Genomic DNA, 54,139 nt, shown 5'->3' with positions numbered 1-54,139 from the left:
ACTTACCCGCTTAAGACCGCCAAATTTTAAAAACTCTTTAACTACCTTTAGCTTGAACTGCTTGCTGTACTTGCTCATAAAAACCCCCTTGGTTGGACATAACGTCCAACTTTTGGGGGTCAGTTCAGCGGGGTGGCTGTTTATTAAGTAGGAATTAATTACAAAGTGATATCTGGCTCTTGTCTTACGCAATCAACGTAGTACTCACTGCGTCCATCGACATCTGCTTTCACTAGACCATGGATATCAGTTTCAAAGCCTGGGAATCGCTCATTGAAGTCTCGAGCAAAGTAGAGATAGTCAATGATGCGTTTATTAAAGCGCTCACCCGGGATCAGCAATGGAATACCTGGAGGATACGGGGTCACTAGCATTGCAGTTATACGATCTTCGAGTTGATCCAAAGGAACGCGATCTACTTTTTTGTGCGCCATCTTGGCCCAAGCTTCTGAAGGCATTATCGCTGGCACCATGTCTGATGTGTACATCTCTGTAGTCATGCGGGCCACGTTGCGACTCTTATAAAACTCATGGATCTGCTGGCAGATGTCTTTTAGACCAACGCGCTCATAACGAGGATGTTTAGCAACAAACTCTGGCAATACCTTCCACAATGGAGCGTTCTTATCAAAGTGATCTTTAAATTGCTGTAATTCAGTTACCAAGGTATTCCAACGACCCTTGGTGATGCCGATAGTGAACATGATGAAGAAGGAGTACAAACCGCACTTCTCCACGATCACGCCATGCTCAGCTAAATATTTTGTAACGATGCTGGCTGGGATACCCATAGAGCCGAAGTTTCCTTCGATATCTAAACCAGGGGTGACAACAGTCGCCTTGATTGGATCAAGCATATTGAAATCTTTGGCTACATTGCCAAAGTCATGCCAGCTGGCATTAGGTTCCAGAATCCAATCGGAGCGCCCCCCAACACCTTCTTCAGTTAAGTGATCTGGGCCCCAAACCTTAAACCACCAGTCTGCGCCAAACTTATCATCCACTTCACGCATCGCACGGCGGAAGTCCATCGCTTCAGCGATAGATTCCTCAACCAGCGTAGTGCCGCCAGGAGACTCCATCATGGCAGCAGACACATCACAAGAAGCGATGATGGCGTACTGTGGACTAGTGGAGGTATGCATCAGATAGGCTTCATTGAAGCAATCACGATCAAGCTTTGTATCCTCTGCATCCTGCACCAACACTTGAGAAGCTTGTGAGAGGCCGGCCAACAACTTGTGGGTTGATTGGGTAGCAAACATCAAGCTCTTTTTAGTGCGCTTACGATCAGATCCGATCGCATGCATATCTTTGTAGAAAGGATGGAATGCAGCATGCGGCAACCAAGCCTCATCAAAATGCAATGAATCGACTTTTCCGTCGAGCATTTCTTTAATCATCTCGACGTTGTAGACAATACCGTCATAGGTACTTTGCGTGAGCGTCATGACACGAGGCACTACATTCTTATCTTTAATAAAGGGGTTGGCATCAATTTTCTTCTTGATATTTTTCCACTCAAACTCTTCTTTTGGAATCGGGCCAATAATGCCAAGGTGATTACGGGTTGGCATTAAGAAGATCGGGATCGCGCCCATCATCGTGATCGAATGAATCACTGACTTATGGCAGTTGCGGTCAACCAATACCACGTCGCCAGGAGCAACAGTAGAGTGCCAAACAATCTTATTTGAAGTAGATGTGCCATTGGTCACAAAGAACAAATGATCGGCGTTAAAGATGCGCGCAGCATTACGCTCACTTTGTAATACAGGACCAGTGTGATCCAGCAACTGACCTAACTCTTCCACTGCGTTACAAACGTCAGCACGAAGCATGTTCTCGCCAAAGAATTGATGGAACATGCGGCCCACTGGACTCTTCAGGAAAGCTACACCACCGGAGTGGCCTGGGCAATGCCAAGAGTAAGAACCTTCAGAGGCGTAATTAGTCAGCGCACGGAAGAATGGTGGGGCTAATGAATCTAGGTAAACTTTTGCTTCACGAATAATGTGACGCGCCACAAACTCCGGCGTATCTTCATTCATATGAATGAAGCCGTGTAACTCGCGCAAGATGTCGTTCGGCATATGACGTGAGGTACGAGTCTCGCCGTACAAGAAGATTGGAATATCTTCATTACGCTTGCGCACTTCTGTAATAAATGCGCGTAAGTTATTTAATGCGGGTAAGTCATGGTCTTCAGAGTCAGAAACAAACTCTTCGTCATCGATCGACACAATAAAGCTAGAAGCGCGCGAGGCCTGCTGGGCAAAGGATGTTAGGTCACCATAGCTAGTTAAGCCAATCACCTCCATGCCCTCGTTTTCAATCGCCTCCGCTAGGTCGCGAATACCCGAACCTGAAATATTTTCAGAGCGAAAGTCCTCATCAATAATGATGATTGGGAAACGAAATTTCATGAGTAGCCTTTAAGTTCGCCAATATGGCGATGAAGCAGATTGAGCAGATTAAGTCTTCGGCAGAGTTACGCCGACTTGGCCTTGATACTTACCGCCACGATCTTTGTACGATGTACCGCATACTTCATCGCTTTCAAAGAACAGAACTTGCGCGCATCCTTCACCGGCATAAATCTTTGCAGGCAATGGAGTCGTATTAGAAAACTCGAGTGTGACGTAACCTTCCCACTCAGGCTCAAAGGGAGTCACGTTCACAATAATTCCGCAACGCGCGTAAGTACTCTTACCAACGCAAACAGTTAATACGCTACGTGGAATCTTGAAGTACTCAACGGTTCTTGCCAAGGCAAAAGAGTTTGGAGGAATGATGCAAACCGGACCCTTGAAATCCACAAACGACTGCTCGTCGAAATTCTTAGGGTCAACGATGGTGCTATTGATGTTCGTAAAAATCTTGAACTCGTCAGCGCAGCGAATGTCATAGCCATAGCTTGAAGTGCCATAGCTCACAATTTTTTGCCCGGCGGCATCTTGGCGGACCTGCCCAGGTTCAAACGGGCTGATCATGCCTTGCTCGCCCATGCGGCGGATCCAGTGGTCAGATTTAATAGTCATGGCCGAATTGTAAAACCATCGCAGGCCATATGCCCACGAATTTACGAGGTGGCAGGCGGGGAGGTAAAAATCACCCTCTCAGGGGCATTAAAGATCTCAAAATGCTTGCCGGAACAGCGAGATAACAAGGTGAGGTTGGTCTTCCGGGCAAGCTCCAGGCCCATTAAGGTCATGCCAGACCGAGTCATTAAGAATGGAATGCCCATCTGAGCACCTTTAATGACCATCTCCGAGGTAAGACGCCCCGTAGTAAAGAAGATCAGATCTTTGCCCGGCTTGTCGGCAAGCCACATCAGTCCAGAGATAGAGTCAACGGCGTTGTGACGTCCAACATCCTCAATAAAGTGGAGTAGACGGACACTGTCCTTACCTTCTCTCTCGAATACAGCGCAAGCGTGTACGGAGCCGGATTTCTTATAGATAGTGTCGTGAACTCGAATGCTGTCGATGAGGGCGACTATTGCCTCCTGGGTTAATTGAGGGCCATCTGGCAATCTAATCTGCGCCATCTCCTCAATCAAGCCACCAAACATCGTGCCCTGGCCACAACCCGTAGTTACTACGCGCTTACTTGTAAGAGCATCGATATCTACCGTGCTGCGATAGGTCTTCACAGCTGCTGAATCAGTCTCCCAATCCACTTGGATACTGGCAATATCGTCTGGCGACTCAACTAGGCGCTGATTACGCAAATAGCCCAGCACCAGGGCCTCAGGGGCACTTCCCAAGGTCATCAGGGTGACAACTTCCCGTTTATCCAAATAAATGGTTAAAGAGCGCTCCCCAGGAATATGGGTGGTTTTGATACGCCCTGCCTCATCCATGACCTGCACTTCGTGCACCAAAGGCACGGAAGCGTGAGACATCTGAATGTTGTGGGGCAAAGCCATAAAACACCTCTTAAATAGGTTCAAATCGGTATTCACTTTAACCGCAGACTAAAATTGGTGCTGAAGTGAGGCCCCAAGCCCCATAATCTGGTATTCGCATTTGTTGAAATTATTTCTATTTAAGTACGCATGAGTAGCCCTAAACGTCGCCTGCTAGTTACCTCCGCCCTGCCATACGCCAATGGCCAGATTCACATTGGGCATTTGGTGGAATATGTTCAGACGGATATCTGGGTACGCTTCCAGAGAATGCGTGGTCATGAAGTGCACTATGTTGGCGCTGATGACACTCACGGTACGCCGATTATGCTGCGCGCTGAAAAAGAAGGTCTCACGCCTAAGGAACTCATTGCGAATGTTTGGAAAGAGCACAAACGCGACTTTGATGACTTCTTAATTTCATTTGATAACTACTACACGACAGATAGCCCTGAGAATGAAAAGCTATCTCAAAGCATCTATCTGAAGTTGCGCGATGTTGGCTTAATTGAAATGCGCTCGATTGAACAAGCATATGACCCAGTTAAAGAGATGTTCTTGCCGGATCGCTTTATTAAAGGTGAGTGCCCTAAGTGTGGCGCCAAAGATCAATACGGCGACTCTTGCGAAAAGTGCGGAGCAACCTACTCCCCAACCGATTTAAAGAATCCATTCTCGGTAGTGAGTGGCGCAACGCCTATTAAAAAAGTTTCCGATCATTACTTCTTTAAGTTATCGGATCCACGCTGCGAAACATTTTTACGCGAGTGGACTCAAGTCAAAACTCCGCTGCAACCGGAAGCTCGCAACAAGATGAAAGAATGGGTTGGGCAGCCTGGAGATAGTAAGCTTGGGGACTGGGACATCTCCCGTGACGCGCCCTACTTTGGCTTTGAAATCCCTGATGCACCAGGTAAATACTTCTATGTGTGGCTTGATGCACCAATCGGCTACTACGCCAGCTTCCTCAACTACTGCCAGAGTAAAGGCTTGAACTTTGAGGAGTGGGTCAGACCTGATACGACTACTGAGCAATACCACTTTATCGGTAAAGACATTCTCTATTTCCACACACTCTTTTGGCCAGCGACCCTGCACTTTGCAGGCTATCGCACCCCAACCAATGTATTTGCTCATGGCTTCCTCACCGTTGATGGCGAAAAGATGAGTAAGTCCCGTGGCACTTTAATTTCTGCGCATAGCGTGATTGAGTCTGGCTTTAATCCTGAATGGTTCCGCTATTACTTTGCAACCAAACTGAATGACAGCATGGAAGATTTAGATTTAAATCTTCAAGACTTTGTTGCTCGAGTTAACAGCGACCTATTAGGAAAGTACATCAACATCGCGAGTCGCAGCGCCGGTTTCTTGGTTAAGCGTTTTGGTGGAGTCGTTTCTGATGCAGCAATGAACAATCCACTACTGGCTGAGATTGCATCTGCGAGTGAAAAAATTGCTGAGCTATATGAGGCTCGTGAATATGCCAAAGCACTGCGCACGACCATGGAACTGGCCGACAAGGTCAATGCCTTTGTTGATGAAAACAAACCTTGGGAAATCGCTAAGGATACCGAGCGTGAAGCTGACTTACAGCGAGTCTGTAGCGTGACCTTAGAGGCATTCCGTTTATTAAGCCTCTATCTCAAGCCAGTACTGCCTCAAGTCACAGCTGGAGTTGAGGACTTCCTCTCGGTTCCAGCCATGACCTGGAATGACGTTAAAACACCGCTCTCCAGCCAAAATCCGATCAAGGCCTATAAACACCTCATGACCCGGGTCGAAGCGCCTCAAATCGAGGCTTTATTGGCAGCAAACCTCTAAAAACGACCCCAATTAGGCTAATTTCCAGGAATTAGCCAAAAAGTCAGCAGGTTTGCAGGGAAAATCGTTAATAATGATGGGCTAGGCAGATAGTTGCTGCGCAGTAATTTTTGCAAGTTATTGAATTAATTGAGAATTTTAGGAAATATGATGGCTAGATATACATCCGAATTCACCCAGTTCTTAAATGAGCTTAAATCCGAGAAACCGGACCTCGAAGCAGGTCAGCAAGCAGGTCGCGCCCTACTTTGGGATAAAGAGCCTTTGACCACCGAAGACCAGCGTCGCGCCAAAGCAGCCAAATTAAAGCAACGCGCTTACGTGTATTCGAATGACTGAGCTGGGAGCCGAGCCGGGCGCTCAATCCGAATTGCTAGATAGCACTCCATCGGTTACCGATGGCATGTCTTCTGCATTCGCCAAACTCTATGGCGAGCCATTATTTAAGCTTCCTACAGATTTATATATTCCACCAGATGCACTAGAGGTTTTTCTAGAAGCATTTGAAGGCCCCCTCGATCTTCTGCTTTATCTGATTCGCAAACAGAATTTCAACGTCCTTGATATTCCAATGGCGCAGGTGACTCAACAGTACCTGAGCTATATCGACCAAATCCGTCATCACAATTTAGAGTTAGCAGCTGAATACTTGCTGATGGCCGCCATGTTGATCGAGATTAAATCTCGCATGCTATTGCCAATGAAGAAGGCTGATAGCGATGAAGAGGTTGAGGATCCACGCGCAGAACTGGTTCGCCGCCTCTTAGAGTACGAGCGCATGAAATTGGCCGCTCAAGAGCTCGATCAAATTCCACAGCAAGGGCGTGATTTCCAGATCGCCCATGGCCATGTGGATACAACCGTTGCAGTTACCTGGCCAGACGTTAATCAAGACGACTTACAAATAGCTTGGCGTGATGTCCTTCACCGCGCAAAACTAAACCAGCACCACACCATTACTCGCGAAGAGCTGTCCGTACGCGACTTCATGACACGCATTTTGCGCCGCTTGCAAAGTACTAAATTCGTAGAGTTCGGCGAGCTATTTGAAGAAGCTATTAAATCTGGCAAAGGCATTCCGGTTGTCATCGTCAACTTCATTGCCATGCTTGAGCTCTCACGCGAAGCTTTAGTGGAAATTACCCAAGCGGAGCCATACGCACCGATTTATGTGCGCCTCGCCTACACTCCTGTTGCATGAAAATAATTAGTGACATACAAGAGTTACGTGACCACTTGCGTGGACAAAATCGCGCCTCCTTTGTGCCAACTATGGGCAACCTCCATGAAGGTCATTTATCCCTCATGCGCCTTGCTAGACAACATGGTGACCCGGTAGTAGCCAGCATCTTTGTAAACAGATTGCAGTTCGGTCCAAATGAAGATTTTGATAGCTACCCGCGCACTATGCAGGCAGATATCGATAAGTTAGAAAAAGAAGGTGTGTACATCCTATTTGCGCCAACTGAGCGCGACTTATATCCACAGCCCCAAGAGTATCGAGTAGATCCGCCACAGCAATTAAGTGACATCCTTGAGGGTGAATTCCGCCCCGGATTCTTTAAAGGTGTTTGCACAGTTGTGCTCAAATTACTTTCTTGCGTTCAACCCAAAGTCGCCGTGTTTGGAAAAAAAGATTACCAACAGCTGATGATCATTCGTCAGATGGCTAAGCAGTTTGCACTACCTGTAGAAATTGTCCCCGGCGAAACAGTGCGTGCTGAAGATGGCCTTGCCCTCTCCTCTCGCAATGGCTACCTCTCTGCTGAAGAGCGTGCAGAGGCACCTGCACTACAGAGGGCCTTGCAAGAAGTTCGTGCACGCGTACTAGATTTGAGTCAGCGCAACATGTACTCACTGATCGAGATTGAAAAAATCGCGGTAGATCTTCTCACTGGTCGTGGTTGGCAACCGGACTACATTGCCATTCGCCAGCAAAGCGATTTGGCTCCAGCCTCTAACGAAAGCCTGCAGGCTGGCGAGCCGCTAGTGATTCTGACGGCTGCTAAGTTGGGTAAAACACGTTTGATTGATAACCTAGAAATCTAGTTTCTAGGTATTTGATTTATGCTGTGATTTACAGTGTAAAGAACTGCCCCACCTCCAACCCCAACTCTTTAGCTAATTCAGCGCCAGTTACTTTTCCTGCGGCACCTTTTGCTTTAAGGACTTCGATTTGTCCGCCATGGCAGGTGACAAAGAAAGAATCTAGGGTAATTTGAGAACTTCACCAGGCTTGCCCTTGACTGAACCAAAAGTAGCTGCTACATGCTTGTGACAGTCGTAGATCTGCACTTTTTGCTCGCCAAACTTAGTCCAAGCGCCAGGCGCAGGATTGCATGCACGAATTAAGTTGTAGATCTGGCTAATGTGAGTAGCCCAATGAATTTGAGCGGCATTCGCATCAAACCAGCCCTCGTAATTTGCCTGTGACTCATCCTGAACAATTTCTTGATGTTTATTGGCAACGACGAGATCGGCAGCCTCAAGTAACGCCTTCACGCCATCCGGGAAAAGATGATCAAAGTAAATCTTGCCCAAGGTGCCATCAGGACCAATAGCGACCTCTTTTTGCAAAATAACTTCACCTTCATCCAAATCATCGGATGGGCGGAAGATAGTTAAGCCCGCCTTCTCTTCACCCAATGCAATCGCCCAATTAATGGCGCTAGGGCCGCGGTACTTAGGTAGGAGTGATGGGTGATACTGAATAGTGCCGTGCTTTGGAATCTTACAAAGCTCTTGCGATACAAACTGAAGCACATAGGCCATCACACAGATATCAGCCTTGCAATCAATCATTGCTTGCGCTGCCTCAGGGCCTTTAAGAGAGGCAAATTGCAAGGGGGTCAAGCCTCTTGCAATCGCCACCTCTTTAAGCACTTCAGGCTTGGTTGATTTTGGATTGTCCGGCGGACAAAACACGGCAACAACTTCGTCGCCACGATCTAAAAAAGCCTCTAAGGCCGCTTTACCAAAATCCGCACTCCCAATCAGCGCAACACGCATCTTAGATCACCTTATCGTGACGAAGACTAATCAACTCATCGGTTGAGTAACCCAATTCACTAAGGATCTCATCAGTATGCTCACCTAATAACGGTGAACGTGTAACGTCTGTTGGGCTGTCAGACATCTTGATTGGATTACCCACAGTGAGGTACTTGCCACGAATTGGATGATCTACTTCAACAACAGTTCCAGTAGCACGCAATGCTGGCTCTTCTGAAATTTCTTTCATCGATAAAATTGGGCCGCAAGGAATATCGTATTTATTCAAAATATCCATGACTTCAAACTTCGTCTTAGTCATTGTCCATTTTTCAATTTCACCGAAAATTTCCATCAGGTGCGGCAAGCGGGCCATTGGTGAAGCAAAACGTACATCTGTAATCCAATCTTCACGACCGATTACCTTGCAAATCGCTTCCCAAACTGGGGCTTGCACGATGACATACATATAGGAATTAGGATCTGTTTCCCAGCCTTTGCATTTGACAATCCAACCAGGTTGACCACCGCCAGAGGCATTGCCAGCGCGGGGTACAGAGTCACCAAACTCGCCATTTGGAAACTGTGGGTACTCTTGCATTGTGCCGTTACGCTCTAAGCGCTGTTGATCACGCAACTTCACACGACATAAATTTAATACTGCATCTTGCATTGCTGCCAATACTTTTTGTCCGCGACCAGAGTGAGTGCGTTGATATAGCGCAGTCACAATACCGAGCGCCAAATGCAAGCCGGTCCCGCTATCACCAATCTGAGCACCAGTCACCATAGGAGGGCCATCATCAAAACCAGTAGTCGATGCTGAGCCGCCAGCACACTGCGCTACGTTTTCATAAACTTTGCAGTCCTCGTAAGGACCAGGACCAAAACCTTTTACAGATGCCATGATCATCATCGGATTGAGTTCTTGGATGCGTTCCCAAGAAAATCCCATGCGATCTAATGCGCCAGGAGCAAAGTTCTCAACCAGAACATCACATTCTTTGATCAAGCGCTCTAGAATTTCTTTGCCTTTTGGGGTTTTGGTATTCACGGTGATTGAACGTTTGTTATGGTTCAACATGGTGAAATACAAACTATCCGCATCAGGGATATCACGCAATTGACCGCGAGTGGCATCACCCTCACCTGATTTTTCAACTTTGATTACATCCGCACCGAACCACGCGAGCAACTGAGTGCAAGTTGGGCCGGATTGAACGTGCGTAAAGTCGAGGACTTTCACCCCTTCTAATGCTTTTGCCATGATTAAAGTCCTAATAAGATTGAAATTTTGAATTAAGCCAATTTTGCCAGCGGCGGATTGCGGTGCAACATGGCATGCCTACTTATTGAGCACATCTAGCAAGGGATGCCCCATATTAGCTATTTGAGTGCAAATTTATTGATTTTCAAGATCAGAAAGCCGCTTTTTAAGAGCCCTTTCTTCGGCAAAACGCTCAGTCTCATCACGAATCACTGCGGCCACACCATTAGCCTGATGTTTCTCATCAAACAACATGCCCACGGTAAAGGCGATGGATAAAGTACGTCCATCTTTGTGCCTTGCTGGAACCTTCAATAATGAAGTGCCGTAACGTGTAGTTCCTGTCTCCATGGATTTGCTGTAACCCTCGTTATGCCTTTGACGTTGGCGCTCGGGAACTATCAAATCCAAGGTATTGCCAAGCGCCTCTTCCTCAGAATAGCCAAAAATTCTGGTGGCAGCGGCATTCCAAAGAACAATCTTTTCATGGGCATCGGCAACCACTACCGCGTCACCAATACAGTCAAGCAATTGGTTTAAATCAATATTCGTTTTCATACTGTCAGTCTATAGACATTAGCTTGATCTAGGTGAATAAAAAAGGCGCCCACGAGGAGCGCCTTCAAAACTAAAACAAGTAATGCTAATTGTTATTAAACCGCTTTTGCTGCATGTAACTTAGCGATGTCATCAGCGCTATAGCCAAGGTCAGTCAATACTTCATTGGTGTGCTCACCTAATACTGGTGATGGACCAACTTCGATTTCCAAATCAGAGAACTTGATTGGGCTACCAATTGTCAAATACTTGCCACGAACTTTGTGGTCAACTTCAACGATAGAACCACTCTTACGCAAATCAGGAGATGCAGCCAATTCTTTCATTGAGAGTACTGGTGCACAAGGAATATCGAACTTGCGGAGAATATCCACAGCTTCGTACTTAGTTTTGTCCTTGAGCCACTCTTCAATTGTTGCGAAGATGTCAAAAATCTTATCTTGACGCGCTTCAGCAGTCATGTAGGCTGGATCTGTTGCCCACTCTGGTTTGCCCAAAGCTTTAGTGATTGGCTCCCAAGCATGACCTTGAATAGTGAAGTAGATATAGGCATTAGGATCTGCTTCCCAACCCTTACACTTCAATACCCAACCTGGCTGACCGCCACCACCAGCGTTACCGCCACGTGGAACTACATCAGAGAATGTGCCATGCGGATATTGTGGATACTCTTCGAGGTAGCCAATTTTGTCCAAACGCTGTTGATCGCGCAACTTCACACGGCACAAGTTCAATACAGCATCTTGCATTGAGCAAGAAACTTTTTGACCTTTGCCAGTTTTTTGACGCTGCATCAATGCAGTCAAGATACCAATTGCCAAATGCATACCAGTATTGCTATCGCCCAAAGCAGCAGCAGAAACTGTTGGAGGACCATCCCAGAAGCCAGTTGTAGAAGCGGCACCACCAGCGCACTGAGCAACGTTCTCATACACTTTTAAGTCTTCATAAGAGTGACCATCGCTAAAGCCTTTTACAGAAGCCATGATCATCTTTGGATTTAACTCCTGAATACGTGCCCAGCTAAAACCCATACGATCCAAAGCGCCTGGACCAAAGTTCTCAACCATCACATCAGAAGTCTTGATCATCTTCTCTAAAACTTCTTTACCTTCTTGAGTCTTAGTATCCAAAGTCAAAGAACGCTTGTTACCGTTCAACATAGTGAAGTACAAAGCATCTGCACCTGGGATATCGCGTAACTGGCTACGAGTTACGTCGCCAGAACCTGGACGCTCTACCTTGATCACATCTGCGCCGTACCAAGCCAATAGCTGAGTACATGCAGGACCTGCCTGTACGTGTGTGAAGTCGATGATACGAATGCCGTCTAATGGTTTAGTCATGTTTGATTCTCCTTAAGGTCTTGCTTGTGTATTGCTAAATTTGTTCTTAAGAAATTACTGATTAATTGCTTTCGGATTACTTCTTACCTGCTGCAGTTGATGGATTCAAGTTAGTTAAACGTCCACTCTCTGTACCAGCTGTCTCATCAATCACGGCATTAATCAAAGCAGGCTTACCTTCAGCAATTGCTTTAGTCAAAGCTGCTTCTAATTCAGCTGGAGTAGTTACGTAGTAACCAACACCACCAAATGCCTCGATCATCTTGTCGTAACGGGCATTTTTAACGAATACTGTTGGAGCAACATCTGCACCACCAGTTGGATTTACGTCAGTACCACGATACACACCGTTGTTATTAAACACCACTGTAGCGATTGGCAAGTTGTAACGGCAAATTGTTTCCAACTCCATACCGCTAAAACCAAATGCGCTATCACCCTCAACCGCAACTGTTGGCAAGCCGCTAGTTACAGCAGCGCCAATGGCGTAGCCCATACCAATACCCATAATTCCCCAAGTACCGGAATCGAAACGTTTACGTGGCTTATACATGTCCACAATTGCGCGGCAATAGTCGAGTGTATTTGCACCTTCGTTAACCAAGTTCACATCTGGGTTCTTCTTGATCACATCACGAATCGCGCGCAATGCGCCGTGGAAGTTCATTGGTGAAGCTTCTTTGGCAAGAGTCTCAGCCATCTTCGCTAAGTTCTTATCTTTCTTCTCATTGATTGCGCTAATCCATTCAGCGCTTGGCTTAGGAACAGCAGCAATTCCTTTTAAGAGCTCACCAACAACAGAGCCAATATCACCAATCAATGGAGCATCAATTTGTACGTTGCTATCCACTTCGTTTGATTGAATATCGATTTGGATAAATTTCTTGGGATCTTTGCCCCATGTTTTACCTTTACCGTGTGCAAGCAACCAGTTCAAACGCGCACCAACCAACATCACCGCATCAGCTTCAGCCAATACAAATGAACGTGCTGCAGAAGCAGATTGTGGGTGATTGTCTGGCAACAAACCTTTAGCCATCGACATCGGCAAGTAAGGAATACCAGACTTCTCAATCAATGCACGAATATCCGCATCGGCTTGAGCATAAGCAGCGCCTTTGCCCAAGAGGATCAATGGACGCTTGGCGCCTTTCAATACATTCAAGGCACGCTCTACAGCATCAGCCGCAGGGATTTGACGTGGAATTGGATCGATCACTTTGAAGATAGACTTCTTAGCTTCTTCCACTGGCATTGTTTGAGCCAATAGTTGTGCAGGCAAGTCTAAGTACACGCCGCCCGGACGACCAGAAACAGCTGCACGAATAGCGCGCGCAAAACCAATACCGATATCTTCAATGTGATTAATACGATATGCAGCTTTGCAATATGGCTTAGCCGCATTGAGCTGATCCATCTCTTCGTAATCACCCTGCTGCAAGTCAACGATTTCACGTTCGCTTGAACCAGAAATCAAAATCATTGGGAAACAGTTCACTGTGGCATTTGCCAAGGCTGTTAAACCATTTAAGAAACCAGGTGCTGACACAGTCATGCAAATACCAGGCTTTTGAGTCATGTAACCAGCAATTGCTGCAGCATTACCTGCGTGCTGTTCGTGACGGAAACCAATGAAGCGCAACCCTTCAGCTTGAGCCAAACGGCACAAGTCGGTAATTGGAATACCAACGAGACCGAAAATAGTATCTAGGTCATTTGCTTTTAAAGCATCAATAACGAGATGGAAGCCATCGGTGACTTGGGTATTTTGATTATCTGTTGTCATAGAAATTTATAGTTAATTACACCGCCCGAACGCACAAGATGTTCAGTGCAACTTAGCTTTCGCTAACTGTCTCCAATTAAGTTATTAGTAGTGCCACGGGCAACCATAAGCTTACCCGTTGAGGCTGAGATGAATCTTAAGCCTGGGGCCGGCGTTCATCATTGACTTCGGTCAATTTCCCCTGAAATCTAGAAGCAACTGGGGGTTTCTAATTAGATAAAGAGCTCTTTATGCTTTGTTTTTAGGCGGCTCAAAGTCTCTGGGGACAGATTGAGGTAGGCAGCCAGCTCTTTCTTGGGGAGAAGCTCAAATAAGTCTTCGTATTTACGTAAAAACCGCTCTACTCGGCCTGGGGCGTCGAGCATATGCAAGGTGATCGTATGGGCCATGATCTCGCTCATGAGGCGCATGACCTCAAACTCAAAGCTTTCTTTGAGAGGCTTGTGGGCATCCAAAAACTCGGCCCACTTCTTAAGCGGCATACGCGCAACACGGGCTTTGGTTACCGAGGCAATGCTGTATGGGGCCGCCGTCTTGAGGCGCCAAGCTGCATAGCTCGTTTCAATATCTTTTTCGATAGCAAAACGCAAAATCATCTCTTTTGCATCGGCACTAGAAACAATGCGTTTCAAGATTCCGTCCAGCACAAAGTACTGCTCCATCTGGTGATCACCTTGATGAAGCAGGATTTCTGATTTTTTGAGGTCTGAAATGACTAAATGGCGCTCTAAATCAGCCATTGTTTCAGGATCCAAGCTTTTTAACACCGAGTTTTGGCTCAGCTGCAAACGAATCAGGTTTTTTTCGGGGTGCTTGTCTAATGCCGTCATGAATCCTTAATCCTAGAGCCCTTATTGTAGGCTTTTTTAGGGTTTTAGGCCGATTCGACCCCGGTCTGAGCTAGAATTCAGGGGTCGTGGTGCTTTATTGCAGCGCAATAAAGTTAAACGGGAAACACTAAACGTGTGCTGCCCCCGCAACGGTAAGTAAATGCGCCCTAACTTTCAGGTGAAGGTGTCAGGAGTCTGAGTAAGCCACTGTGCGCGTCAATTGCATGGGAAGGCCAGATTCTGAGATTTACTAGCCCGGATACCGGCCAAGACAGGTGGAATTTTGCGGACGGGGACCCTCGCGCGCCGATGAAGCATCACCAAACAAACTGGTCTGATGCCCAATTGACGCCTGAACTCTCATAAAGTGGAATTCTGTTCGACCCAGCTTACGGGGAAGTGAGCCAGGTGACTCGAAGGCAGAAGGTTCATCATGAAGCAGCAGTTCAGCAGTAAAACGCTAGTTGCCCTACTTTGCGGCGCAGCAATAACATTCAATTCGGCAGCTCAAAACTCTCAGTCGACAGTAATAGTCTCCGGCTCACGCTTTGAAGAAAACCTCAATGAAGCTCCCGCCAATGTCAAAGTGATTACACGTGATGAGATAGCAAATTCAAGCTCGAACAATATTCCAGAGGTGCTCTCGCAGATTGGTGGCTTGAATGTCAAAAACTCTAGTGGCAACCCTCTAAATCTCGATACCTCGGTAGATATGGGCGGCTACGGCGCTACTGCAAACAGCACCACACTGATATTGGTGGATGGACAACGATTAAACCCTATAGATTCGGGCACCATCAACTGGGAATCTATCCCAATAGACTCAATCGAACGAATTGAGGCTCTACAAGGCGGAGCAAGTGTCCAATACGGAAATGGAGCCGTGGGAGGCGTTATCAACATCATTACCAATGGCGGCGCAAAAAATCTAAACCAAACCTCAGTTACTTATGGAAGCTACAACACCGTAATTGGCAATGCAATTTTGCGCAACAAGATTAATGACACAACAATTCAACTTACTGCCAATACATCAAATACAGATGGGTGGAGACAAAACTCAGCAGCAAATGCCTACTCATTTGATGCCAAATTAACTCAAGCACTGGGTGGCATCGATCAAATCTATGCCGACATATTCTTTAACCACTCACACTCTCAGACGCCAGGGTCGGTACTAGGTCAAGCGGGAACAGGTAACCCTCAATCTGCTAGAGCTGCATTTATTGGATCGACCACCACCACCGATAACTCGGGAATTAGGGCTGGCTTTATTAAAGCCCTCACTGATCGACTTACCTTTGATATTGATGGGACATATTCAAATAAAAATTCCAACTCCAATATCCCGGCCTCACCTTACTATCTTTTATATCCAAACTGGCAGCTTGCAGTCTCTCCAAAGGTGAAAGCAAACTTTGGTGAGTGGGGGACAACGGTTGTTGGATATGACTTTAATCAAGCCTCTCAAAGCAGCTCTTCAGGCTCAACTTTTGGCACGACCAGTCTTCAGCAAAACGCAGGCATCATCAATCAATCGGTGTATCTCGTCTCACGAATTCCATTAAGAATGGTCAATGGATTAGAAGCTAGCGGGGGCTTCAGACATCAAGCGCAGAATGCGTCTACAAATGATTTCTCGTCTGGCTCAGCAATTACTGCAAGTCAAAAATACTCAGCTAATGCTGGCAATGCTGCATTGAATTACAACTATCAATCAGGACAAAAAATATTCATCAAATGGGATCAGTCTTATCGATTTCCAAATACAGATGAATTCTGGGGATTTGATCCAAATGCGAATGGAGGCTATGGCGCGCCGATATTCAACGGCATTCTAAAACCACAAATTTCTCAAACATATTCAGCTGGAGGTGATTGGAGCATTTATCAATCTCACATTTCAGCCCTCATCTTCCAATCAATCACGCAAAATGAAATTCGCTACGACCCGGCCACCTATGGAAACATTAACACCATCAGCAACATCAATCGTACGGGTTTCCTTTTTGACTCCTCAAGCAACATCACCCGAAATCTAACTCTAGCAGCTGGCGGAAAAATTCAAAGATCCACCTTTAGCACCGGCTCCTCTGCCGGGGTAGGTGTCGGACTATCCCCAGATCTACTTCTAAATGTTCGAGCCCAGTACATGTTTAATAGCGCATGGAGTGCTGGCGCAGTGATTAATTATGTGGGGAATCAAAACTACGATGCCGACCCAAACATAACAAATTCATTGGCAAAGATTCCATCATATGTAGCTGCAGATGTATATGCCAGCTATAAAGTAAAGACTTTCGAAGCTAAATTTATAGTTAAAAATATTGGTGGAAATTCCTACGCAACAACAGGTGGCTATGACACCGTTAAAGGCTATTACCACTACCCTACAACACCAACAACCTATTTTGTAACCGCAAAATATAACTTCTAAATTTAGAATATTTTCAACGACATGGCTTCCTCGATTCGCTCTCGCTATCTTATCGTCGGAGCTCTTTTATTCCTTCTGGGATTTTCATTGGCTGTTTTTGCAGCGCCAGTTTCGGTGACTGATGATCGAGGCGTTGTAGTGGTGTTTGATAAACCACCTCAGCGCATTGTGAGTCTGCTACCTTCCCTCACCGAATCTGTTTGTGCTTTAGGTAAATGCAGCGCTTTGGTTGGTGTTGATCGATTCTCCAATTGGCCAAAATCAATTCAGGATTTGCCTAAGCTAGGTGGCATGGGTGAAATCAATATCGAGCGCATTGTGCAGCTCAAGCCAGATGTTGTATTGCTAGAGAAAGCCTCTCCGGTGATTACTCGATTAAATGGCTTAGGCATCAACACATTTGTACTAGATGTTAAATCGATGAGTGACGAGGAACGCGCCCTTCAGAAGCTAGATCTTGTATTAGGGACCTCCGAGAGCGGTCGAGTATGGAATCAAATCCAGAAAGAAATCCTGCGCGCTAATAAACAGCTATCAACTAAGGGTGAAAGTATTCGCGTGTACTTTGAAGTCAATCCTGCGCCCTTTGCCGCTGGCAGCACCTCTTTTATTGGTGAAATTCTGACTCAATTGGATTTGGTGAACATCATTCCAAAATCGCTTGGTCCATTTCCAAAAATTAATCCTGAGTTTGTGGTGCAGGCTAAACCCGATGTCATTCTCCCGACTGAATCAACGGCAGCTGATATTCAGAAGCGTCCTGGATGGAATTCCATTCCAGCAGTTTCTAAGAACCGAATTTGTGTGTTTACCGGCCAACAAAATGATGTCTTGGTTCGCCCTGGACCACGCATGGGAGAGGCTGCACTAATTATTTCCGCTTGCATCCAAGAGAAAATGTCATCATCTCGGTAATGCAAAAAAATCATTTTCTTGGCAAGTTATCAGGACTCCTCATTCTGAGCGCGGCTCTAGTGTTGCTTGGGACCCTGCTTGGAAGCGTAGGTTCCAGTTGGAATTTGCCAGGATCGGATCAAACTATTTTGTTTGACATTCGACTTCCGCGATCATTGGGCGCCTATCTTGCTGGAGCTCTACTGGGACTTGCTGGCGGTATTGCACAAAGCCTATTTCGTAACCCCTTAGCCGATCCCTATCTCCTTGGGAGCGCATCTGGCGCACTGCTTGGTGTGAGTAGCATTCTTTGCTTTGCCTATCTTGGTAACTCTTGGATGGAAATCATTGGGTTTAATGGTGGCGCATTCCTTGGGGCGCTAATTGGCGTTCTCGCCTCACTAGTTTTAGCTGGCGGATATCGCAGCTCCTTGCGCCTCTTATTGTCCGGAGTGGTGATTAGCGTGATCTTAGGCGCAGCAAATTCTTTATTTACATTCATACGCCCGGATCTATTTCAAAGTATTCAATCTTTTATGCTGGGCAATACAACGCTGCTGAATTGGTCTGGTGTCGAGATTATGGCGATTGCATTATTAATTTGCTTTTTAATCACTCTCATCATCAGCCCTGCACTTGACGCGTTATCACTCGGAGAAAATACTGCCCGCACCTTAGGCTTGCCACTAGACCAACTACGTCTGGTTTTGATTGGCGTTCTTGCGCTTGGAACTGGCTGCGCTGTTGCGCAAACTGGCTTAGTAGCATTTGTTGGGTTGGCAGCTCCGCACTTAGTCAGAAAGCTTTCTGGTGGGCGGCAAAGAATTCAACTTGTATTCTCCTGCCTGGGCGGTGGCATCTTATTACTGAGCTCAGATTTGATTGCACGCACTCTCTTTGCGCCAATTGAAATTCCAGTTGGCGTTGTGACATCGGTCTTAGGCGGCATATATTTACTGGTTCTACTGAGAAGCACCTCTATTGGAGCGCGCTCATGAAAATCTGCCAACTCAATGTATATAGAGGCCCATGCGCCGTCCTCTCTGACCTGAATTTAGATATTCCCCAGGGAAAGTGGACTAGCGTCATTGGACCTAATGGTGCAGGTAAATCCTCCCTCCTACAAGCAATGATGGGCTTACTCAAGCGTGATGGGTTAATCACAATTGATGAGGTCAATCTTTCATCATTCACTCACAAGGATCTTGCGAAGAAAATAGCTTGGCTTGATCAAGCTTCAAACACTGCAGATGAATTTGGCGACTCTCTTAGTGTGTATGACACCGTTATGCTGGGACGTCTACCTCATCAAGGTTGGCTGCACCTGCCTTCTAAGACCGATCACACCGTAGTTGAGCAAGCTTTGCGACATACTGATGCCTGGCATTTACATCAACGCCCGTTGCATCAGCTATCAGGGGGCGAACGTCAGCGAGTCTTATTGGCCCGTCTTCTTGCCGTGGACTCGGACATCCTCCTGATGGATGAGCCACTAGCCAATTTAGACCCACCTCATCAAGCCGATTTCTTAAAATGGCAAGGTAATCTGCTGGCGCAAGGTAAAACCTTGGTAACGGTGCTGCATGAAATCCATTTTGCGCTCCGAGCCGACCATGTGGTCATGCTCAATAGGGGCAAACTGCATTTTCAAGGGTCAAGTCAAGATCCTGCAACCCATCAAGCCCTCATAAGCTTATTTGATGGCCGTATTCACCTAGAAAAGCTTGGCAGTGATTGGATAGCTTTACCCAATTAAGCCCAAAATCGGAGGTTTCACAAAGCTTTTCCCTGAGGCTACAATGCCTATATGACCGAGTACACCCCTCACGTCCCAAGCGACTCCACTGAATCTGATTCGATAGCTGTATCACTACAGAGGCTATCCAAGAAAATTCAACTGATCTCCGATGCCGTTAAGGCGCTACATCAAGATCGCAGCCAGCTTGAAACGAAAATTGAGAATGCACAAAAACGAATACAGCATATTTTAAGTCGTCTGCCAGAACAAAGTGACGGACGTCAATTGAACTTACTCGGCGAGCCCGTGACACCAACCAATCCAGAGGATGACAATGAGCCAACAACGCATTGAAGTAACCCTCGCCGGTCAAAAGATCACATTAGCAACCAGCGCTGAACATGAGCCATTACTTCGCGCAGCATGCACATTAGTGGACGAACAAATTCAGCTGGCAATTAACGGTGGTAACCGCAGCATTGAGCGCGCCAGCATGATGGCTGCACTTAAGATTGCTGGCGATCTTATTAAGTTGCAAACAACACCCCAACAAAATACTGCGCAGAGCACATCCTCCACCTCCAATCCCGAAGAGGTTGCTCGACTCCAGAATGAAATTCATACTCTGGAAGATCAAGTGGATGCTCTGATGCAAAGCCTTTCCCTGCCTGGTTCGCCAAGGCCAATAGCTCCTTGAACCGATGCGCAAGCATCAGGAACGATCTTTACACTGTGGGCGTGAGCGTTTTGAATCTTCACAGTGGCAGCTTCGCGCTGTTCACTCCCTGAACTTCTTAATGCACCCGAAGCAGAGTAGCCGTTCCACCTTGAACCTTAGGGTTCAGGATGACGGCCTAGCGGCTAAGGCGGGGAATTCATGTCAATAACCGATATCGCAATGCTGATGTTGTGTGGAAGCATATCTGGCTTCCTAGCAGGACTCCTGGGTATTGGTGGCGGCATGATTTTGGTACCCTTCATGATTGTGGTCTTTAATCATTTAGGATTCGGTCAAAATGTCATCGTACATATGGCCATCGCAACTGGGATGGCAACCATCCTCTTTACAACTACCTCAGCAATCTGGGCGCATCACAAACACAACTCTATCGATTGGAAGTTGGTGGCATCACTCAGCCCAGGTCTAGTGATTGGCAGTCTTGTTGGCGGTAGTGAGATTTTTGAAGCAATCAATACCTCTTGGCTATCTCTATTCTTTGCCATTTTTATCATCTACACGTCGATACAAATGATCATCAATAAAAAACCTGCGGCCGGAAGAGATTTGCCAGGAACCCTTGGACTTTTCTCATTCGGAGCGCTAACAGGAGTGATTGCCAGTTTGGTTGGCGCAGGCGGAGCATTTATTACCGTGCCATTCATGCTTTGGTGTAATGTAAAACCACATACCGCTATGGCAAGTTCTTCGGGATTAGGATTTCCGATTGCGGCTGCAGCCACGATCGGTTACATGCATGGAAGCTGGGGCAACCCCAACCTTCCCGCAGGCTCACTGGGTTTTGTTTATGTTCCAGCAGTACTCTGCATTGTGGCGGTCAGTATATTCACCGCCCCGCTTGGCGCAAAAATGGCCAGAAAACTCAATGTAGCTCAACTCAAACGCATCTTTGGTGTGATGCTGTTTATGCTTGCGGCCTTCATGTTTAATGAAAGCCGCAAGGCATTCGGTTTCTAAGCCAGTATTTTCTGCTGTTAGCTGGTGTATTGCTGACGCAGAATATTCTTCTGCACTTTACCCATAGCGTTACGGGGCAAGTCAGCAACAATCTCTAAACGCTTTGGAATCTTGAAATTCGCAATTTGCGTTTTGAGTGTGGCGATCATTGCTTGCGCATCTAATTTAGCGCCTGCTTTTGGCACTACTACCGCGATTACCGCCTCACCAAAGTCTGGGTGTGGAATACCGATCACAGCACTTTCATCTACGCCGTCCATGTCATCAATAAAGCTCTCGATTTCTTTTGGATAGACGTTATAGCCACCAGAAATAATCAGATCCTTGCTGCGACCAACGATGCAGAGGTAGTCCTTAGGCGCTTTACCGCCATTGGCATCACCACCCCAGCGACCGACGTCACCAGTCTTAAACCAGCCGTCATTGGTAAATTCCTCAGCGGTTTTTTCTGGCATGCGCCAGTAGCCCTTGAATATATTTGGACCCTTAACCTGAATGCTGCCGATTTCATCAACACCACATGGCTTATTACCCTCATTCACCACGCGAACTTTGACGCCCGGTAAAGGCAAGCCCACTGATCCACCTACGCGATTGCCTTTGTATGGATTAGAAACCAACATCACGGTCTCACTCATGCCATAGCGCTCAAGAATCGGTTGGCCAATCAACTCTTTGAAAGAATTAAATGTTTCAGTCAGCAAGGGCGCGGAGCCAGAAACAAACAGACGCATATTGCGTGCAACGTTTTTACTGAAACCCTTATCTGCAAGTAGGCGTACATAGAACGTTGGTACACCCATCATCACAGTGGAGTTCGGCATGTGATGAATTAATTGCGCAGTATCCAATCGTGGCAACCAAATCATTTTGCTGCCGTTAATTAATGCACCATGCGCAGCCACAAATAATCCATGAACGTGGAAGATCGGGAGTGCATGCAATAAAACATCGCCTTTTTTCCAACCCCAAAACTTCTGTAGCACTTGAGCATTGCTTCCCAAGTTTTTATGGGTCAACATTGCGCCTTTGCTGCGGCCAGTTGTGCCGGAGGTATACAAGATTGCCGCCAAGTCATCATCTTTAACGGCGACTGTTTTGAACTTATCGCTTTGACCAGCAGAGCGCTCCAATAGAGTGCCCTTGCGATCTTCATCCAAAGTAAAGACATGCTTAGTGCCAGCCTTAAAAGCAACCTTAGATACCCAGGAGAAATTCTTGCTACTGCAAACTACGACTGCAGGCTCAGCATTCTCTAAGAAGTATTGAATTTCTGCTGCTTGGTAAGCGGTATTCAGAGGCAGATAAACGTAGCCCGCCTTAATAGTAGCGAGGTACAGAAAGAGCGCTTCAGGAGATTTCTCAACCTGCACCGCAATACGAGATCCTGCGGGTAGTTTGAGACTCTTGAGAAGGTTCGCCATTTTGGCAGTAGCGCGCTCTAGATCACTCCAGGAGTAATACAACCCATCATGCGTTTCTAGTGCACATGCCTGCTTATCTTTTGGAAAACCTTTTTCCAATAAGGAATATAAATTCATTAGAGCCTCAAATCCAAACCAGTAAATTAAATCAAATTGTTAATCAAGCTTTGCGCCAGAGGCCTTAGCCACTGCAGCCCAACGCTTAATGTCTGCGGATACAAATTTGCCAAAAACATCACCAGTCAAAGTTGGTGTATCTGAACCGTTATTGGTCCAAATTGTTTTCAACTCAGGGGTATTGAGTGCTTTTTGCACCTCAGCAATCATCTTGTCAACGATAGGCTGAGGAGTTCCCTTAGGAGCAAACAGGCCATACCAAGTTGACACCTCGTAGCCCACTAAACCAGCCTCGGCCGCTGTAGGTACATTTGGAAATGCAGCAGAACGCTTCTGTGATGCAACCGCTAAAGCAACGATTGAACCATTTTTGATTTGTGCTGCTGATGAGCCTAAACCATCAAACTCCACATCCACCTGGCCTGCAATCAGGTCTTGCATAGCCGGGCCTGCACCGCGATAAGGAATATGGGTAATAAAGGTCTTGGTCAACATTTTGAACTGCTCGCCAGCCAAGTGATGTGAAGAGCCATTACCAGCACTAGCGTAGTTGAACTTGCCTGGATTCTTTTTCAAGAGCTCAATAAATTCTTTTAAGTTTTTAACTTGAACATTCTTTGGGTTCACCACGATGACTTGAGGTGGGCTAGCAATCATTGCAACTGGGATAAAGCTTTTCTCAATGTCGTAATCCAAGTTTGGATACATGGAAGGAGCGATTGCATGATGAGCTGCACCAACAAAAAAGCTATAGCCGTCTGGAGCTGCTTTAGCAGCCAAGGATGCACCCAATGTACCGCCAGCGCCGCCACGGTTATCGATGATGATTTGTTTGCCCAACTGCTTTGTTAGTTGCGCAGCCAAAGGACGGGCAAAGGCATCAGTACCCCCACCAGCAGGAAAAGGCACAACAAAAGTAATGGGTTTGTTTGGCCACTCTTGAGCCATTACGGCAAGGGGGGCTGCGCAAATTAAAAACAGCGCTTTTTTCAAGGTGCTCAATGAGAATACAGAATTGCTGTTTGTTTTAGTAAACATGCTTGTCTCCTTTATCTTTTACCAACTATTGCGTTGGTTTTGTTTTCACAACTAACTATTAACCCCTGATTCTAAGGGGACTTCCGCTTTTCAGCAGAAGTTAGCCCTAGCTTTAACACTAGGGCGCCATTAAGCGACCTACGGCTTTGGAATACACAATTTCACCATTGGCGAAGCGTTCATGATTATCTTCCACGCTTCCTAAGTCATACAGGTAATTCACCATCAGGCCAGCAGACTGGCGTAATCCTTTGCGGGATAAATCACCCGCCCAGTTGATTAAATGGAGTTTCGCGCCGTTTCCAAGATGAAATTTCGCTACCGGATTACCATCGCGCGCAGTTGAAGCGAGGCCTAAATAGATGCCTGCTAAGCATAACAACGCCTCTTTTTCCTTCTCAGAAGCCAGATCAGGATGCCAGCCCCCAGCTAAGCTCTCGCTCCATGATTGACTCTCAAGCTTTAACACTGCTAATGCAGTATCTCTGGCTGCCTTGAGGTTCGGCTTTAATCTTTCAGACGGCACACCTTCACCCAAATTAGCGCCTGCAGCAACCCAATCCATAAATCCTGGAATCGGCGACAACGTGACAAATGTTTTTATTCCGGGAAATTCAGCATGTAATTGCTCTGCTACCCGCTTAATTAAAAAGTTACCCATCGACACACCACGAAGCCCAGGCTCACAGTTGCTAATCGAATAGAAAACGGCAACCTTGTATTGAGAGGTTTGATCCACTACATCCGCCCTCTTGTCCACTAACGGAGTAATCACCGTTGGAATCTCAGGCAAGAGCGCAACCTCAACAAAAATAAGAGGTTCGCTAGGAAGCTGAGGATGAAAGAAAGCGAAGCAACGACGATCTGGCTGGAGGCGACGACGCAAATCATCCCAACCATCAATAGCATGTACTGCCTCATGCTTAATGAGCTTCTCGAGCACCTCAGCCGGAGATTTCCAGTCAACCCGGTGCATTTTTAGAAAGCCTGGATTGAACCATGAGGATAGGAGGTGGCGTAAATCAAAATCGACTGCAGCTAGCTCTGGTTTTTTATCAAGTAATTGCAATAAATCTCGGCGCATTTCTACTACAGCGGCAGTGCCTTGACTTGCGCGATTAAGACGACGAAAAAATTCTTGGCGAGGAGACTCGGAAACTTTTTGCAATTGGATGTAATTGCGCGCACTGGAATCAGCAACAAAATTTTGCGCCGCTTTCAACACCGCGTCAGCCTGAGGATTTAGCTTTTCAAAAAGAAAAGTGAAGAAAGATACGTACTGATCTTTAGTTAATTTACGATAGTTATTGACCACGTCATCAGCCATGCTGAGCGCGTTCGATTCGCCCCTCTCGGATATCAAACGCTTAATAGCATTATTTGCCTTGGACAAATTTCGAGCTTTGGTTAACTTCTCAAGCATGGATGTCTTTCAATTGAAGTGAAAATAGTCAGAAATTGGGCAAATTCATCAAAAACCTGATGCTTCATGGGGAATCTAGCCAATCTTAAGGAATTGACTACAAAAGACCCAGAAAAACTGTTTTTAACTACTGATAGCTGCCGTTTTTCGCATTTACTCTAACTATAAGGTAAATTCCGAAAATGATCATGGGCAGAGAAAGCCACTGCCCCATGGATAGGCCAAGGCCCAAGAGACCCAAGAAGGCATCAGGCTCACGGGCAAATTCTGCCAAAAAGCGGCAAAGCCCATAGCCCAACAAAAATAATCCTGAAACTTGCCCCACCCGACGTGGCTTGCTGGAATAAATCCAAAGGATGATGCCTAAGCAAATTCCTTCGCCAAAGAACTGATAGATCTGAGAAGGATGTCGGGGTATGGAGTCAACCATTGGAAACACCATGGCCCAAGGCAAGTCTGTCGGCCTACCCCACAACTCACCATTAATGAAATTGCCTAAGCGACCAAATGCCAAACCAAAAGGCACCAGTGGTGCAACTAAGTCACTCACCACAAAAAATGAAACCTTGCGACGATAAGCAAACCAAAGTAAGGCCAGCAAAACACCGAGCAGTCCACCATGAAAGGACATGCCACCTTCCCATATCTTGAAGATGCTCAGAGGGTTTGCAAAATAGTAAGCAGGCATATAAAACAGGATGTAACCCAAACGACCGCCAAGCACTACACCCAAAACGCCGGCAAACAAAAGATCTTCAAGGTCTTTATATGACCAACCTAAAGATTGATAGCGTGCAGCGCGTATGCGCAGACGACCTAGCAACAAAAATTGAGCAAAGGCCAAGAGATACATCAAGCCATACCAATGAATGGCAAACGAGCCAATACGAATTGCGGCAGGATCAAATTCTGGATGAATCAGCATACTTGGTAGCGGCTAATCATCACGCTTTAGATTGATCAAAGTTATGCAACTCATGACCTAAGTCACGGTAGGCCTTATAGCGCTCGCGACCTGCAAGGCGCTCTGCTTCATTGATAGTCACCACCTCAACGAGACGAGGAAAGCGTGCAAGCAACCCTGGAACATCAGATGGCATACGCATTCCCAAATGAATCAGAACGTCTGCATGTGGTAACTGAGATAAAGCTGGTGACAAGAAATCATCTGTCAGCAAAATGGGTGTATCCATTGCCGCCTCATCATCAATAAAACAATGGGGCAAGAAATCCACCGCACTAAATGCCCATAGAAGCTCATCTAGCTTTTTGAGATCCGCCTTCTCACCCACCATCACGATATGACGCACGGGTTCGCCAGCGGGTGTAGTACTCCAGATCTTGCGTGTTAAGCGACAGGCGTATTCCAGCTTATCGCTAACGTTGCTATGAAAATCAATGCGGGCCATCAGCGCTGTCTTCTACTTTTGTTCTAGCAAGTAATTTACGAGCAATGGCACTGGGCGACCAGTTGAACCTTTAGCGGCGCCACTTTTCCAAGCGGTACCAGCGATGTCTAAGTGAGCCCATTTATATTTTTCGGTAAAGCGCGATAAGAAGCAGGCTGCAGTAACGCTACCCGCTGGGCGTCCGCCAATATTGGCCACATCTGCGAAATTAGATTTAAGTTGTTCGTGGTATGCCGCATCCAAAGGTAAACGCCATACGGTATCTAAAGAAGCATGGCCCGCCTTAGTAAGTGCACCGACCAAACCCTCGTCATCAGAGAACACGCCGCTATGCACGTGACCCAATGCAATCATGCAAGCACCCGTTAAAGTAGCCACATCAATCACAGCCTTAGGCTTAAAGCGCTCTACATAAGTTAGGGCATCGCACAAGATCAAGCGACCTTCAGCATCCGTATTCAGAATCTCAATTGTTTGTCCAGACATACTTTTCACAATGTCACCTGGACGAGTAGCTTGGCCAGATGGCATATTTTCACAAGTCGGAATGACGCCAATGACATTCTTTTTCAACTTCATCAGGGCGGTTGCATACATCGTTCCAATCACAGATGCAGCACCACACATGTCGTATTTCATCTCATCCATAGCTTCACCAGGCTTCAAGGAAATTCCGCCGGTATCAAACGTAATTCCCTTGCCTACCAACACAATCGGTGCCTCGCCAGCCTTGCCGCCTTGGTGTCGCATCACAATAAATTGTGGCGGCGTATCCGAACCCTTAGCTACAGATAAGAATGAGCCCATACCCAATGCTTCAATTTGCTTGCGACCTAAAACTTCAACCTTAAGTGCAGTCTTTTTGCTTAGGCCTTGCGCCGCTTTTCCTAAGTAAGTTGGCGTACAAATATTCGGAGGCAAATTACCCAAGTCTTTGGCTAAGTTCATGCCCTCCACCATTGCTGCACCCTCTGGTACAGCCGCCTTCAACTCTTTCGCACAAGTGTCGTTGCCTGCAAAAATGAGATGAGTAAAAGTATCTGCCTTATCTTTGGCCTTGAATTTCATGGCAGGTTGTCGCACTCCAAAGCGATATGCCTGATCACCAGCATATTGAATCGTCAGGCGCACCTCTTCGGCGACGAACTCAGCACGGTGCCCCAAAGCAAAACTGGGGATAAACCACAAAGCACTTTGAATGGAGCCGCCACTTAACTGCTTTAATGCGGCGCGAGCAATTTTTGAATAGGCATTGAGGCTACGTGCGCCAGCAGGAGCAACATCTCCCAGGGATACCAAAAGTATGCGCTTAACCTTTGCGCCAGAGGTTGCCCAGGATTTTTCAGCACGAATTACACAGGTAGAGGCTGACTGACCATCAAGATCGCCCACCAAATTTGCGTGGGTGATCGAGCCACCAAGCAAGCGATCCAATTCGACTAAAAGTCCTAACTTGGACTTGCCAGCCGATAAAGCGTCTAAATCTACCTTTGAGTAGGCCAAAACCAGACAATCGGAGCTCTGTGCCAATAGAGTACTTAGGCTCGCCTTAAGTTGTTTGGGGTTATTTAGATCGGCTTGCGCGAAAATCTTGGTGCTAAATTGAATAGTCATAATGTCTTACGGTATTTTTAAGTCAATTCAAGGGAAAAAATGGGTGTTTATCCATTATCCTCCGAGATGCAGGTTCACATCTTAAGCGAGCCCATAACAGCCAACTCACCATCTATTCATGATTTTTCACCAAGCCCTTCGCCGCGAACTCAGTTTTACGACTGGTGGTGTTTTTTTGGTCTTAGTAACCATCATGATTACCACCCTAGTCATCCGAATTCTGGGCTTTGCAGCAAATGGCGCAGTAAACCCAGAAGATGCCCTAGTTCTCATAGCGCTAGCGACTCTTGGCTACATGGCTGTATTGCTGACGGTCTCTCTATTTGTGGCCGTCCTAATAGTGCTCGTGCGTTGGTACAAAGATTCCGAAATGATTGTTTGGTTTGCTAGCGGCCTCAGTATTGCCAGCCTAATTCGACCAATCCTACGTTTTGCGACACCCCTCATCATCATCATCGCCCTATTGGCTCTCTTTGTTTGGCCTTGGGCTAATCGTGAATCCACCCTGATTAGTCAAAGATTTCAGCAACGTAGTGACGTTTCTATGGTTGCCGCAGGTCAATTTAAAGAGTCAGCTAAAGCGGAGCGCGTATTTTTTATTGAGGAGTTAGATGTCGATAAAAGCGAAGTGAAAAATATCTTTGCCGCTGAAACCAAAAATGGTCGACTGAGTGTCGCTGTTGCCTCTACTGGATTTATTGAAAGAGCACAGGGGGGTGGCAAATCCATCGTACTCAATCATGGTCGCCGCTATGAGGGAGTGCCCACGCAACCAGATTTCAGAATTCTGGAGTTTGCTGAGTACAGCACTCACATTCAAAGCAAAAGCGTCCTCGATCCAGCTCCACGCGATCGCGAAAAAACAGTCTCCGAACTCTGGAACGATTCCAACCCCGGCACCATCAATCCCAATCGCGCTGAATTACTTTGGCGTATCGGTTTACCGTTGATGGCTTTGGGGCTAGTGTTAATTGCGATACCGCTTGCCTACGTCAACCCAAGGCTTGGTAACTACACCGCGATGTTTTATGCGGTACTGATTTACCTCATCTATAGCAACCTTCTCAACCTCACACAAAACTTTGTATCACAAGGGAAAGTAAATGTTTTTGTAGCAGCTTGGCCCATACACGCCCTGGCCTTTAGCATTGCCTTCCTACTCATTCGCAATCGCATCAACCCTTCGCTGAAGTGGTGGCGCCGTCAACTTCCTTCATTCTTGGCTAATAGATGAAATATCTATTCCCCTACATATTTGAACGTTACTTAGCGAGGCAGATCTATGCTGCCTTTGGCTTCATCCTATTTGCCTTGGTGGCACTGTTTTTATTTTTTGACATCCTCAGCGAGCTTGGTTCGGTAAAGGGTCAATACACCCTGCCATTAGCGCTCCTGCATGTTTTATTAAAAGCTCCAAGTCGCATTTCCGAGATCATTCCCATCGCCGGTTTGATTGGAAGTATTTATGTATTTGCGATGCTAGCAAGCCAGTCCGAGTTCACGATCTTGCGCATTGCTGGACTAGATATACGCAGAGGCTTAACTACTTTAGCCAAAATTTCATTACCTTTAGTTGTTCTGACGCTCGTCATGAGTGAATGGCTAGGACCCTATACCGAGAATCTGTCAGAGCAGATTCGCATGAAGGCTTTAGGTTCATCTTATAGCTCCCAATTTAAAACCGGGGTGTGGGTAAAAGATCGTTTACGAGATGAAGACGGTAGCGGGCCAATTAGGCCGGGAGTTCGTTATGTCAACGTTGGCAAGATCGAACAAGATAACGAAATTAAAAATATTCGCATGTATGAGTTTGATGATGCGTATCGCCTACTCTCTATTCGTAGCGCAGTTTCCGGACGCTTTGATCATACGGGAACCTGGATTCTGGACGATGTCACCGAAACTCGCTTTAAAGAAACTAAACAGACTGATCCACTGAACCCAGTCTATTCAGCACAGACTTTTGTGCACCCGATCGTCAGCCTGAATTCTGAAGTCACACCTCAAATTTTGAGCGTACTTTTAGTCAGCCCAGAAAAAATGTCGATCTTTAGTTTAGGTCGCTTCATTTCGCACTTAAGGGATAACAAGCAAGACGCCCAGCGTCACTCAATTGCGTTCTGGAAAAAAGTAATCTACCCATTTACGATCTTCGTTATGCTGACCTTGGCACTGCCATTTGCGTACCTCAAGGTTCGCGCCGGTAGCGTTGGCATCAAGGTGTTTGGCGGCATCATGCTAGGCATGAGCTTTCAACTCTTTAACTCCCTCTTCTCGAATGTTGGGCTATTGGGTTCTTGGCCCGCACTGCTTACCGCCCTAACACCACCATTGCTTTATTTCATCTTGGCGATTGTGGGTTTACGCTGGGTATCTAGAGCTTAATACCTCAAAATCATATAGAATTTCATTTCTATATCGCAGTTGATATAACGAATGGAATTCATATGAATCTGCACCAATTTCGATTTGTTCGCGAAGCCGTAAGACAGAACTTCAACCTAACCTCTGCCGCTAAAGCGCTCTTCACCTCCCAGCCTGGGGTCTCTAAGGCCATCATTGAGTTAGAAGATGAGCTGGGTGTAGAAATATTCCGACGCCATGGTAAACGCATTCGCTCGCTCACCGAGCCAGGCAAACGCATCCTTGCCTCTATTGAACGCATTCTGGATGAAGTGGAAACTTTAAGAAGGGTTGGCAAAGACTTTGCCAGTCAAGATCAAGGTAACTTCGTCATTGCCACCACTCATACACAGGCCCGCTACGCTTTGCCAAAGGTGCTGACTGAATTTACTAAACGCTTTCCAAAGGTTCGGGTCAGCATTCAACAGGGAAGCCCAGGACAAATTGCGGAGCTACTGATTCATGATCGTGCGGATATTGCAATTGCAACCGAAGGCATTGCCAATACTCCTGGCGTACTGGCACTTCCAGGCTACCAATGGCAACATGTTGTCATGGTGCCACTGAGTCACCCACTGCTCAATCAAGCAACAATTACCCTAGAAGAAATTGCGAAGTACCCACTCATCACCTACGACAAAGCATTTGCGGGTCGCAGCAAGATTGATGCCGCATTTGGGCAACGCAATCTCAGTCCTGACATTATTTTGGAAGCGATCGATGCGGACGTGATTAAGACTTACGTCGAAACTGGAATGGGTGTGGGCATTGTGGCTGGATTAGCCTACGATGCAGATCGAGATCGCAATCTCCGAGTTATTCCAGTTGGGGACTTATTTGGCAACAACGTAACGCATTTGGGTGTCAAACAAGGAGCTTACTTACGCTCTTTTGTATACACCTTCATCGAACTATTCTCACCAACGCTCACGAAGAAAATCGTTGAGCAAGCCATGAATAGCGAGTCGGAAACTTACGAGATTTAAGATTTAGAGCATCTCGGCGCGTAAATAACGGCCTATTGGAGATGGTGCCCCGGGGCGGACTTGAACCGCCACGCCTTGCGGCACCGGATTTTGAGTCCGGCACGTCTACCAATTCCATCACCGGGGCAGGTGTTTGCAGAGGAAAAACTGCATTGAAGCTTACTAAGAGGTGAGAGTGTAACAAAAAAGTTGTAGTACCCCCATTCCTGGCCTCAGAAGCCCTTAAAATGAGGTCTTCAAGCCACATTACTCAAAAGGACTTACCCGTATGGCCGGCCATTCTAAATGGGCCAATATTCAGCACCGCAAAGGTCGTCAAGACGAAAAGCGCGGCAAGATTTGGACCAAACTCATCAAAGAAATCACGGTTGCAGCTAAATTAGGCGGCGGCGATATCGCCACGAACCCACGTTTACGACTGGGAATCGATAAGGCAAAAGATGCCAATATGCCCAATGACAACGTTCAGCGGGCAATCCAACGCGGTACAGGCTCACTCGAGGGCGTGAACTACGAAGAAATTCGTTACGAAGGTTATGGTCTCAATGGAGCTGCCATCATCGTTGATTGCTTGACTGATAACCGCACCCGCACCGTTGCTGAAGTGCGCCATGCGTTTGCAAAAAATGGTGGCAACATGGGTGCCGAGGGTTCAGTTGCTTTTATGTTTAAGCACTGCGGTCAAATGCTATTCGCCCCAGGCACCAATGAAGATCAACTCATGGAGATCGCCCTAGATGCTGGTGCTGAAGATGTTATTACCCATGATGATGGATCACTTGAGGTACTCACACCAGTACCTGACTTTTCTAAAGTACAAGACGCGCTCACCCAAGCAGGCTTAAAAGCAGAACTTGCCACAGTGACAATGCGCCCAGAAACTGAAACTGAGTTCGAGGGCGAGCAAGCTGAAAGCATGCAAAAACTATTGGATGCCCTTGAGAACTTGGATGATGTTCAAGAAGTATTTACGAACGCATCCTTGTAAGTCATCGAATTTATAAATCCTATTTATTAACTTATTTCTTAGCTCGTCATGAAAATTCTTTTAGTTGGATCCGGTGGTCGTGAACATGCATTGGCATGGAGGCTGGCTCAATCCCCACAAGTTCAAACCGTCTATGTAGCACCTGGTAATGGCGGTACTGCCACAGCGAAACACGCTGCTGCGGGAATTGAAAATCTCCCCATCTCCGGCCTTCAAGAGCTCGCGGACTTTGCCAAGCGTGAAAAAATTCATCTCACAGTAGTGGGTCCTGAAGCCCCACTAGCCGCAGGCATAGTAGATGTATTCCGCAACAATGGATTGCGCATCTTCGGGCCAACCCAACTAGCTGCTCAATTGGAGTCCTCAAAAGATTTCTCCAAAGCGTTCATGAAACGACATGGCATTCCAACCGCGGAATATCAAACCTTCTCTAGCGCATTAGAGGCTCACGCTTATATTGATGCAAAGGGTGCGCCAATTGTGATCAAGGCTGATGGTCTTGCCGCTGGCAAAGGCGTAGTTGTAGCCATGGATTTAGCAGAAGCGCATGCGGCTGTCGACAGGATGCTCGCTGACAACAAGTTAGGCAATGCAGGAGCACGCGTTGTCATTGAAGAATTCCTCACTGGAGAAGAGGCCAGCTTCATTGTGCTCGTCGACGGTAAGCATGTTTTAGCCTTAGCTACCAGCCAAGATCACAAGCGTTTACTCGACGCTGATCAAGGCCCTAATACCGGCGGTATGGGCGCTTACTCCCCTGCTCCAGTTGTCACTCCAGAAATTCATGCGCGCGCTTTACGTGAAGTCATCATGCCTACTGTTAAGGGCATGGAGGCTGACGGCATTCCTTATACCGGCTTCCTCTACGCAGGTCTCATGATTTCTCCAGACGGCAAGATTAAGACTTTGGAATTTAACTGTCGCATGGGTGACCCAGAAACACAGCCAATCATGGCCCGCCTGCGTAGCGATCTAGTAAACGCTCTCGATCATGCCGTTAATGGCACGCTCAATGAAGTGGAGTTAGATTGGGATCGTCGCACAGCATTAGGCGTAGTGCTCGCAGCCCATAACTATCCGGATACCCCACGCAATGGTGATGTCATTACCGGCATACCCGCCGATACTGAAGATCAATTGACTTTTCATGCTGGTACCAATCTTCAAGATGGCAAGCTTCTTACCTCGGGTGGTCGTGTGATGTGTGTAGTAGGCCTATCAGATACTGTTCGTGGTGCGCAACAAAAAGCATACGACGCTATTTCTCAGATCCAGTTTGATGGCATGCAATATCGCAAAGATATTGGCTATCGCGCAGTTAAATAACTTCAGCAATTCATCACATCCAATACGAAGATCTTTAAACCTTGTCATCCACTGAACATACTCAAATTGATATTGCAGCCCTAAAGAATTACTTTTTAGGCCTGCAAGATCGCATTACTACTGCAATGAGTGCACTTGATGGCAAAGCCTTTATGGTGGACGCCTGGGAAAAGCCAGAGGATAGCAAGTTAAAGGGTTATGGACGTACCTGCATTCTGGATGGTGGCAATATTTTAGAAAAAGGTGGTGTGGGCTTTTCGCATGTCCGTGGCGATCAAATGCCGCCTTCAGCATCCCACCATCGCCCAGAAGTTGCAGGGCGCAGCTTTGAGGCAATGGGTGTTTCTTTGGTATTTCATCCAAACAATCCTAAGGTACCAACCACCCATATGAATGTGCGCTGTTTTATTGCGCAAGCTCCCGGCAAAGAGCCGGTCTGGTGGTTTGGTGGCGGCTTTGATCTCACACCTTATTACGGCGTTGATGAGGATTGCAAACACTTTCATCAAACAGCAAAAGATGCTTTGGATCCTTTTGGTGAAGATCTATACCCACGCTTTAAAAAATGGTGTGATGAATATTTTTACCTAAAGCATCGTGAAGAGCCTCGCGGAATTGGCGGCGTCTTTTTTGATGACTTTAATGATCTTGGCTTTGAACAAAGCTTTGCCATGACGCGCGCAGTTGGTGATGCATTCATTGATGCTTACTTGCCGATTGTGGAGCGTCGCTATAAAGACAGCTTTACTGCCGAAGAAAAAGCATTTCAAGAATATCGTCGTGGTCGCTATGTGGAATACAACTTGATATTCGACCGCGGCACCATTTTTGGCTTGCACTCTGGTGGACGCACTGAGTCTATTCTGATGTCCATGCCGCCAGTAGTGCAGTGGTGGTACAACTGGCAGCCGAAGCCAGGAACACCTGAAGCAAAGCTTTACGACCACTACCTTAAGCCACGTGACTGGCTAGCCTAACTTGAGCTCAGCGCATTTGGATACTCCAAAAAAAATTGGCATCTTGGGCGGTACATTTGACCCGCCACATCTTGGCCATCTCAAGCTGGCTACACATTTTGCAAAGGTCTTGCATCTTGATGCCTTGCTACTAATCCCCAGTGGTGAGCCTTGGCAAAAAGATACTGGCATCACTTCTGCAGAAATCCGCCTACAGCTTACCGAAGCTGCAGGTATTGATCTAGCGAGAGCATTTCTCTATTTACAAATCCCCACTCAAATTGGCGTTGATCGCATCGAAATTGATCGTGCAGGTCCGAGTTATGCCATCGACACTGCAAAAACCCTGAGAGAACGTTTTGGACCTGATATCAGCCTGACTTGGTTAATGGGTGCTGACTCCCTTCTAAATCTCCCTTCCTGGAACTCCTGGAATCAATTGCTAGGCTTTGTAAATTTCGCTGTAGCCAGCAGGCCTCACCATGAGATTTCTGCAGAGATGGGTCCTGAAATTGAGGCTTTATTGGCAAATCATCAATGTATGGACCCGGATACCCTTGAAAAAAGCCGATTTGGCCGCATCTACCTAGATAACACTCTTTCAGTAGACCTTTCATCAACCGAGTTGCGAAATCAGCTTAAAAGCACTTTTCGTAGCCCCATTGCCTCCGAGCACATTCCGTCTCACGCTTTAGAAATCATCACAAATCTAGGTCTGTATAAGTAATCAGGCTAAGATCACCCCTATATATAAAAAATCTCAGAAAAATATTAAAGAAACTATGGACTTAACAAAATTACAACGTGTTGTGATCGATGCCCTGGAAGATGTCAAGGCACAAGATATTCGTGTTTATGACACCACTAAGCTCAGCGAGCTATTTGATCGCGTGATCATTGCCACCGGCACCTCTAATCGCCAGACCAGATCTTTGGCCATGTCAGTTAAAGAGGCCGTCAACGCTAAAGGTGGCGAAGTCATCTCAGTCGAAGGTTTGGAGACTGGTGAGTGGGTGCTCGTCGATTGCGGCGATATCGTGGTTCATATTTTGCAACCTGCATTGCGTGCCTACTATCAGCTTGAAGGCATGTGGGGCGCTAAGCCAATACGCGTCAAATTAGCAGCAGACAAGGGACTTGTGAAAGCAAGCGAACCTGACGACGAAGAGTAATGCTTTAGTAATGCGCTTAACGATTGTTTCTGTTGGTCACAAAATGCCAGAATGGGTTGCAACTGCAACCCATGATTACATTAAGCGCATGCCCGCTGATTGCAGTATTGAAATCAAAGAGATCAAACCTGATCTCACTCCAGCCAAAGAAGCTATAAAAATTGCAGCCGCCATTCCAAAAGGATCTCGCGTCATTGCGCTTGATGAGCGCGGCAAGGATCAAACCACTCAAAATCTAGCTACGCAGTTAGCAAACTGGCGTCAAGAAGGTTTTGACATCACTTTTTTAATTGGTGGCGCCGATGGATTGGATCCCAACCTAAAAGAAGGCGCGCAAGCGATGTGGCGCCTGTCGAGCCTGACGCTGCCCCATGCTATGGCAAGAGTTTTGTTGGTAGAACAACTCTACCGAGCTTGGACTATTTTGCAAGGCCACCCCTATCACCGAGAGTAGGTCATTGATGTTTTCTTATATTTACCTTGCCTCACAAAGTCCACGACGCCAAGAGCTGCTCAAACAAATTGGCATCCAGTTTGAGATGCTGATTGCGGCACCAGGCGAAGATACAGAAACCCTTGAAACCCCCATCCCCAATGAGAAAGCACGTCAATATGTTGAGCGAGTTACTTTTGCCAAAAGTGCTATTGCATTAGCGAGATGGCAAAACAGCGGAAGGTCATGGGCACCCATTCTGTGTGCAGATACCACCGTCAGCTTGCCCGGCAATCCAGACGGTGAAATCCTTGGAAAACCCACAAATGCTGATGATGCCGCACGCATTCTGAAAATGCTCAGCGGCAAAGTGCATGAGGTACTTACCGCAGTTGTTCTCACAGTCGATCCCCAAACCAATCCCCTTTGTTTAGTGCAAGTTTCCGAAGTGGAATTTGCCCACTTAACCGAAGCGCAAATTGATAACTACATTCAGAGTGGCGAGCCTTTTGGTAAGGCTGGTGCGTATGGGATTCAGGGTCTTGGGGGAGCTTTTATTCCCTCAATTAAAGGTAGCTATAGCGGTATCATGGGATTACCCATTTTCGAAGTTAACCAATTATTGGATTTCGCCAAAGTTGCCCGTATATGAATGAAGAAATTCTGATCAACATTACACCCCAAGAAACACGGGTGGCATTAATTCAGCAAGGCGCCGTTCAAGAGCTGCAGATTGAGCGCACCCGTCAACGCGGCATCGTCGGTAATATCTATTTGGCTAAAGTAGTGCGCGTACTACCCGGCATGCAGTCTGCCTTCATTGAGATTGGCTTAGAGCGCACTGCATTTATGCACGTTGCGGATATCACCCAGAACAATCCTCAAGCTCAAATTGAAAAGTTGCTCTTTGAAGGGCAAAATGTTTTAGTCCAAGTTCTTAAAGATCCTTTGGGAACCAAAGGTGCACGACTTACAACCCAACTTAGTATTGCCGGCCGAAACTTGGTTTATCTTCCACCAGCCGGCACGGATGCAGCCTCTGAGAAGTATATTGGCATATCCCAAAGAATTGATCAGCCCAAAGAGCGCGAAGCAATTAAGGCGCGCCTTGCTGGACTGATGCCAGCCGATGAAAAAGGTGGAATCATTGTGCGTACTAGCGCACAAGACGCCAGCGACACCGAACTTGAGCGCGATATGCTTTACCTACGCACCACCTGGGAGAAGATCAGAGAAGCTGTGAACTACAAGACTGCCCCTAGCTTGCTTTACCAGGATCTCAGCTTAGCTGAACGCGTATTACGTGACGTTACCGGTGAAGAAACTACCCAAATCCGAGTTGACTCAGCCGAGAACTTTGAAAAGCTAAAAGGTTTCGCTACGCTCTATATGCCCAACCTCTTGGAGAAGTTGACCCTACATCGTGGCGAACGCGCCTTATTCGATTTGTTTGATGTGGATGCTGAAATCAATAAAGCACTTGGCAGAAGAGTTGATCTCAAATCAGGTGGCTACCTAATGATTGACCAAACAGAGTCAATGACTACGATTGATGTCAATACTGGAAGTTACGTCGGCGCACGCAATCTAGATGACACGGTATTTAAAACTAATCTTGAGGCTGCTCAGGCCATTGCTCGTCAACTCCGTTTACGCAATCTTGGCGGCATCATCATCATTGACTTTATTGATATGCTGAGCAGGGATCATCAAGAATCCGTTTTGCACGAACTCAATCGCAATTTAGAGCGCGATCATGCTCGCACTTCAGTAAGCGAATTTTCCTCATTAGGTTTGGTGGAGATGACGCGCAAACGCACTCGAGAATCCCTCGCCCACATCACCTGTGAACCCTGCGCTACCTGCCAAGGTAAGGGCGAAGTCAAAACAGCGCAGACTGTTTGCTACGAGATTTTGCGGGAGATTGTGCGAGAGCATCGCCAATTTAATCCCAGGGAATTTAGGATTGTTGCCGCACCCGATGTCATCGATCTCTTCCTTGAAGAAGAAAATCAATTTTTGGCGCAGCTAGGCGACTTTATTAGCAAGCCCATCAAGCTTCAAGCTGAAGGCAGCTTTCGCCAAGAACAATACGATATCGTACTTAGTTAGACATTCGAAAACTGGATACGATGCAGGTTGGCGTACAAGCCATCTTTAGTAAGTAGTTCCTTATGCGTGCCATTTTCGATAACGTTGCCATGCTCCAATACCACAATGCGATCAGCATGCTCAATGGTTGATAAGCGGTGAGCAATTACTAAAGTAGTTCGTCCAGCCATCAGGCGCTCCAAAGCATCCTGCACTTGACGCTCAGACTCAGAATCTAGAGCTGAAGTTGCCTCATCCAAGATCAGGATAGGCGCATCTTTATAAATCGCCCTCGCAATCGCTAAGCGCTGGCGTTGACCGCCGGATAAACGATTACCGTTATCACCAATTTGCGTATCAATACCTTCAGGCATTTCTTTCATGAGAGTGCTTAAGTTAGCTGCCTCAAGCGCCTCCATCACACGCCCCCGGTCGATACCTTCTGGGCCTACAGAGCCATACGCAACGTTTGCCGCAATACTGTCATTAAATAAAATGACATCCTGACTTACAAAAGCAATTTGCTTGCGCACATCCGCCAGAACAATATCCTCAAGCGGAATATCGTCCAAGAAAATTTGTCCGCTAGTGGGCTTAAAGAAACGCGGCAGTAAATTAACCAACGTAGATTTACCACCCCCAGATGGGCCGACAAAAGCGACTACTTCACCAGGCTTAATGTTCAAATTCACACCAGTGAGGGCATCTTTACGCCCAGCTTCTTGCTGATAGGAGAAGCCAACATCTTCAAATCGAATTCCGCCTTTAGTCTTGCCCAAGGACTTCATATTTTCTTTGCGGGATTCATCTTCCTCAAAGGGTTGATCCATAAGAGAGAAGATCATTTCCGCAGCAGTTAAACCGCGCTGCAATGGCTGATTAATATCCGCCAAATGCTTAATTGGCGAAATCACCAACATCATGGCGGTAATAAATGAGGCAAAGCCCCCAACCGTAGTGCCTTCAGAGGCGGACTGCATTAAGGCGATTACCAATACGATCGATAGCGCCATAGAGGCGATGAGTTGAGTAATGGGCTGATTCAAGCCTCCAGCCACCGCTGACTTCAAAGCAAACCGGCGCAAACGCTCGGCCTTATCCATGAAGCGACGCATTTCATATTGTTCTGCGCCATGCACTTTCACAATCTTGTACCCAGCCGCAGATTCCTCAACGATATAAGCCAATTCACTTGTCAGCGTCTGCTGCTCACGATTTAAAGTTCGCAGGCGCTTGTTAATCTTGCTCATGATGAAGGCAATGATGGGAAAGATTACCAACACCACCAAAGTCAGCTGCCAATTTAAATAAATGAGATAGCCAATTAAACCAACTACAGTGAGCGAATCCCGGACCAAGCTAATCAACATGCCGCCCATGACGGTGAGGACGTTGTTTACCTCAAAAACCACTGCATTAATTAAATTAGACGCGGGGTTCTTTTGGAAAAAAGTAGTTGAGGCATTCAAAAGCGTCTGAAACATCTGCTCACGTAATTTGAGCAACACCGAATTAATGACGCGAGTCAGCAAATAATTGGATAGAAACTGGGCCAAACTGCGAATAAGTGCTAAACCCACCAAAAAAACCGGCACCTGCCAGAGCTTGCTGTTGAGCTGTCCAGTAAAGCCCCGGTCCAATAATGGCTTCATTAGGGCTGGAATAGAGGTTTCAGCGCCAGCGACTAGGGCCATAGCTAGTAAAGACCCAATAATCATCCAGATATGGGGCTTCAGATACTGAATTAAGCGATTTAAGGCGGTACGGTCTTGAGCGTTCATATAATGAATTATGCCCACCTTATCCGTCATACTCATTACTCGCAATGAAGAGGCCAATTTGGCCGATTGTCTGGCCTCCCTAGAGGGGATAGCCCAGCAAATCGTGGTGGTCGACACCAATAGCACTGATGGCACTCTAGAAATCGCCAAAAAACATGGGGCCATCATTAGCAAACCAGCGGATTGGCCTGGATTTGGGCCTCAAAAGAACCGCGCTCTAGATCTGGCAACTGGTGAGTGGGTTCTTTCCTTGGATGCTGATGAGCGCCTTACCCCAGCCCTCAGAAGCGAAATTCTGACGCTAATTCATCATTCAGCCCGTGTCGACTGTTTTGCAATTCCACGCCTATCTTGGTATTGCGGTCGCTTTATTCGCTATTCTGGTTGGAGCCCCGATTATGTGGATCGATTATTCAAACGCGGTACTGCCCGCTTCTCAGGTGACCTCGTTCATGAACGGCTGATTCCGAATGGGCAAGTGGCCAAACTTGAAAACCCCCTATTGCACTTCAGTTTTATGAACTACTCGCAAGTACTGCAGAAGTTAGATCGCTATTCAACAGCATCAGCAGAGCAGGCATTTTCCAAAGGGGAAAAGAGTAGCCCCTTAAAAGCAGTTCTTCATGGCATGTGGGCCTTTACTCGTACCTACTTTATTCGCCTTGGTTTCTTAGACGGCCCGCAGGGCTTTGCTTTGGCAATCTCCAACGGGCAAGGAACCTACTATCGCTACATGAAGTTATGGCAACTGCATCAAGAAGCTGCGCATCATCAATGCTCCAAGAAATGATCTCAGTACTTTTAGCAACCTACAACTGGCCGCAAGCTCTCAAACTAAGTCTTGAGTCACTAAGCACTCAAACAGATTTGGATTTTGAAATCATCATTGCTGATGACGGCTCTACCTTAGACACCAAAGAACTTATCGCAGCCACTCAGGTTGATTTCCCGGTGAAAATAAGGCATCTCTGGCAAGAAGATCAGGGTTTTCGTAAGACCCGTATTCTCAATCAAGCTATCGAAGCGTCTGCTGGTAATTATTTGATATTTCTTGATGGTGACTGCATCGTTCAGCCAGACTTTATCGCCCAACATCGAGCGCTATCTCAAGCGAACCACCTAGTAACAGGCAGTCGCATCTTGCTTAATAACGAGCTCAGTAAACAATTGCTCTCATGGCCTCATTGGGATTTCAAGAAATTTGCCGACAACTTATTAAGCTATCGACTATCCCGTGGCATCAATAAGTGCTGGCCCATCAAAATCAAACTAGGTGATGGTGCATGGCGAAAATATAAGAAATTTGTGTGGCGCCGTATTAAGGGCTGCAATATGGCCTGCTGGAAAGCGGATGTCCTGGCCATTAGTGGCTTTGATGAAACCATGACAGGCTGGGGGCATGAGGATGCTGATTTTGTGTTTAGACTACAAAATAAAGGTGTAATTCGTAAATCTGGGTCCTGGTCCACCGAAGTGCTCCACCTCTATCACCGCATTAATGACCAATCTAATGCTGCAGAAAATGCGCGTCGCGTACGTGAAAAAATTCTGGCTAAAGCTTATTAGGATTAAGTTACATTACCTCTATGACTGCATTCTCAGCACTAAATCCTAAAAAGGTTTTATTTATTGCGACTCGCCAAATTGGAGATGTCCTTGTCACTACGCCGCTGATATCACAAGCGCGTGAACTATGGCCTGATGCTGAATTTCACTTTTTGGGTTACCGCGGCAAGCTCGACATGCTCAAGGGAAATCCTAATGTTACCCAGATAATCGAAACCTCAGACCGCCCCAAACTCAAAGAATATCTCTCCTTATTTTTTAGACTCTTTCAACGTTACGACTTAGCGGTAGTCACGCAACCCAGCGATCGCGCTTATTTTTATGGCTTAGTAGTAGCCCATCAAAGAGTCGGTGTTCTTGGAGGTCACCCCCAAGGTCTTACCGAGGAAGACAAGGCTAAAAAAAACAAAAGCGACAAACAAAATACCTGGAAAAAAGCTATCAGCTTGCATACAGTGGATGTGGATTATTTTGCACAACATGTCATTACTGAAAAGCTGCGTCTGCTCGAGATCTTTTACAAGAACCCGCAGGATTTATTTGGTGGACCCATTTCTGTAAGCGCCCCTGCTGGCGATCCGATTACTCCTAGTATTGCCGGTCAACTTCACTCACCTTATGTAGTAGTACATCCTGGACCCTTGACCGCCTATAAGCGCTGGCCTCTTACCTATTGGCAAACATTGCTGACATGGATTGCGGAACAGGGCTGGCAAGTTGTGCTGAGTGCATCCCCAGCCACGCAAGATCTACAACTCAACAAAGACATTCTTTCCCTGCTTGATGAAAAGACGCGCAGCCACGTTGTCGATACCGCAGGCTTACTTTCTATCCCGCAAGCAGGAACCCTGATTCGTGGAGCGATAGCCTATATTGGGGTAGATACTTCGATCACCCATCTTGCGGCAGCATGTAATACACCCGCCATTGCCTTATTTGGCTCAACGCCGCCCACCAACTTTGGCCCTTGGCCTAATGGCTTTATTGGCATGCAACCCTACCAATTAAGAGCTCGCTCGCAGACGGTTGGTAATGTCACGATTTTGCAAGGCCCTGGTGAGTGCGTCCCCTGCCGCAAAGCAGGCTGTGAAGATCGCGCAAGTAGCAGTAGTGAATGCTTAGATCGCTTAGAACCAAATCAAGTGATTGCAGCGCTTCAAGATGCTACAAATAAATAAAGCACTCTGAGTGGTTTTGCTACTGCCGATTTAGTGGTACTGAACCTGAACGGCATTGGCTTGCTTAGCCGCCAAAATTTGATTCAAGCTATGCAGGCAAGCATCATCTGGATAGATCCTTAGCTCTTCCGGAAACTGCATGAGACAGGCGCCACCGCTAGTAGTGACTGCAGCTGTGAGCATCAAACCTTTTAGACCCTCGCTAGCGCTTGGCATAGAGGTTGCGGCAGGCCCTAACTTGGGATCCCGCACACGATTACTCATCAAGTAAGGCCCAATTTGGCTACGTAAGGATTTGAGATCAATCGCTGAATCGATGGATAGATGTACATTGCGTGCAAAACGCATGCGGGCACCCGTAATATCCATCACCGCTTCTGACACGATTCGCACCCCTCCAGAAAACTTATCGGGGGTGACATTTACTTTAGCCACTAGCAACTCGTCCTCTTTGAGCCAAGAGCGATTCGGTTCATAAACCTCACTATAGAGAGTCACCTCAATTGCCGCAGTGCCATCGTCAATGGTTGCAATCATCATGCGGCCACGCTGACCAGTCAACATGCGAGCAGAAGTAATAATGCCGGCAATTAGCTGATCCTTACCTTCAGTCACTTTGACTAATGGCTGGCGAATGAAGTGTGCCGTCTCATCACGGTAGGCATCAAACATGTGACCAGTCAAACAAAGACCTAGGGCACTTTTCTCATCCTGCAGACGCTTCTTCTCAGACCAGACTGGTTCGCGCACTAACTCAGGTAGATGGCGATCTTCTTCCCCCGCTACCTCAAACAAACTCACTTGATTGATTGAGGCTTCCGCTTGTTCTGCTGCCTCAATTGCGCGCGCAAGAGAAGCCAACAACGTGGATCGAATATCGTAAGGATTACCGCCGGCAGGAATAGAGTCTTTATACAAACTATCAAAAGCACCGGCACGCATCAAAGCTTCAATCGCACGACGATTCACTTGTCTACGATCGACGCGGGCACAGAAATCAAACAGATCTTTAAACGGACCGCCCGTCTCACGTGCCTTCACAATCACTTCAATAGCCGCTTCACCAGTACCCCTTACGGCGCCTAATCCATAACGAATATGACTGATCGGAGAATCTATGGCAGCATCTGGCGCACGCAATGGCGTGAACACATAAACACCCGTATTAATATCAGGCGAGAACACGCGAATATTATTTGCCAAACAATCGTCATATAGAATCTTTACCTTATCAGCGTCATCCATTGCAAGCGATAAGTTGGCCGCCATAAATTCAGCAGGGTAGTAGGCTTTTAACCAGGCAGTTTGATATGCTAAGAGCGCGTAAGCGGCAGCATGAGACTTATTAAATCCATAGCCTGCAAAACGCTCCATCAAGTCATAAATCTCGTTGGCTTTACCTTCCGTAATACCACCCGCTTTTGCGCCATCACTAAAAATCTTGCGATGCTGCGCCATCTCTTCAGGCTTCTTCTTACCCATCGCACGACGCAACATATCCGCGCCACCGAGTGAGTAGCCACCGATCATCTGGGCCATCTGCATCACCTGCTCTTGATAGACCATGATGCCGTAGGTTTCTTGCAGAACGGGCTCAATACGCGGATCTGGATACTCTACTTTTTGACGCCCATGCTTACGCTCAATAAAGTCCGGTATCAAATCCATTGGGCCTGGACGGTAAAGCGCGACGAGCGCGATAATGTCTTCGAAGCGGTCAGGCTTAGCTTCACGAAGCATGCCTTGCATGCCACGACTTTCTAGCTGGAAGACGGCAACCGTATTGGCATTCTTTAAAACTTCGAACGCTTTTGCGTCATCGAGTGGAATTTCACCGATATTCCAATCTTTACGATCAGCATGTAATGTCTTAATCCATTTTTCAGCAGCCGCCAAAATCGTCAGCGTCGTTAAACCCAAAAAGTCGAACTTCACTAAGCCAATCGCCTCAACGTCATCCTTATCAAACTGACTAATGACGGAGCCACTCTCTTGGTCTTTAGAGTCTTTTGCTTCTTGTGTATAGAGTGGGCAAAAATCCGTCAAGCGGCCAGGAGCAATTAACACACCACCGGCATGCATACCAACGTTGCGGGTCATGCCCTCTAACTGCTGAGCAAGAGATAGAAGCTGACGCACTTCATCTTCATTTTTTTCACGCTCGCCTAATTGCTTCTCTTCCTTCTTGGCTATTTCAATGGTCATGTACTGACCTGGCTTATTCGGAATCAGCTTGGCGATACCATCCACAAAGTTATAACCTTGCTCGAGCACGCGACCAACGTCACGAATCGCTGCTCTTGCAGCCATGGTTCCAAATGTAGCGATTTGACTAACCGCATCTTTGCCGTACTTATCTTTTACGTACTGAATAACGCGATCGCGCCCATGCTGACAGAAGTCGATATCGAAGTCGGGCATGGATACCCGCTCAGGATTTAGGAAGCGCTCAAAGAGCAAGTTATAGCGCAATGGATCGAGATCAGTAATACCGAGTGAGTAAGCAACCAAAGAGCCAGCGCCAGATCCACGACCCGGACCTACTGGCACACCATTGTTTTTTGCCCAGTTAATGAAGTCCGCAACAATCAAGAAGTAGCCTGGGAAACCCATTTGAGCAATAGTCTTCACTTCAAACACGAGGCGCTCGTGATAGCGAGCCTCTTCCTTGGCGCGCCCTTCTGGATCTGAGAAGTTGCGCTCCATATGGCGCTTCAAACCAATCTCAGATTGCTGCAATAAATAATCGTCGAGCGTAATACCAGGCGGCGTTGGAAAATCCGGTAAGCGCGGCTGACCTAAGGTTAAAGAGAGATTGCAACGTTTAGCAATCTCTACTGAGTTAGCTAACGCAACAGGTAAATCTGCAAAGCGCTTTTCCATCTCCTCTTGAGATAAGAAATACTGCTCTTCATTAAATTTTTTGGTGCGACGGGGGTTACCCAAAAGCTCACCCTCTGCGATACACACCCGCGCCTCATGGGCCGTGAAATCACTACGCTGCATAAACTGCACAGGATGCGTAGCAACGATTGGTAAATCTAATTCACTTGCTAGGTGGCAAGCAAGCTGAAGTTGCTTTTCATCTTGAGGATGACCGCCGCGCTGTACTTCTATGTAAAAAGCATTTGGGAATAATGTTGCCCAGCGTTTAGCGGCGTCTTTAGCTTGATCTTCTTGACCAGCCAACAGCGCAGCACCAACATCACCCCAACGTCCACTCGAGAGCGCAATTAATCCATACGCTAGCGTTCTTTTTGCAGCTTTATCTTCAGCCTTAGAAGCAGGCTCGCTAAACCATTTGGGGTCTACCTCAGCACGACCGCGTGTCTGATTTTCTAGAGAGGCCTTACTTAATAACTGGCACAGATTGAGATAACCAGAGTGGTTCTGAACCAAGAGCAATAAACGGTACGGTTGGTCTGGGTCCTGAGGATTGCTAACCCAAACATCCGCGCCCGCAATTGGCTTAATTCCGCCAGAGCGTGCAGCACTATAAAAACGAACCAAACCAAATAAATTACTTAAATCAGTGAGCGCTAAGGCCCCCATCCCGTCTTTTTCAGCCGCAGCAACCGCATCGTCAATGCGAACAACGCCATCCGTAATTGAAAACTCGGAATGGACGCGCAGATGAACAAAACGGGGTGAAGCCATGAGATCATTTTAGCTGTGCCGAACCTGAAAAACCCCTCATCCCCAGCCGACGGCTATCGTGGGCGCTTTGCCCCCTCGCCTACTGGCCCGCTTCACGCAGGATCGCTAGTTGCCGCCCTGGGAAGCTGGCTAGATGCCCGACAAAATCAAGGGAAATGGCTGCTCAGAATCGAGGATTTAGATACCCCCCGCTGCATTCCGGGGGCGGATCAAGAAATCCTGCGCCAATTGCTTGCCTGCGGTCTCACCTGGGACGAGGAGCCGACTTGGCAATCAAAGCGTCAAGAGGGCTATAAAAAGGCTCTAGAGCGCTTAAACGAGCTGAAAATGGTCTATTCATGCACCTGCTCCCGACAAAGCATTAAAAACGCTCTAGAGGCTCGCGGCGTGGTCACCCCACGCAATCAAGAGATGGTTTACCCAGGAAGCTGCCGCCCTCAAGAAATACGAACATATAAGAATGGAAACACCCTCTTGGCTGAGGCGGCTTGGAGAATCGCTCTTCCCCCAGATCTCATTCTTCATTTTGAAGATCTAGCTCAAGGCATACAAAGTCAGGATCTCAATCAAGAAGTGGGGGATTTCGTACTGCGGCGTCGAGATGGCGTATTTACTTATCAACTAGCCGTGGTGGTGGATGATGCCGAGCAAGGAATTACACACATTGTGCGTGGCGCAGACTTGCTCAACAATACGGCGCGCCAGATTCATCTACAAGGAGTATTGGGATATCCAATGCCAAGTTACCTGCATCTACCCCTGGTTCTGGATGAGCATGGTGAAAAGCTCAGCAAACAAACTTTAGCAAGCGCCATACATACTGAGAATGCGCAGCAGGCTTTACAAGAATTACGAAAAGCCGCAAGGCATTTAGGCTTGAGTGATCTTCCAGATGGAAAAGATACTTCGATTGCTGAGTGGCTTTTGGCAGCCACCCAGGCTTGGGATAGAAAAATTACTTCTTCTTAAAGCCGCCGAGCAAGGCGCCGACGGCCGGTCTTGCGGGAGTGACGCCCACTTTTTTCTCTTCAGTATTTGCAGCGCTAGCACTCGGCTGTGCAGCGCTAGGCTCATACGGTTTATAGAAAAATGGGTCTGACATTTTTGCCAGTGCATCGGATCTTGATGAGCTTCTACTTGGTGCAGAGCTAGGACTGCCTTCAGGTAGCGGTTGAATATCCAACTTACGCTTCATCAACTTTTCAATATCGTCGAGCAAACGTTTTTCACTGGCATCAACTAAAGCAATCGCATCACCCTTGCTACCCGCACGACCAGTACGACCAATGCGGTGTATAAAGTCTTCTGCATTAAATGGCAATTCATGATTAATCACGCAAGGCATTGAAGGAATATCCAAACCACGTGCAGCTACGTCTGTTGCAACGAGAGCTTCAATTGCGCCAGACTTAAATGCATCCAGCGTTAAAGTGCGCTCACCCTGACTCTTATCTCCATGAATCGCACCCGCTTTAATACCATCGCGCTCCAATGAACGCGCCAATCGAGCACAGCCTAAACGGCTGTTAGTGAAGATGATGCACTGGCGAGACAAGCCTTGACGCGTACGCGCTTCAAGCACTTTCACAATTGCGCGCTGCTTATCAGCACTAGACACCATATGCACCACTTGCTTCACAGTATCTGCTGCAGCATTTTGGCGAGCCACTTCAACCGTAACCGGAGTACGTAAATAACTTTGCGCTAATTTCTTAATCTCTGGAGAAAACGTTGCGGAGAATAAGAGTGTTTGGCGCTGCGCTGGAATCAAATCAATGATGCGTTGCAAGTCAGGCAAGAAACCCATATCGAGCATGCGATCCGCTTCATCCAACACGAGAATTTCTATCTGAGAGACATTGGCTACTTTAGAACCAATGTGATCAAGTAAACGGCCTGGGGTAGCAATCAAAATCTCCACACCGCCACGCAATGTGGCAACTTGCTCTTTCATATCCACACCACCATAAACCACGGCGGCGCGTAAATCGGTGTGCTTAGAATAACTCGCTGCATTCTCGGCAACCTGAACAGCCAGCTCGCGTGTCGGCGTTAACACCAAAGCACGGATGGGATGGCGAGCAGGTGATGCGCTGCTACTCGCGTGACGCAAAATCTTTTGAATGATCGGCAACACAAAGGCGGCCGTCTTACCAGTACCCGTTTGGGCCGCGCCCATCAAATCACTTCCCGCCAAAACATGCGGGATAGATTGCGCTTGAATCGGAGTTGGGGTGTTGTAACCCTGCTCAGATACCGCTTTTTGAATCTTTGGATCTAATCCAAAGTCAGCAAAGGTAACTGTTGGTGGGGTGGCGCCACTCTCAGTAGCGCCGGTAGAGGAATTTATTTCAGGAACAGTATTTGTCAAGGTAGCTTACAGAATGGCTGCAATGCCGGCCTTCGCGGTTTCGGCATCCTCAGTCGATTTAACGCCGGAAACGCCGACTGCGCCGATGGTAAACCCATTTACCTCGATATTGACGCCACCCTCCAACATGCCCGAAATGTGTGGGGCAGATAAAAAGGAGGTACGTCCGTTATTAATAATTTCTTCGTACACGCGGCTCTCGCGTTTGCCCATTGCAGCAGTACGTGCTTTTTCTTCGGCAATGTAAGCTGAGACAGGAGCGCAACCATCGCGACGAATTAAACCCAACAGATGTCCGCCATCATCACAAACGGCAATAGTCACTGCCCAGCTATTTGCCGCGGCATGCTTGTCTGCTGCATCCAGAATCTTTTGAACATCAGCCTGGGTTAAATACGGTTTAGTTGCCAACATGATTAATCTCTCTGTCTCTAATGCTATTGATATATATGGTGAATTATAGGTTGAGTCTGCCGACCAAGCCTTACTTTAGGTACTCTTGGGCCGCAACTACGCCGCTGGCCTTAGGTTTGTAGCCAATAGAGCTAAAACTCATCTCTACCCCGCTTAAAGCAGCCATGAGGCTCAATTCGTTGCAATCACCAAGGTGGCCAATACGGAAAATCTTGCCTTTGAGCTTGCCCAATCCAGTTCCGAGCGAAAGATTGAACTTTTCTAGGGCATGCTTACGCAGTACATCCGCATCCATTCCCTCTGGAACCACGATCGCTGTTAATACTGGTGAATACGCATTTGGGTCTAAACATTGGTTTTCAAGACCCCAAGCTGCAACTGCGCGACGACAAGCCTCTGCCAAACGTTGATGGCGAGCAAAAATGGTATCCATGCCCTCGGTCTGCATCATATTGATTGCTTCATGCAAACCGTACCTCAGATTGGTACTTGGTGTAGTCGGCCAGTAGCCTGTTTTATTCGATTCTAAAATTTCATCCCAAGCTAAATAGGCTTTTGGAATTTTGCTATGTTTACTTGCTTCAATCGCTTTTGGTGATAACGCATTAAAGCCAATACCTGGAGGCAACATCAACCCTTTTTGTGAACCGGAAACGGTTACGTCTGCGCCCCATTTATCATGCTCATAATCCACCGAACCCAAGCCAGATACGCTATCCACGAGTAATAGAGCTGGATGTTTTGCATCATCAAGCGCCTTGCGAACCGCAGCAATATTGGATGTCATACCAGTTGAAGTTTCGTTGTGTACTACACAAACTGCCTTGATTTCATGCTGAGCATCTTTGCGTAAGCGCTCTTCAATTACTGCCGCATCCATACCCCAGCGCCATGTGTCTTGACCAGGCTTTCCAATTACCTCAACATCAATGCCAATCTTTTTGGCTAAAGCGCGCCACAAGTTTGCAAAGTGACCGGTTTCATAAAATCACGGGCTGTTCTGTCTTAAAGATCTTCTTGATGCCATCCAAAACCTTGAGGCCAAATGCGCCAAATTCTGGGCCGCGGTGATCAATCGTTTGATAGCTAATTGCCCGCAGAATGCGTGAAGGCACTGGGCTTGGACCAGGAATATGTAAGAAATGACGTCCTGAGAGGTGGTTATCTAGTTTTAGCATGCTGAGTCTCGTTTGGTTTTTATAGTTAATCTTGCAAGCCAGTGTAAGACACTTTTTGGCAATTGATAATTTTGTATGCAAAATATTTATCAAATAAGTAAAAAATAAGGCTTTTATAGCGCTATTTATGCTTATTCATAGGTTATAGTAAATATGTATACAAAATTAAGGCATTTCAAATGATGCTCACGGCACTCCCAAATACCCAAAACTTACACGAAGCGACCTTTCAAAAGCTCCGATCTTTATTGGTGGAGGGTGCGATTACTCCCGGCAGCAAACTCAATGAACGTGAGCTAGCAGAACAACTCAACGTATCGCGTACCCCTATTCGTGAGGCGATTCGTCGCTTAGCTGCTGACGGACTGGTTGAATTAATCGCCAACCGCGGTGCGATTGCAGTTCAACTGACTCGGGACGACATCATTCACACATTTGATGTGATCGCAAACTTAGAGGGCTACTCTGGAGAGTTAGCAGCTCAAAACATTAGCGATCAAGCGCTCATTGAACTTGAGGCACTTCAATATGAAATGATGGCCTCGTACGCGCGTAGAGATCTTTCTAGCTACTACCGACTCAATCTCAAGATTCATCAAGCGATTAATCATGCAGCGAACAACCCGGTCTTAAGCCAGCTATTTACTCAGGTTAACGCACGCATTGAGGCGCTGCGCTTTCGCTCCAATCAAGATGGCGTGAAATGGGAAAAGGCCGTCGGAGAGCATCAAGAAATGTTGGATGCATTAAAGGCGCGCGATAGCGTACGTATGCGTAAAGTCATGATGCAGCATGTCATGAATAAGCGTGATGTGGTTATTCAATTGGTTGACTCAGAATCTAATGAGAAGGTTGCAGCACGAACAAGCCACTGGATTTGCCGTTACCAGAATTCGTTGCCAATAAGGCGGGGCTAGCAAAGCGCCTGAAACAAGAAACTTCTGGCGAAGTCATGACGGACATGGCTAGTCGTGGACGTTACGCAACCGATGCATCTATCTATCAAGCTATGCCTGTTGCGGTCTTTGTACCAAAAACTGCTGAAGATATTGCGTCTGCTATCCAAATTGCAGCCGACTTGGGCGTCCCAGTTCTGCCGCGTGGCGGAGGCACTAGTCAGTGCGGTCAGACTACTGGTACGGCACTCTGGCGCCGCAAAACAACTTGGTGACTTTGTAAAAGGTCTCGCTAATACACTCCAACCTGAAATCGAGGCCCACTTTCCTAAAGTATTGCGGCGTGTTGCTGGATATAACCTCGATGTATTTCATCCGCAAAGCGAGCGCCCCTATACACAAGATGGCAGCGTCAATTTAGCGCACCTCTTAGTTGGTAGTGAAGGCACATTGGCTTACTTCAAATCGCTTGAACTCAAACTAGCACCATTACCGCAACACAAGGTGCTTGGAGTAGTGAACTTCGCCAGCTTCTTTAAGGCGATGGATAGCGCGCAGCACATCGTCAAGCTTGGGCCCACCGCTGTTGAATTGGTGGATCGCACGATGATTGACTTAGCGCGCCACAACCCGAGTTTCAAGAAAACCATTGAGACAGCGCTGATTGATGCTAATGCTCAAACACCTGAAGCCATCCTATTGGTGGAGTTCTCAGGAGAAGCACATGCGCCCTTACTAGAGAGACTCAAGTCCTTACAAAACCTCATGGGTGACTTGGGACTTCCAGGCTCAGTAGTTGCGATGCCCGATGCCGGCTTACAAAAGAATTTATGGGAAGTGCGTAAGGCCGGCTTAAACATCATGATGAGTCTCAAGGGTGACGGTAAGCCAGTCAGCTTCATTGAAGACTGTGCAGTCCCATTAGAAAGTCTTGCTGAATATACCCAAGCACTGACAGATATATTTTCTAAATATGGTTCACGTGGCACTTGGTATGCGCATGCTTCTGTTGGCACCCTTCATGTCCGCCCGATCTTAGATATGCGTCGCGATGGTGCTCAGAAGATGCGTGCAGTTGCAGAAGAGGCTTCAGCACTCGTTCGAAAATACAAAGGTGCCTATAGTGGCGAGCACGGCGATGGACTGTGCCGTGGCGAATGGATCTCTTGGCAGTTTGGCCCCAAGATTACTGAAGCTCTCGCAGAAATTAAGCATGCATTTGATCCAAATGGATTATTTAATCCAGGCAAGATCGTTGATCCACCCAAGATGGATGATGTAAGCAACTTCCGGTTTCCGCCAAGCTATAAAGTGATTCCACTCCAACCCGCTTTAGATTGGTCTACCTGGAATGTGCAGAACAACCCCGTCACAGAACAAACGAGTGCGCCAGGCACTGGCGGCGACCCTGCAATGGGCTTGGCCAAAGCCGTTGAGATGTGCAATAACAATGGCCACTGCCGCAAGTTCGATGCAGAAGTGATGTGCCCAAGTTATCGCGTTACACGTGATGAAAAACATCTCACCCGTGGTCGGGCAAACACTCTGCGTCTCGCACTATCCAATCAACTGGATATCAAGGACGAAAGCTCACCTCTCGGAAGTGATGCTATTAAAGAAGTTATGGAGCTCTGTGTCAGTTGCAAAGCCTGCCGCCGTGAATGCCCGACTGGCGTAGACATGGCGAAGATGAAGATTGAGTTTCTTTCGGCCTACAAGAAGCGGACTGGTCATACGCTGCGCGATTTAGCAGTGGCCTACTTACCTAAATACGCTCCAATTATTAGCAGCATTCCTGGTCTCCCTTCCCTGCTCAATCTTCGCAATCACATTGCGCCGATTGCTAAATTGCAAGAGTGGATCATGGGCATTTCTGCGCAAAGAAGCCTACCAATCTGGAAAGCTAAAACATTCTGGAGCAACAAGAATGCTATTACACCTTATCAATTTACGTCAGCAGAGCTGAGTAAGGCTGATACAAATGGCAATAAGGGTCTGGTGCTGTTAGCCGACACCTTCAACGCTTACTTTGAAGATGAAAACTTACAAGCCGCATTAGCTGTTCTGAAGGCCGCCGGATATCGTGTACATATTCCACAGAAGTGCTTGGATCAGCAAAAATCAAAGGCAAGCTCAACATCAAATAGCTGCTCTAAAGAATTCTGTTGTGGTCGTACTTACTTAGCTGCTGGCATGGTGGATAAGGCTAAAGCCAGTCTAGATGAATTAGTAAATCATCTTGTCCCATTTGCTGAAAAAGACATCCCGATTATTGGCCTCGAGCCTTCATGCCTCTTTACTTTAAAGGATGAAGCATAGAAGTGGCCCCATTCCTTTGAACAGTTTCCCTCGATTTATAAGTGGATTCTCTACTCTGCTTAAGCCGCCTTTAATGCGGGCGGCAGGGTTTTAAAATACATCTCATCTGGAGTCATTCTATCAAG

The 54,139-nt window shown here is 47.0% G+C and carries 44 protein-coding genes, 1 tRNA gene, 1 other RNA gene, 4 pseudogenes and 1 riboswitch; of the genes and pseudogenes, 29 read left to right on the top strand and 21 right to left on the bottom strand.

Annotation, left to right across the window (positions count from 1 at the left end):
* Positions 1-158 precede the first annotated feature (158 nt).
* From ACIQZ3_RS06310 to ACIQZ3_RS06300, 3 genes are read right to left on the bottom strand one after another with little or no spacing between them, the layout of a single operon-like run.
* Positions 159-2,426, bottom strand: coding sequence for an Orn/Lys/Arg decarboxylase N-terminal domain-containing protein (locus tag ACIQZ3_RS06310; protein ID WP_397391370.1), 2,268 nt, complete (start codon positions 2,424-2,426; stop codon positions 159-161).
* Positions 2,427-2,474: 48 nt separating this feature from the next.
* Positions 2,475-3,041, bottom strand: a complete 567-nt coding sequence (dcd, locus tag ACIQZ3_RS06305; RefSeq protein ID WP_041484826.1) for a dCTP deaminase — start codon at positions 3,039-3,041, stop codon at positions 2,475-2,477.
* 41 nt (positions 3,042-3,082) lie between these two features.
* Entirely contained in the window at positions 3,083-3,925 is an 843-nt protein-coding gene (locus ACIQZ3_RS06300; RefSeq protein ID WP_397391378.1) for a formate dehydrogenase accessory sulfurtransferase FdhD, read from the bottom strand.
* A 135-nt stretch (positions 3,926-4,060) separates the two neighbouring features.
* Here ACIQZ3_RS06300 and metG point away from each other — a divergent pair, with 135 nt between their 5' ends.
* The 4 genes from metG to panC all read left to right on the top strand — a co-directional run bounded on the left by metG (position 4,061) and on the right by panC (position 7,780).
* Complete coding sequence (gene metG, locus ACIQZ3_RS06295; RefSeq protein WP_397391368.1) at positions 4,061-5,731, top strand: methionine--tRNA ligase; 1,671 nt, start codon at positions 4,061-4,063, stop codon at positions 5,729-5,731.
* A 150-nt stretch (positions 5,732-5,881) separates the two neighbouring features.
* Positions 5,882-6,070 carry a DUF3460 family protein gene (locus ACIQZ3_RS06290; protein WP_215330041.1) on the top strand — a complete coding sequence of 63 codons (189 nt, stop codon included), beginning with the start codon at positions 5,882-5,884 and terminating at the stop codon, positions 6,068-6,070.
* Positions 6,063-6,932, top strand: a complete 870-nt coding sequence (locus tag ACIQZ3_RS06285; RefSeq protein ID WP_397391366.1) for a segregation and condensation protein A — start codon at positions 6,063-6,065, stop codon at positions 6,930-6,932. Before ACIQZ3_RS06290 ends, ACIQZ3_RS06285 begins: the two co-directional genes overlap by 8 nt.
* On the top strand, positions 6,929-7,780 hold the full coding sequence (gene panC / locus ACIQZ3_RS06280; protein ID WP_397391364.1) for a pantoate--beta-alanine ligase: 852 nt from the start codon (positions 6,929-6,931) through the stop codon (positions 7,778-7,780). Before ACIQZ3_RS06285 ends, panC begins: the two co-directional genes overlap by 4 nt.
* Before the next feature lie 159 nt (positions 7,781-7,939).
* Here panC and ACIQZ3_RS06275 read toward each other — a convergent pair whose 3' ends face one another.
* The 6 genes from ACIQZ3_RS06275 to ACIQZ3_RS06250 form a co-directional block, all read right to left on the bottom strand.
* Positions 7,940-8,740, bottom strand: coding sequence for a methionyl-tRNA formyltransferase (locus ACIQZ3_RS06275; RefSeq protein ID WP_397391362.1), 801 nt, complete (start codon positions 8,738-8,740; stop codon positions 7,940-7,942).
* A 1-nt stretch (position 8,741) separates the two neighbouring features.
* Positions 8,742-9,989: a formyl-CoA transferase gene (gene frc / locus ACIQZ3_RS06270; RefSeq protein WP_397391360.1), complete on the bottom strand. Its 1,248-nt coding sequence runs from the start codon at positions 9,987-9,989 to the stop codon at positions 8,742-8,744.
* 135 nt (positions 9,990-10,124) lie between these two features.
* On the bottom strand, positions 10,125-10,547 hold the full coding sequence (locus ACIQZ3_RS06265) for a PAS domain-containing protein (RefSeq protein WP_397391358.1): 423 nt from the start codon (positions 10,545-10,547) through the stop codon (positions 10,125-10,127).
* A gap of 95 nt (positions 10,548-10,642) precedes the next feature.
* A complete protein-coding gene (gene frc / locus ACIQZ3_RS06260; RefSeq protein ID WP_397391356.1) occupies positions 10,643-11,893 on the bottom strand; it encodes a formyl-CoA transferase in 1,251 nt (416 codons plus the stop codon).
* Between the two features lie 76 nt (positions 11,894-11,969).
* A complete protein-coding gene (gene oxc / locus ACIQZ3_RS06255; protein ID WP_397391354.1) occupies positions 11,970-13,679 on the bottom strand; it encodes an oxalyl-CoA decarboxylase in 1,710 nt (569 codons plus the stop codon).
* A 212-nt stretch (positions 13,680-13,891) separates the two neighbouring features.
* Complete coding sequence (locus ACIQZ3_RS06250; protein ID WP_397391352.1) at positions 13,892-14,509, bottom strand: Crp/Fnr family transcriptional regulator; 618 nt, start codon at positions 14,507-14,509, stop codon at positions 13,892-13,894.
* Between the two features lie 70 nt (positions 14,510-14,579).
* A riboswitch (cobalamin riboswitch) is annotated at positions 14,580-14,795 on the top strand.
* A 147-nt stretch (positions 14,796-14,942) separates the two neighbouring features.
* Between ACIQZ3_RS06250 and ACIQZ3_RS06245 the strand changes: the two genes are divergently transcribed.
* From ACIQZ3_RS06245 to ACIQZ3_RS06210, 8 genes and pseudogenes are all read left to right on the top strand, one after another.
* Positions 14,943-16,946: a TonB-dependent receptor gene (locus ACIQZ3_RS06245; RefSeq protein ID WP_397391350.1), complete on the top strand. Its 2,004-nt coding sequence runs from the start codon at positions 14,943-14,945 to the stop codon at positions 16,944-16,946.
* Between the two features lie 21 nt (positions 16,947-16,967).
* Positions 16,968-17,861 carry an ABC transporter substrate-binding protein gene (locus ACIQZ3_RS06240; RefSeq protein ID WP_397391348.1) on the top strand — a complete coding sequence of 298 codons (894 nt, stop codon included), beginning with the start codon at positions 16,968-16,970 and terminating at the stop codon, positions 17,859-17,861.
* Positions 17,861-18,838, top strand: a complete 978-nt coding sequence (locus ACIQZ3_RS06235; RefSeq protein ID WP_397391347.1) for a FecCD family ABC transporter permease — start codon at positions 17,861-17,863, stop codon at positions 18,836-18,838. Before ACIQZ3_RS06240 ends, ACIQZ3_RS06235 begins: the two co-directional genes overlap by 1 nt.
* Complete coding sequence (locus ACIQZ3_RS06230; RefSeq protein WP_397391345.1) at positions 18,835-19,596, top strand: ABC transporter ATP-binding protein; 762 nt, start codon at positions 18,835-18,837, stop codon at positions 19,594-19,596. Before ACIQZ3_RS06235 ends, ACIQZ3_RS06230 begins: the two co-directional genes overlap by 4 nt.
* 51 nt (positions 19,597-19,647) lie before the next feature.
* Positions 19,648-19,932 carry a hypothetical protein gene (locus tag ACIQZ3_RS06225; RefSeq protein ID WP_397391343.1) on the top strand — a complete coding sequence of 95 codons (285 nt, stop codon included), beginning with the start codon at positions 19,648-19,650 and terminating at the stop codon, positions 19,930-19,932.
* Positions 19,907-20,137: pseudogene (locus ACIQZ3_RS06220) on the top strand (cell division protein ZapA); the annotation flags it as partial. The gene ACIQZ3_RS06225 and the pseudogene ACIQZ3_RS06220, both read left to right, overlap by 26 nt.
* Before the next feature lie 99 nt (positions 20,138-20,236).
* Positions 20,237-20,455: non-coding RNA, 6S RNA (gene ssrS, locus ACIQZ3_RS06215), on the top strand.
* Entirely contained in the window at positions 20,456-21,274 is an 819-nt protein-coding gene (locus tag ACIQZ3_RS06210; RefSeq protein WP_397391341.1) for a sulfite exporter TauE/SafE family protein, read from the top strand.
* 17 nt (positions 21,275-21,291) lie between these two features.
* Here the strand turns inward: ACIQZ3_RS06210 and ACIQZ3_RS06205 are convergent, their stop codons facing one another.
* From ACIQZ3_RS06205 to ACIQZ3_RS06180, 6 genes are all read right to left on the bottom strand, one after another.
* Positions 21,292-22,815 carry a malonyl-CoA synthase gene (locus tag ACIQZ3_RS06205; RefSeq protein WP_397391339.1) on the bottom strand — a complete coding sequence of 508 codons (1,524 nt, stop codon included), beginning with the start codon at positions 22,813-22,815 and terminating at the stop codon, positions 21,292-21,294.
* A gap of 39 nt (positions 22,816-22,854) precedes the next feature.
* Complete coding sequence (locus ACIQZ3_RS06200) at positions 22,855-23,853, bottom strand: Bug family tripartite tricarboxylate transporter substrate binding protein (RefSeq protein WP_397391337.1); 999 nt, start codon at positions 23,851-23,853, stop codon at positions 22,855-22,857.
* A gap of 118 nt (positions 23,854-23,971) precedes the next feature.
* Positions 23,972-25,276 (bottom strand): malonyl-CoA decarboxylase, encoded by a 1,305-nt coding sequence (locus ACIQZ3_RS06195; protein ID WP_397391335.1) that lies wholly within the window; start codon positions 25,274-25,276, stop codon positions 23,972-23,974.
* Positions 25,277-25,403: 127 nt separating this feature from the next.
* The gene (lgt, locus tag ACIQZ3_RS06190; protein WP_397391333.1) at positions 25,404-26,201 is read right to left on the bottom strand and encodes a prolipoprotein diacylglyceryl transferase; all 798 of its coding nucleotides are present in this window, start codon (positions 26,199-26,201) and stop codon (positions 25,404-25,406) included.
* A 19-nt stretch (positions 26,202-26,220) separates the two neighbouring features.
* Positions 26,221-26,685, bottom strand: coding sequence for a DNA polymerase III subunit chi (locus tag ACIQZ3_RS06185; protein ID WP_397391331.1), 465 nt, complete (start codon positions 26,683-26,685; stop codon positions 26,221-26,223).
* 12 nt (positions 26,686-26,697) lie between these two features.
* On the bottom strand, positions 26,698-28,293 hold the full coding sequence (locus ACIQZ3_RS06180) for a leucyl aminopeptidase (RefSeq protein ID WP_397391376.1): 1,596 nt from the start codon (positions 28,291-28,293) through the stop codon (positions 26,698-26,700).
* A 124-nt stretch (positions 28,294-28,417) separates the two neighbouring features.
* Here ACIQZ3_RS06180 and lptF point away from each other — a divergent pair, with 124 nt between their 5' ends.
* The 3 genes from lptF (at position 28,418) to ACIQZ3_RS06165 (ending at position 31,688) form a co-directional block, all read left to right on the top strand.
* A complete protein-coding gene (gene lptF / locus ACIQZ3_RS06175; protein ID WP_397391329.1) occupies positions 28,418-29,533 on the top strand; it encodes an LPS export ABC transporter permease LptF in 1,116 nt (371 codons plus the stop codon).
* Positions 29,530-30,684: an LPS export ABC transporter permease LptG gene (gene lptG / locus ACIQZ3_RS06170; RefSeq protein ID WP_397391327.1), complete on the top strand. Its 1,155-nt coding sequence runs from the start codon at positions 29,530-29,532 to the stop codon at positions 30,682-30,684. Before lptF ends, lptG begins: the two co-directional genes overlap by 4 nt.
* A gap of 62 nt (positions 30,685-30,746) precedes the next feature.
* A complete protein-coding gene (locus tag ACIQZ3_RS06165; protein WP_397391325.1) occupies positions 30,747-31,688 on the top strand; it encodes a CysB family HTH-type transcriptional regulator in 942 nt (313 codons plus the stop codon).
* Between the two features lie 42 nt (positions 31,689-31,730).
* Here ACIQZ3_RS06165 and ACIQZ3_RS06160 read toward each other — a convergent pair.
* Positions 31,731-31,815: transfer RNA gene (locus ACIQZ3_RS06160), tRNA-Leu, on the bottom strand.
* A gap of 141 nt (positions 31,816-31,956) precedes the next feature.
* Here ACIQZ3_RS06160 and ACIQZ3_RS06155 point away from each other — a divergent pair.
* The 8 genes and pseudogenes from ACIQZ3_RS06155 to rng all read left to right on the top strand — a co-directional run bounded on the left by ACIQZ3_RS06155 (position 31,957) and on the right by rng (position 38,675).
* The gene (locus ACIQZ3_RS06155; protein WP_397391323.1) at positions 31,957-32,676 is read left to right on the top strand and encodes a YebC/PmpR family DNA-binding transcriptional regulator; all 720 of its coding nucleotides are present in this window, start codon (positions 31,957-31,959) and stop codon (positions 32,674-32,676) included.
* Positions 32,677-32,724: 48 nt separating this feature from the next.
* A complete protein-coding gene (purD, locus tag ACIQZ3_RS06150; RefSeq protein WP_397391321.1) occupies positions 32,725-34,002 on the top strand; it encodes a phosphoribosylamine--glycine ligase in 1,278 nt (425 codons plus the stop codon).
* Positions 34,003-34,067: 65 nt separating this feature from the next.
* On the top strand, positions 34,068-34,979 hold the full coding sequence (gene hemF, locus ACIQZ3_RS06145) for an oxygen-dependent coproporphyrinogen oxidase (RefSeq protein WP_397391374.1): 912 nt from the start codon (positions 34,068-34,070) through the stop codon (positions 34,977-34,979).
* 16 nt (positions 34,980-34,995) lie between these two features.
* Entirely contained in the window at positions 34,996-35,685 is a 690-nt protein-coding gene (locus tag ACIQZ3_RS06140) for an adenylyltransferase/cytidyltransferase family protein (RefSeq protein WP_397391319.1), read from the top strand.
* A 55-nt stretch (positions 35,686-35,740) separates the two neighbouring features.
* Positions 35,741-36,127, top strand: a pseudogene (gene rsfS, locus ACIQZ3_RS06135) (ribosome silencing factor); the annotation flags it as partial.
* Positions 36,128-36,140: 13 nt separating this feature from the next.
* The gene (gene rlmH / locus ACIQZ3_RS06130; protein WP_397391317.1) at positions 36,141-36,584 is read left to right on the top strand and encodes a 23S rRNA (pseudouridine(1915)-N(3))-methyltransferase RlmH; all 444 of its coding nucleotides are present in this window, start codon (positions 36,141-36,143) and stop codon (positions 36,582-36,584) included.
* 7 nt (positions 36,585-36,591) lie between these two features.
* Positions 36,592-37,215: a Maf family protein gene (locus tag ACIQZ3_RS06125; protein ID WP_397391315.1), complete on the top strand. Its 624-nt coding sequence runs from the start codon at positions 36,592-36,594 to the stop codon at positions 37,213-37,215.
* Complete coding sequence (gene rng / locus ACIQZ3_RS06120; protein ID WP_397391313.1) at positions 37,212-38,675, top strand: ribonuclease G; 1,464 nt, start codon at positions 37,212-37,214, stop codon at positions 38,673-38,675. The genes ACIQZ3_RS06125 and rng overlap by 4 nt, the downstream gene beginning before the upstream one ends.
* Here the strand turns inward: rng and msbA are convergent.
* Complete coding sequence (gene msbA, locus ACIQZ3_RS06115) at positions 38,672-40,435, bottom strand: lipid A export permease/ATP-binding protein MsbA (RefSeq protein WP_397391311.1); 1,764 nt, start codon at positions 40,433-40,435, stop codon at positions 38,672-38,674. The two genes, rng and msbA, sit on opposite strands and share 4 nt — an antisense overlap.
* Before the next feature lie 10 nt (positions 40,436-40,445).
* Between msbA and ACIQZ3_RS06110 the strand changes: the two genes are divergently transcribed.
* The 3 genes from ACIQZ3_RS06110 to ACIQZ3_RS06100 are packed head-to-tail and all read left to right on the top strand — an operon-like array spanning position 40,446 to position 43,179.
* Positions 40,446-41,225, top strand: a complete 780-nt coding sequence (locus ACIQZ3_RS06110) for a glycosyltransferase family 2 protein (protein WP_397391309.1) — start codon at positions 40,446-40,448, stop codon at positions 41,223-41,225.
* The gene (locus ACIQZ3_RS06105; RefSeq protein ID WP_397391307.1) at positions 41,210-42,001 is read left to right on the top strand and encodes a glycosyltransferase family 2 protein; all 792 of its coding nucleotides are present in this window, start codon (positions 41,210-41,212) and stop codon (positions 41,999-42,001) included. The genes ACIQZ3_RS06110 and ACIQZ3_RS06105 overlap by 16 nt, the downstream gene beginning before the upstream one ends.
* A gap of 20 nt (positions 42,002-42,021) precedes the next feature.
* Entirely contained in the window at positions 42,022-43,179 is a 1,158-nt protein-coding gene (locus tag ACIQZ3_RS06100; protein ID WP_397391305.1) for a glycosyltransferase family 9 protein, read from the top strand.
* Positions 43,180-43,209: 30 nt separating this feature from the next.
* Here the strand turns inward: ACIQZ3_RS06100 and dnaE are convergent, their stop codons facing one another.
* Positions 43,210-46,836, bottom strand: a complete 3,627-nt coding sequence (gene dnaE, locus ACIQZ3_RS06095) for a DNA polymerase III subunit alpha (protein ID WP_397391303.1) — start codon at positions 46,834-46,836, stop codon at positions 43,210-43,212.
* A gap of 15 nt (positions 46,837-46,851) precedes the next feature.
* Here dnaE and gluQRS point away from each other — a divergent pair, with 15 nt between their 5' ends.
* Positions 46,852-47,805, top strand: coding sequence for a tRNA glutamyl-Q(34) synthetase GluQRS (gluQRS, locus tag ACIQZ3_RS06090; protein WP_397391301.1), 954 nt, complete (start codon positions 46,852-46,854; stop codon positions 47,803-47,805).
* On the opposite strand, the gene ACIQZ3_RS06085 is transcribed toward gluQRS, so the two are convergent.
* The 3 genes and pseudogenes from ACIQZ3_RS06085 to ACIQZ3_RS06075 all read right to left on the bottom strand — a co-directional run bounded on the left by ACIQZ3_RS06085 (position 47,792) and on the right by ACIQZ3_RS06075 (position 50,799).
* Positions 47,792-49,207, bottom strand: a complete 1,416-nt coding sequence (locus ACIQZ3_RS06085) for a DEAD/DEAH box helicase (protein WP_397391299.1) — start codon at positions 49,205-49,207, stop codon at positions 47,792-47,794. The genes gluQRS and ACIQZ3_RS06085 overlap by 14 nt on opposite strands.
* Positions 49,208-49,213: 6 nt before the next feature.
* Positions 49,214-49,618, bottom strand: a complete 405-nt coding sequence (locus ACIQZ3_RS06080; protein ID WP_397391372.1) for a heme-binding protein — start codon at positions 49,616-49,618, stop codon at positions 49,214-49,216.
* Between the two features lie 73 nt (positions 49,619-49,691).
* Positions 49,692-50,799: pseudogene (locus tag ACIQZ3_RS06075) on the bottom strand (pyridoxal-phosphate-dependent aminotransferase family protein).
* Between the two features lie 179 nt (positions 50,800-50,978).
* Between ACIQZ3_RS06075 and ACIQZ3_RS06070 the strand changes: the two are divergent.
* Together ACIQZ3_RS06070 and ACIQZ3_RS06065 are read left to right on the top strand one after the other, a co-directional pair.
* On the top strand, positions 50,979-51,716 hold the full coding sequence (locus tag ACIQZ3_RS06070) for a GntR family transcriptional regulator (RefSeq protein WP_397391297.1): 738 nt from the start codon (positions 50,979-50,981) through the stop codon (positions 51,714-51,716).
* 35 nt (positions 51,717-51,751) lie between these two features.
* Positions 51,752-54,011: pseudogene (locus ACIQZ3_RS06065) on the top strand (FAD-binding and (Fe-S)-binding domain-containing protein); the annotation flags it as partial.
* Positions 54,012-54,139 lie beyond the last annotated feature (128 nt).

Origin of the sequence: Polynucleobacter sp., assembly GCF_044342855.1 — a bacterium.
In the GTDB taxonomy this organism is placed as follows: Bacteria; Pseudomonadota; Gammaproteobacteria; order Burkholderiales; family Burkholderiaceae; genus Polynucleobacter.
This window is presented reverse-complemented; position numbering and strand designations above follow the sequence as displayed.

Coding starts and splice junctions, on each gene's coding strand:
- ACIQZ3_RS06310 (WP_397391370.1), bottom strand. CDS start 2,426: ATGAAATTTCGTTTCCCAATCATCATTATTGATGAGGACTTTCGCTCT.
- dcd (WP_041484826.1), bottom strand. CDS start 3,041: ATGACTATTAAATCTGACCACTGGATCCGCCGCATGGGCGAGCAAGGC.
- metG (WP_397391368.1), top strand. CDS start 4,061: ATGAGTAGCCCTAAACGTCGCCTGCTAGTTACCTCCGCCCTGCCATAC.
- ACIQZ3_RS06290 (WP_215330041.1), top strand. CDS start 5,882: ATGGCTAGATATACATCCGAATTCACCCAGTTCTTAAATGAGCTTAAA.
- ACIQZ3_RS06285 (WP_397391366.1), top strand. CDS start 6,063: ATGACTGAGCTGGGAGCCGAGCCGGGCGCTCAATCCGAATTGCTAGAT.
- panC (WP_397391364.1), top strand. CDS start 6,929: ATGAAAATAATTAGTGACATACAAGAGTTACGTGACCACTTGCGTGGA.
- ACIQZ3_RS06275 (WP_397391362.1), bottom strand. CDS start 8,740: ATGCGTGTTGCGCTGATTGGGAGTGCGGATTTTGGTAAAGCGGCCTTA.
- frc (WP_397391360.1), bottom strand. CDS start 9,989: ATGGCAAAAGCATTAGAAGGGGTGAAAGTCCTCGACTTTACGCACGTT.
- ACIQZ3_RS06265 (WP_397391358.1), bottom strand. CDS start 10,547: ATGAAAACGAATATTGATTTAAACCAATTGCTTGACTGTATTGGTGAC.
- frc (WP_397391356.1), bottom strand. CDS start 11,893: ATGACTAAACCATTAGACGGCATTCGTATCATCGACTTCACACACGTA.
- oxc (WP_397391354.1), bottom strand. CDS start 13,679: ATGACAACAGATAATCAAAATACCCAAGTCACCGATGGCTTCCATCTC.
- ACIQZ3_RS06250 (WP_397391352.1), bottom strand. CDS start 14,509: ATGACGGCATTAGACAAGCACCCCGAAAAAAACCTGATTCGTTTGCAG.
- ACIQZ3_RS06245 (WP_397391350.1), top strand. CDS start 14,943: ATGAAGCAGCAGTTCAGCAGTAAAACGCTAGTTGCCCTACTTTGCGGC.
- ACIQZ3_RS06240 (WP_397391348.1), top strand. CDS start 16,968: ATGGCTTCCTCGATTCGCTCTCGCTATCTTATCGTCGGAGCTCTTTTA.
- ACIQZ3_RS06235 (WP_397391347.1), top strand. CDS start 17,861: ATGCAAAAAAATCATTTTCTTGGCAAGTTATCAGGACTCCTCATTCTG.
- ACIQZ3_RS06230 (WP_397391345.1), top strand. CDS start 18,835: ATGAAAATCTGCCAACTCAATGTATATAGAGGCCCATGCGCCGTCCTC.
- ACIQZ3_RS06225 (WP_397391343.1), top strand. CDS start 19,648: ATGACCGAGTACACCCCTCACGTCCCAAGCGACTCCACTGAATCTGAT.
- ACIQZ3_RS06210 (WP_397391341.1), top strand. CDS start 20,456: ATGTCAATAACCGATATCGCAATGCTGATGTTGTGTGGAAGCATATCT.
- ACIQZ3_RS06205 (WP_397391339.1), bottom strand. CDS start 22,815: ATGAATTTATATTCCTTATTGGAAAAAGGTTTTCCAAAAGATAAGCAG.
- ACIQZ3_RS06200 (WP_397391337.1), bottom strand. CDS start 23,853: ATGTTTACTAAAACAAACAGCAATTCTGTATTCTCATTGAGCACCTTG.
- ACIQZ3_RS06195 (WP_397391335.1), bottom strand. CDS start 25,276: ATGCTTGAGAAGTTAACCAAAGCTCGAAATTTGTCCAAGGCAAATAAT.
- lgt (WP_397391333.1), bottom strand. CDS start 26,201: ATGCTGATTCATCCAGAATTTGATCCTGCCGCAATTCGTATTGGCTCG.
- ACIQZ3_RS06185 (WP_397391331.1), bottom strand. CDS start 26,685: ATGGCCCGCATTGATTTTCATAGCAACGTTAGCGATAAGCTGGAATAC.
- lptF (WP_397391329.1), top strand. CDS start 28,418: ATGATTTTTCACCAAGCCCTTCGCCGCGAACTCAGTTTTACGACTGGT.
- lptG (WP_397391327.1), top strand. CDS start 29,530: ATGAAATATCTATTCCCCTACATATTTGAACGTTACTTAGCGAGGCAG.
- ACIQZ3_RS06165 (WP_397391325.1), top strand. CDS start 30,747: ATGAATCTGCACCAATTTCGATTTGTTCGCGAAGCCGTAAGACAGAAC.
- ACIQZ3_RS06155 (WP_397391323.1), top strand. CDS start 31,957: ATGGCCGGCCATTCTAAATGGGCCAATATTCAGCACCGCAAAGGTCGT.
- purD (WP_397391321.1), top strand. CDS start 32,725: ATGAAAATTCTTTTAGTTGGATCCGGTGGTCGTGAACATGCATTGGCA.
- rlmH (WP_397391317.1), top strand. CDS start 36,141: ATGCGCTTAACGATTGTTTCTGTTGGTCACAAAATGCCAGAATGGGTT.
- ACIQZ3_RS06125 (WP_397391315.1), top strand. CDS start 36,592: ATGTTTTCTTATATTTACCTTGCCTCACAAAGTCCACGACGCCAAGAG.
- rng (WP_397391313.1), top strand. CDS start 37,212: ATGAATGAAGAAATTCTGATCAACATTACACCCCAAGAAACACGGGTG.
- msbA (WP_397391311.1), bottom strand. CDS start 40,435: ATGAACGCTCAAGACCGTACCGCCTTAAATCGCTTAATTCAGTATCTG.
- ACIQZ3_RS06110 (WP_397391309.1), top strand. CDS start 40,446: ATGCCCACCTTATCCGTCATACTCATTACTCGCAATGAAGAGGCCAAT.
- ACIQZ3_RS06105 (WP_397391307.1), top strand. CDS start 41,210: ATGCTCCAAGAAATGATCTCAGTACTTTTAGCAACCTACAACTGGCCG.
- ACIQZ3_RS06100 (WP_397391305.1), top strand. CDS start 42,022: ATGACTGCATTCTCAGCACTAAATCCTAAAAAGGTTTTATTTATTGCG.
- dnaE (WP_397391303.1), bottom strand. CDS start 46,836: ATGGCTTCACCCCGTTTTGTTCATCTGCGCGTCCATTCCGAGTTTTCA.
- ACIQZ3_RS06070 (WP_397391297.1), top strand. CDS start 50,979: ATGATGCTCACGGCACTCCCAAATACCCAAAACTTACACGAAGCGACC.